Annotated in this window: 62 protein-coding genes, 1 pseudogene and 1 riboswitch (1 of these 64 running past the window's edge); of the genes and pseudogenes, 27 read left to right on the top strand and 36 right to left on the bottom strand. The window is 35.2% G+C overall.

The window, feature by feature from the left end:
- The 13 genes from Q0W25_RS01505 to Q0W25_RS01445 all read right to left on the bottom strand — a co-directional run.
- Nucleotides 1-770 carry the 5' portion of a glycosyltransferase family 2 protein gene (locus Q0W25_RS01505; protein ID WP_298518027.1) on the bottom strand. The gene continues 88 nt to the left of window position 1, outside the view, so 770 of the gene's 858 nt are visible here — the first part of the coding sequence; the start codon lies at nucleotides 768-770; its stop codon lies beyond the left edge, outside the window.
- A gap of 13 nt (nucleotides 771-783) precedes the next feature.
- A complete protein-coding gene (locus Q0W25_RS01500) occupies nucleotides 784-1743 on the bottom strand; it encodes a glycosyltransferase family 2 protein (RefSeq protein WP_298518025.1) in 960 nt (319 codons plus the stop codon).
- 1 nt (nucleotide 1744) lies between these two features.
- On the bottom strand, nucleotides 1745-2704 hold the full coding sequence (locus Q0W25_RS01495; RefSeq protein WP_298518022.1) for a glycosyltransferase family 2 protein: 960 nt from the start codon (nucleotides 2702-2704) through the stop codon (nucleotides 1745-1747).
- A 1-nt stretch (nucleotide 2705) separates the two neighbouring features.
- Entirely contained in the window at nucleotides 2706-3797 is a 1092-nt protein-coding gene (locus Q0W25_RS01490; protein ID WP_298518019.1) for a CDP-glycerol glycerophosphotransferase family protein, read from the bottom strand.
- Nucleotides 3798-3820: 23 nt separating this feature from the next.
- Nucleotides 3821-4102, bottom strand: a complete 282-nt coding sequence (locus Q0W25_RS01485) for a hypothetical protein (protein ID WP_298518017.1) — start codon at nucleotides 4100-4102, stop codon at nucleotides 3821-3823.
- A gap of 12 nt (nucleotides 4103-4114) precedes the next feature.
- On the bottom strand, nucleotides 4115-4381 hold the full coding sequence (locus tag Q0W25_RS01480; protein WP_297824774.1) for a hypothetical protein: 267 nt from the start codon (nucleotides 4379-4381) through the stop codon (nucleotides 4115-4117).
- Nucleotides 4382-4521: 140 nt separating this feature from the next.
- Complete coding sequence (gene rfbB / locus Q0W25_RS01475; RefSeq protein ID WP_298518016.1) at nucleotides 4522-5529, bottom strand: dTDP-glucose 4,6-dehydratase; 1008 nt, start codon at nucleotides 5527-5529, stop codon at nucleotides 4522-4524.
- Between the two features lie 7 nt (nucleotides 5530-5536).
- On the bottom strand, nucleotides 5537-6094 hold the full coding sequence (gene rfbC, locus Q0W25_RS01470; RefSeq protein ID WP_297824768.1) for a dTDP-4-dehydrorhamnose 3,5-epimerase: 558 nt from the start codon (nucleotides 6092-6094) through the stop codon (nucleotides 5537-5539).
- Nucleotide 6095: 1 nt separating this feature from the next.
- On the bottom strand, nucleotides 6096-6965 hold the full coding sequence (gene rfbA / locus Q0W25_RS01465) for a glucose-1-phosphate thymidylyltransferase RfbA (RefSeq protein WP_297824765.1): 870 nt from the start codon (nucleotides 6963-6965) through the stop codon (nucleotides 6096-6098).
- A gap of 34 nt (nucleotides 6966-6999) precedes the next feature.
- Entirely contained in the window at nucleotides 7000-7233 is a 234-nt protein-coding gene (locus Q0W25_RS01460; protein ID WP_297824762.1) for a barstar family protein, read from the bottom strand.
- A gap of 4 nt (nucleotides 7234-7237) precedes the next feature.
- Nucleotides 7238-7693 (bottom strand): ribonuclease domain-containing protein, encoded by a 456-nt coding sequence (locus Q0W25_RS01455; protein WP_298518013.1) that lies wholly within the window; start codon nucleotides 7691-7693, stop codon nucleotides 7238-7240.
- On the bottom strand, nucleotides 7690-8529 hold the full coding sequence (rfbD, locus tag Q0W25_RS01450; RefSeq protein WP_298518011.1) for a dTDP-4-dehydrorhamnose reductase: 840 nt from the start codon (nucleotides 8527-8529) through the stop codon (nucleotides 7690-7692). The genes Q0W25_RS01455 and rfbD overlap by 4 nt, the downstream gene beginning before the upstream one ends.
- Nucleotides 8530-8627: 98 nt before the next feature.
- Complete coding sequence (locus Q0W25_RS01445) at nucleotides 8628-9857, bottom strand: DUF2264 domain-containing protein (protein ID WP_298518009.1); 1230 nt, start codon at nucleotides 9855-9857, stop codon at nucleotides 8628-8630.
- Between the two features lie 241 nt (nucleotides 9858-10098).
- Between Q0W25_RS01445 and Q0W25_RS01440 the strand changes: the two genes are divergently transcribed.
- The 8 genes from Q0W25_RS01440 (at nucleotide 10099) to mmp11 (ending at nucleotide 16181) form a co-directional block, all read left to right on the top strand.
- Nucleotides 10099-10935 (top strand): hypothetical protein, encoded by an 837-nt coding sequence (locus tag Q0W25_RS01440; RefSeq protein WP_298518007.1) that lies wholly within the window; start codon nucleotides 10099-10101, stop codon nucleotides 10933-10935.
- Nucleotides 10936-10999: 64 nt separating this feature from the next.
- Nucleotides 11000-11812, top strand: coding sequence for a hypothetical protein (locus Q0W25_RS01435; RefSeq protein WP_298517976.1), 813 nt, complete (start codon nucleotides 11000-11002; stop codon nucleotides 11810-11812).
- 129 nt (nucleotides 11813-11941) lie between these two features.
- Nucleotides 11942-13192, top strand: a complete 1251-nt coding sequence (gene hacA / locus Q0W25_RS01430) for a homoaconitase large subunit (RefSeq protein WP_298517973.1) — start codon at nucleotides 11942-11944, stop codon at nucleotides 13190-13192.
- On the top strand, nucleotides 13192-13671 hold the full coding sequence (locus Q0W25_RS01425) for a 3-isopropylmalate dehydratase small subunit (protein ID WP_298517970.1): 480 nt from the start codon (nucleotides 13192-13194) through the stop codon (nucleotides 13669-13671). The genes hacA and Q0W25_RS01425 overlap by 1 nt, the downstream gene beginning before the upstream one ends.
- Nucleotides 13646-14653: an isocitrate/isopropylmalate family dehydrogenase gene (locus tag Q0W25_RS01420; protein WP_298517968.1), complete on the top strand. Its 1008-nt coding sequence runs from the start codon at nucleotides 13646-13648 to the stop codon at nucleotides 14651-14653. Before Q0W25_RS01425 ends, Q0W25_RS01420 begins: the two co-directional genes overlap by 26 nt.
- Before the next feature lie 18 nt (nucleotides 14654-14671).
- Nucleotides 14672-14794 (top strand): hypothetical protein, encoded by a 123-nt coding sequence (locus Q0W25_RS01415; protein WP_297824734.1) that lies wholly within the window; start codon nucleotides 14672-14674, stop codon nucleotides 14792-14794.
- Between the two features lie 24 nt (nucleotides 14795-14818).
- Nucleotides 14819-15235: a 6,7-dimethyl-8-ribityllumazine synthase gene (gene ribH, locus Q0W25_RS01410; RefSeq protein ID WP_149731868.1), complete on the top strand. Its 417-nt coding sequence runs from the start codon at nucleotides 14819-14821 to the stop codon at nucleotides 15233-15235.
- A gap of 7 nt (nucleotides 15236-15242) precedes the next feature.
- Complete coding sequence (gene mmp11 / locus Q0W25_RS01405) at nucleotides 15243-16181, top strand: methanogenesis marker protein 11 (protein ID WP_297824729.1); 939 nt, start codon at nucleotides 15243-15245, stop codon at nucleotides 16179-16181.
- A gap of 40 nt (nucleotides 16182-16221) precedes the next feature.
- Here the strand turns inward: mmp11 and Q0W25_RS01400 are convergent, their stop codons facing one another.
- Nucleotides 16222-17919: a glycosyltransferase gene (locus Q0W25_RS01400; RefSeq protein WP_298517963.1), complete on the bottom strand. Its 1698-nt coding sequence runs from the start codon at nucleotides 17917-17919 to the stop codon at nucleotides 16222-16224.
- Nucleotides 17920-18120: 201 nt separating this feature from the next.
- Between Q0W25_RS01400 and purE the strand changes: the two genes are divergently transcribed.
- Nucleotides 18121-19146, top strand: a complete 1026-nt coding sequence (gene purE, locus Q0W25_RS01395) for a 5-(carboxyamino)imidazole ribonucleotide mutase (protein ID WP_298517960.1) — start codon at nucleotides 18121-18123, stop codon at nucleotides 19144-19146.
- A 7-nt stretch (nucleotides 19147-19153) separates the two neighbouring features.
- Nucleotides 19154-20410 carry a UbiD family decarboxylase gene (locus tag Q0W25_RS01390; protein ID WP_298517957.1) on the top strand — a complete coding sequence of 419 codons (1257 nt, stop codon included), beginning with the start codon at nucleotides 19154-19156 and terminating at the stop codon, nucleotides 20408-20410.
- Nucleotides 20411-20432: 22 nt separating this feature from the next.
- Here Q0W25_RS01390 and amrS read toward each other — a convergent pair whose 3' ends face one another.
- From amrS to Q0W25_RS01365, 5 genes are all read right to left on the bottom strand, one after another.
- Nucleotides 20433-21305 (bottom strand): AmmeMemoRadiSam system radical SAM enzyme, encoded by an 873-nt coding sequence (gene amrS / locus Q0W25_RS01385; RefSeq protein WP_367270517.1) that lies wholly within the window; start codon nucleotides 21303-21305, stop codon nucleotides 20433-20435.
- Nucleotides 21292-22218, bottom strand: coding sequence for a thiamine-phosphate kinase (gene thiL / locus Q0W25_RS01380; RefSeq protein WP_298517951.1), 927 nt, complete (start codon nucleotides 22216-22218; stop codon nucleotides 21292-21294). The genes amrS and thiL overlap by 14 nt, the downstream gene beginning before the upstream one ends.
- A 63-nt stretch (nucleotides 22219-22281) precedes the next feature.
- On the bottom strand, nucleotides 22282-22773 hold the full coding sequence (gene cfbA, locus Q0W25_RS01375; RefSeq protein ID WP_298518041.1) for a sirohydrochlorin nickelochelatase: 492 nt from the start codon (nucleotides 22771-22773) through the stop codon (nucleotides 22282-22284).
- Between the two features lie 81 nt (nucleotides 22774-22854).
- Nucleotides 22855-23766 (bottom strand): sirohydrochlorin nickelochelatase, encoded by a 912-nt coding sequence (gene cfbA / locus Q0W25_RS01370; RefSeq protein WP_298517948.1) that lies wholly within the window; start codon nucleotides 23764-23766, stop codon nucleotides 22855-22857.
- A complete protein-coding gene (locus tag Q0W25_RS01365) occupies nucleotides 23738-24136 on the bottom strand; it encodes a Zn-ribbon domain-containing OB-fold protein (protein WP_297824711.1) in 399 nt (132 codons plus the stop codon). The genes cfbA (Q0W25_RS01370) and Q0W25_RS01365 overlap by 29 nt, the downstream gene beginning before the upstream one ends.
- A gap of 171 nt (nucleotides 24137-24307) precedes the next feature.
- Here Q0W25_RS01365 and Q0W25_RS01360 point away from each other — a divergent pair, with 171 nt between their 5' ends.
- Both Q0W25_RS01360 and Q0W25_RS01355 read left to right on the top strand, forming a co-directional pair.
- A complete protein-coding gene (locus Q0W25_RS01360; protein ID WP_298517944.1) occupies nucleotides 24308-25237 on the top strand; it encodes a hypothetical protein in 930 nt (309 codons plus the stop codon).
- A gap of 1 nt (nucleotide 25238) precedes the next feature.
- On the top strand, nucleotides 25239-26105 hold the full coding sequence (locus Q0W25_RS01355) for a hypothetical protein (protein ID WP_298517941.1): 867 nt from the start codon (nucleotides 25239-25241) through the stop codon (nucleotides 26103-26105).
- Here the strand turns inward: Q0W25_RS01355 and Q0W25_RS01350 are convergent.
- The 4 genes from Q0W25_RS01350 to Q0W25_RS01335 are packed head-to-tail and all read right to left on the bottom strand — an operon-like array spanning nucleotide 26102 to nucleotide 29604.
- A complete protein-coding gene (locus Q0W25_RS01350) occupies nucleotides 26102-27373 on the bottom strand; it encodes a magnesium transporter (protein ID WP_298517938.1) in 1272 nt (423 codons plus the stop codon). The genes Q0W25_RS01355 and Q0W25_RS01350 overlap by 4 nt on opposite strands.
- Nucleotides 27374-27411: 38 nt before the next feature.
- Nucleotides 27412-28014 (bottom strand): potassium channel family protein, encoded by a 603-nt coding sequence (locus Q0W25_RS01345; protein WP_298517936.1) that lies wholly within the window; start codon nucleotides 28012-28014, stop codon nucleotides 27412-27414.
- A gap of 11 nt (nucleotides 28015-28025) precedes the next feature.
- A complete protein-coding gene (gene cobJ, locus Q0W25_RS01340) occupies nucleotides 28026-29099 on the bottom strand; it encodes a precorrin-3B C(17)-methyltransferase (RefSeq protein ID WP_298517933.1) in 1074 nt (357 codons plus the stop codon).
- 7 nt (nucleotides 29100-29106) lie between these two features.
- Nucleotides 29107-29604 (bottom strand): hypothetical protein, encoded by a 498-nt coding sequence (locus tag Q0W25_RS01335; RefSeq protein ID WP_298517928.1) that lies wholly within the window; start codon nucleotides 29602-29604, stop codon nucleotides 29107-29109.
- A 141-nt stretch (nucleotides 29605-29745) separates the two neighbouring features.
- Here Q0W25_RS01335 and Q0W25_RS01330 point away from each other — a divergent pair, with 141 nt between their 5' ends.
- Nucleotides 29746-31419, top strand: coding sequence for a DNA-directed DNA polymerase II small subunit (locus tag Q0W25_RS01330; RefSeq protein WP_298517925.1), 1674 nt, complete (start codon nucleotides 29746-29748; stop codon nucleotides 31417-31419).
- A 9-nt stretch (nucleotides 31420-31428) separates the two neighbouring features.
- Nucleotides 31429-32010, top strand: coding sequence for a class II aldolase/adducin family protein (locus tag Q0W25_RS01325; RefSeq protein WP_298517922.1), 582 nt, complete (start codon nucleotides 31429-31431; stop codon nucleotides 32008-32010).
- Nucleotides 32011-32012: 2 nt separating this feature from the next.
- Here Q0W25_RS01325 and Q0W25_RS01320 read toward each other — a convergent pair whose 3' ends face one another.
- Entirely contained in the window at nucleotides 32013-32177 is a 165-nt protein-coding gene (locus tag Q0W25_RS01320) for a ribbon-helix-helix protein, CopG family (RefSeq protein WP_297824685.1), read from the bottom strand.
- 147 nt (nucleotides 32178-32324) lie between these two features.
- Here Q0W25_RS01320 and Q0W25_RS01315 point away from each other — a divergent pair, with 147 nt between their 5' ends.
- Nucleotides 32325-32573 carry a UPF0147 family protein gene (locus Q0W25_RS01315; protein ID WP_297824682.1) on the top strand — a complete coding sequence of 83 codons (249 nt, stop codon included), beginning with the start codon at nucleotides 32325-32327 and terminating at the stop codon, nucleotides 32571-32573.
- Between the two features lie 21 nt (nucleotides 32574-32594).
- On the opposite strand, the gene Q0W25_RS01310 is transcribed toward Q0W25_RS01315, so the two are convergent.
- Both Q0W25_RS01310 and Q0W25_RS01305 read right to left on the bottom strand, forming a co-directional pair.
- Nucleotides 32595-33608: a cobalt-precorrin 5A hydrolase gene (locus Q0W25_RS01310; protein ID WP_298517919.1), complete on the bottom strand. Its 1014-nt coding sequence runs from the start codon at nucleotides 33606-33608 to the stop codon at nucleotides 32595-32597.
- A complete protein-coding gene (locus Q0W25_RS01305; protein WP_298517916.1) occupies nucleotides 33605-34546 on the bottom strand; it encodes a cobalamin biosynthesis protein in 942 nt (313 codons plus the stop codon). Before Q0W25_RS01305 ends, Q0W25_RS01310 begins: the two co-directional genes overlap by 4 nt.
- A gap of 158 nt (nucleotides 34547-34704) precedes the next feature.
- Between Q0W25_RS01305 and Q0W25_RS01300 the strand changes: the two genes are divergently transcribed.
- Nucleotides 34705-35187, top strand: a complete 483-nt coding sequence (locus Q0W25_RS01300) for a DUF2299 domain-containing protein (protein ID WP_298517913.1) — start codon at nucleotides 34705-34707, stop codon at nucleotides 35185-35187.
- A gap of 649 nt (nucleotides 35188-35836) precedes the next feature.
- Nucleotides 35837-37003, top strand: a complete 1167-nt coding sequence (locus Q0W25_RS01295; protein WP_297824671.1) for a Cdc6/Cdc18 family protein — start codon at nucleotides 35837-35839, stop codon at nucleotides 37001-37003.
- Here Q0W25_RS01295 and pyrB read toward each other — a convergent pair.
- Both pyrB and hisG read right to left on the bottom strand, forming a co-directional pair.
- Nucleotides 36996-37931 carry an aspartate carbamoyltransferase gene (gene pyrB, locus Q0W25_RS01290; protein WP_297824668.1) on the bottom strand — a complete coding sequence of 312 codons (936 nt, stop codon included), beginning with the start codon at nucleotides 37929-37931 and terminating at the stop codon, nucleotides 36996-36998. The two genes, Q0W25_RS01295 and pyrB, sit on opposite strands and share 8 nt — an antisense overlap.
- Nucleotides 37932-37956: 25 nt before the next feature.
- Nucleotides 37957-38817, bottom strand: coding sequence for an ATP phosphoribosyltransferase (gene hisG, locus Q0W25_RS01285; protein ID WP_298517908.1), 861 nt, complete (start codon nucleotides 38815-38817; stop codon nucleotides 37957-37959).
- 239 nt (nucleotides 38818-39056) lie between these two features.
- On the opposite strand from hisG, the gene Q0W25_RS01280 reads away from it, so the two are divergent.
- Nucleotides 39057-39263 carry a histone family protein gene (locus tag Q0W25_RS01280; protein ID WP_297824663.1) on the top strand — a complete coding sequence of 69 codons (207 nt, stop codon included), beginning with the start codon at nucleotides 39057-39059 and terminating at the stop codon, nucleotides 39261-39263.
- 40 nt (nucleotides 39264-39303) lie between these two features.
- Nucleotides 39304-40608, top strand: a complete 1305-nt coding sequence (locus tag Q0W25_RS01275; RefSeq protein ID WP_297824661.1) for an amidohydrolase family protein — start codon at nucleotides 39304-39306, stop codon at nucleotides 40606-40608.
- Here the strand turns inward: Q0W25_RS01275 and tfrA are convergent.
- Complete coding sequence (gene tfrA, locus Q0W25_RS01270; protein ID WP_298517903.1) at nucleotides 40601-42244, bottom strand: fumarate reductase (CoM/CoB) subunit TfrA; 1644 nt, start codon at nucleotides 42242-42244, stop codon at nucleotides 40601-40603. The genes Q0W25_RS01275 and tfrA overlap by 8 nt on opposite strands.
- A gap of 238 nt (nucleotides 42245-42482) precedes the next feature.
- Between tfrA and Q0W25_RS01265 the strand changes: the two genes are divergently transcribed.
- Nucleotides 42483-42857, top strand: coding sequence for a DUF120 domain-containing protein (locus Q0W25_RS01265; RefSeq protein ID WP_298517900.1), 375 nt, complete (start codon nucleotides 42483-42485; stop codon nucleotides 42855-42857).
- 45 nt (nucleotides 42858-42902) lie between these two features.
- Nucleotides 42903-43033, top strand: a riboswitch (FMN riboswitch).
- Between the two features lie 50 nt (nucleotides 43034-43083).
- Entirely contained in the window at nucleotides 43084-43767 is a 684-nt protein-coding gene (ribB, locus tag Q0W25_RS01260) for a 3,4-dihydroxy-2-butanone-4-phosphate synthase (protein ID WP_297824656.1), read from the top strand.
- A 4-nt stretch (nucleotides 43768-43771) separates the two neighbouring features.
- Here the strand turns inward: ribB and Q0W25_RS01255 are convergent, their stop codons facing one another.
- The 3 genes from Q0W25_RS01255 to gatA all read right to left on the bottom strand — a co-directional run bounded on the left by Q0W25_RS01255 (nucleotide 43772) and on the right by gatA (nucleotide 47153).
- Nucleotides 43772-44197 (bottom strand): hypothetical protein, encoded by a 426-nt coding sequence (locus Q0W25_RS01255; RefSeq protein ID WP_298517897.1) that lies wholly within the window; start codon nucleotides 44195-44197, stop codon nucleotides 43772-43774.
- The gene (locus Q0W25_RS01250) at nucleotides 44197-45690 is read right to left on the bottom strand and encodes a DJ-1/PfpI family protein (protein WP_298517894.1); all 1494 of its coding nucleotides are present in this window, start codon (nucleotides 45688-45690) and stop codon (nucleotides 44197-44199) included. Before Q0W25_RS01250 ends, Q0W25_RS01255 begins: the two co-directional genes overlap by 1 nt.
- A gap of 92 nt (nucleotides 45691-45782) precedes the next feature.
- The gene (gatA, locus tag Q0W25_RS01245) at nucleotides 45783-47153 is read right to left on the bottom strand and encodes an Asp-tRNA(Asn)/Glu-tRNA(Gln) amidotransferase subunit GatA (RefSeq protein WP_298517891.1); all 1371 of its coding nucleotides are present in this window, start codon (nucleotides 47151-47153) and stop codon (nucleotides 45783-45785) included.
- A 110-nt stretch (nucleotides 47154-47263) separates the two neighbouring features.
- Here gatA and Q0W25_RS01240 point away from each other — a divergent pair, with 110 nt between their 5' ends.
- Entirely contained in the window at nucleotides 47264-48058 is a 795-nt protein-coding gene (locus Q0W25_RS01240; protein WP_298517888.1) for an HAD family hydrolase, read from the top strand.
- 74 nt (nucleotides 48059-48132) lie between these two features.
- Here the strand turns inward: Q0W25_RS01240 and Q0W25_RS01235 are convergent, their stop codons facing one another.
- The gene (locus tag Q0W25_RS01235; protein ID WP_298517886.1) at nucleotides 48133-48846 is read right to left on the bottom strand and encodes a sugar phosphate isomerase/epimerase; all 714 of its coding nucleotides are present in this window, start codon (nucleotides 48844-48846) and stop codon (nucleotides 48133-48135) included.
- 74 nt (nucleotides 48847-48920) lie between these two features.
- On the opposite strand from Q0W25_RS01235, the gene Q0W25_RS01230 reads away from it, so the two are divergent.
- Nucleotides 48921-50462 (top strand): 2-isopropylmalate synthase, encoded by a 1542-nt coding sequence (locus Q0W25_RS01230; protein ID WP_298517883.1) that lies wholly within the window; start codon nucleotides 48921-48923, stop codon nucleotides 50460-50462.
- 201 nt (nucleotides 50463-50663) lie between these two features.
- Entirely contained in the window at nucleotides 50664-50939 is a 276-nt protein-coding gene (gene albA / locus Q0W25_RS01225) for a DNA-binding protein Alba (protein ID WP_297824642.1), read from the top strand.
- A gap of 8 nt (nucleotides 50940-50947) precedes the next feature.
- Here albA and Q0W25_RS01220 read toward each other — a convergent pair whose 3' ends face one another.
- Together Q0W25_RS01220 and Q0W25_RS01215 are read right to left on the bottom strand one after the other, a co-directional pair.
- Nucleotides 50948-51604 (bottom strand): PHP domain-containing protein, encoded by a 657-nt coding sequence (locus Q0W25_RS01220; protein ID WP_298517879.1) that lies wholly within the window; start codon nucleotides 51602-51604, stop codon nucleotides 50948-50950.
- A gap of 5 nt (nucleotides 51605-51609) precedes the next feature.
- The gene (locus tag Q0W25_RS01215; protein ID WP_298517876.1) at nucleotides 51610-52638 is read right to left on the bottom strand and encodes a DUF1786 domain-containing protein; all 1029 of its coding nucleotides are present in this window, start codon (nucleotides 52636-52638) and stop codon (nucleotides 51610-51612) included.
- Between the two features lie 90 nt (nucleotides 52639-52728).
- Between Q0W25_RS01215 and Q0W25_RS01210 the strand changes: the two genes are divergently transcribed.
- The 3 genes and pseudogenes from Q0W25_RS01210 (at nucleotide 52729) to Q0W25_RS01200 (ending at nucleotide 55824) form a co-directional block, all read left to right on the top strand.
- Nucleotides 52729-54030: a TrpB-like pyridoxal phosphate-dependent enzyme gene (locus Q0W25_RS01210; RefSeq protein WP_298517873.1), complete on the top strand. Its 1302-nt coding sequence runs from the start codon at nucleotides 52729-52731 to the stop codon at nucleotides 54028-54030.
- 403 nt (nucleotides 54031-54433) lie between these two features.
- Nucleotides 54434-55198, top strand: a pseudogene (locus Q0W25_RS01205) (ParA family protein); the annotation flags it as partial.
- 104 nt (nucleotides 55199-55302) lie between these two features.
- Nucleotides 55303-55824, top strand: a complete 522-nt coding sequence (locus Q0W25_RS01200) for an AAA family ATPase (RefSeq protein ID WP_298517870.1) — start codon at nucleotides 55303-55305, stop codon at nucleotides 55822-55824.
- A gap of 162 nt (nucleotides 55825-55986) precedes the next feature.
- Here the strand turns inward: Q0W25_RS01200 and Q0W25_RS01195 are convergent, their stop codons facing one another.
- Entirely contained in the window at nucleotides 55987-57099 is a 1113-nt protein-coding gene (locus tag Q0W25_RS01195; protein WP_298517867.1) for a radical SAM protein, read from the bottom strand.
- Between the last annotated feature and the right edge of the window lie 80 nt (nucleotides 57100-57179).

Below are 57179 nucleotides of genomic sequence, written 5' to 3'. Positions count from 1 at the left end.
GAAGATTCTTCGGCATGATGCTTTTTATAATAAATGTACATTGCGCGGTAAAATTCATAAATAAGTTTGGATTTCTGTTTTTTGCTGCTTGCACCTTTAAGGTGAGTAATCTTGGATTCGCCGTAATAGATTATCTTCCATCCGGAATTCTTTATCCTGTAGCACAGGTCAATATCCTCGCCATACATGAAAAATGTCTCATCCAAAAGGCCTGCTGTGTCCAAGGCTTCCTTGCGCATGAACATGAACGCTCCGGTCAAACAGTCGATTTCATAGATTTCATCGTCTGGAAGGTTGTCAAGGTTGTAGTTGTCATCGGCACTGTTGGTCGGAATATGGAAAAGCCTGAAAAATGAGTTCTTGACGTTTGGAAAGCTTCTTTTGCATGCCTTATCCAGTTCGCCATTTTCCAAAAGAACTCTGCATCCGCATGTGCCGACATCCTTGTGGTCCTCCATATAATTGTAAATGTTCTCCAAGGTGTTTTCCCAAACTATTGTGTCTGAGTTCAAAAGAAGAACATATCTTGCTTCCACGACCCTCAAGGCCTGATTGTTTCCTGCCGCAAACCCGTTGTTTTCAGCTGAAGCAATGAATCTTACCCTGTCTCCAAAGTAATCCTGCAGTCTGGACAGGCTATCGTCACTGGATGCGTTATCCACTACAATGACTTCCAGCTCAAAAGGATAGTCATATTCAAAAATGGAGTTAATGGTGTTTTTTGTTAACTCAAAGGTCTGATAATTTACGATTACAACTGAAAGATCCATAAGACTCAACTAGCTATTTTTTTAAAAATTTGATTGTGTTAATAATTAATCTGTATTCAATTTTAAAATAATTTTTTGTATTCTTGAAATCGAATTTGACCTTATCGATTTTGTTTCTTGTTTTTAAACCTTCCCTAATTCCGGATAAATATATCGGTCCGAATCCTTTCCGGACAAAGAACAGGTATTTTATCAGAAAGCCGAAAAACAGGAAAATGAAATTAACAATCTTCATTGGAATGGGCTGGTTCTTATAAACAACCCAAACGTTGTTTCTGGCGGCCAGTCTGACCTTGAATTCATTGTATCTGCTTCCGCTTGTTGCGCTTCCGATATGGTACACAACAGCCTGCGGGCACAGCAAGTTTCTGAATCCATGAATCCTTGAGCGGATGGCCAGATCGACATCCTCCATATATGCAAAGAAATTGTCATCGAAATAGCCTATTTCATCCAAGGCTGACTTTTTATACATTGCTGCTCCTGCACAGCATGAGAAAATCTCCCTGACTTCTGTAAATTCAGAGGAGTTATGATTTTCGCCTACCTTCTTGGTCCAGGCAAGGAGGTTGTATTCATCTCCCACATCATCGATTAGGTCCTTGTTGTTGTACTGAAGCATCTTAGCCTGAACGGAAAATATGTCATCGGCTGATGAAATCAGCTCGACCAACGCCTTTATGGAGCCTTCCCTGATTTCCGTGTCATTGTTGAGAGAGAAGACATATTCATATTTGGCGTTTTCAATTCCCTGATTGACTGCAGGTGAAAAACCCAGATTTTCAGTATTTTCAATCAGATTAACAGGAAAATTAAAGGAGCTGCCTTTAATGAATTCCTTACTGCCGTCAGTAGACCCATTGTCAACTATGATAACTTCACCTATGCACTCGCTATCATTATTTAACGAATCGAAAAACGCTTTCAGGAATCTTTCTCCATTATAATTTGGGGTAACAACAGAAACTTTCATACTAATCAATTGAATTTTTAAATTTTCTCCACACTATATAATATATTCTAGGATTTAATAAAAATAGCTTAATCTTGAGCTTAAATTTGCCGTCACCTTCATATTTTGACAGTTTTTCAAGCAAGTCCAATTCCTTCATTTTGCTTATTACCTCATCAAAGTCATAGCCGTTGTAAAAGAAATAGTTCATGTTTCCGAAAATGGCTTTAGGTATTCTGGAAGTGATGATGAGATTTGACAAATCGTCCAATCCTTTCTTTTTATAGAAATCTGACAGGTTTTCAAAAGCCTTTACGATGTCGAAGCGTTTAAGCTCGGAAGTCCTTATTGCAGATTCGGGATGTTGGATATAATGATAGGTCACTTCGTTTGAAATGGCTATCTCATCGCCATGGCTTAATGCCTTAAGTGCAAAATAGGTATCCTCACCGTAGATGAATTCCAAAGGAAACTCAATGGAATTGTCTTTAATGATGTCTGACTTGTACATCAGCTGGACAAAGTTGAACGGGATTTCCATCTTCAATTCCTTTTCAATGAATTCCTTTGCTTGGATAATGTTGTGTGAATAAACGTGAGGAGATGATAGATTTTCCCCTTCCTTTTTAGCCATCTGAACCAGGCTGAAATCTGTTTTGCCATTGTACAATTCTGACAGGTGATTCGCCATGACATAGTCGTCGCCGTCAACAAATACAAGATATTCCCCGCTTGAAACTTCAATTCCCTTATTTCTTGCAGCGCTTACACCCTGATTTTCCTGATGGATGACCTTGCTTGGAACATCTGCCGCCGCTAATTTTTCATTGACAATTCTAAGGCTGTCGTCGGTTGATCCGTCATCGATGACTATAATCTCAAATGAGTCAAAATCCTGATTGATTATCGAATCGATTGTGTTGCCTATATATTGTGAATTGTTGTAAACAGGCACTATAACGCTGACCTTAATATTATCCATTTTACCTACCTCGATTCAAAAGGAAATCGACTACCCTTTTAGATGATTGACCGTCTATTTCATCAAACTGTGTCTTTGTGAAACTTGATAATCTGTCCTTATCGAAATCCTTGTTTTTGATTGCATCTGTCAGTTCTTCTGAGGTATAAACCAATTTGCCGGGAACGGTTGTTTTGAAATCATAATAGAATCCCCTTTCCGTAGCCAGATAATTCTCCAAATCGTATACGAAAAATAGGATTGGCTTGTTGAGGATTGCAAACTCTATCATTATTGAGGAATAGTCAGTGATTAACACATCACTAATCATCATAAGCTCCTGTTCGCTTTCATAATCGCTGCAATCAATGTAATCCTCACTTGATTCAATATTGCCGTCATAAAAATCCCTGATTTTCGGATGGAGCCTTAATGCCAAAACATATTCCTCTCCCAAAATTTCATTGAAACTCTTCAAGTCAAGATAATCAAAGATATTGTTGTACTTTCTTTCATCACGGAATGTCGGAGCGTAGAGAATAATCTTTTTGTTTGAATCGCATCCGTATCTCTTACAGAATTCGGATTTTATTTTATTAAGGTCATGATTTTCGAAATAATAATCCAGCCTCGGCAATCCCAAAGCCTTGATTTTTGATTTGTCTATCTGAAAGGCCTCTGCATAATAATCTTCAATTCTTTTAGAGGAAGTGATTAGATAATCTGTATTGTCACTGATTTTTGAAAGCATTTCAAGTTCATCCGGACTTGCAACAGATCCACCGAACTTTTTGGAAGCGCCGGGAGCGTGCCATAGCTGAACCACTTTTGCTTGATTTTTAAAACTCATAAAAGCCATCGGGAAAAAATTATCATTTAAAAATACATATTGGGAAGTGGCCAATTTCTTAAAGCTGCCTAGTGATAGTTTATCCTTGTAAAAAAAGTTAAATTCAAAATTTCCCCTTCTTTCGAACTCCTTTTTGATATAGTCCAGATTGCCCTTAAATGATTCATTTGAATCTATTATGAAGGATATTCGATTTTCAGAAACGGGAAAAATCTTAAATAGATTGAATAAACTTCCATAAAGTTTATGTTTCAAATATTTCATAGAAATCAACTAAACTAAATTATTTAGTGGAAAAAGGATAATATTCCTGGAATGGATTCTAACATTGCTTGAATACCTAAAATGAATATTGCAAGACCGCCAACGAAGTTGATATATTTTGCATATTTCAATGCAAACCTGGTTCCAAAAGTACCGATGAGTAACCAGCAAGAAGCCGCACATAAACTTATAAGCCCAAGACCGAGGGGATCAACAGCCGCCGCTACACCCTGTGCTGCCAAAATCAAGTTTTCGATGTTACCAAAAACTAATAATATAATAAACGGTTTTATATCATCAAGCATATTTAATCATCCCTAATTATGGAAAACAGATTCGTACATAGCTTGAAGTCCTAGAACAAATATTGCAAACCCACCAATGAAATCAATAAAATCAACATACTGAATCAAAAGTTGGGTTCCGAAAGTTCCAATAATTAACCATGAAGCTACACAAATTAGACTAGCAATAGCTAATTTCAACGGATTTACACCAGCTACAACCCCTTGTGAAGACAAGACCAAGTTTTCAATGTTTCCAAAGATAATCAGCCCTGCAAAAGGTAAAAATTGTTCCAACATCCAATCACCATTTCCCTAATAACTAGAAAAATAAATTTCTAATTTATACAAATTAAGATTAATCAATAAAATATATAAAATTATCCTAATTTTAAAAAATAATGAAAATTGAAAAAAACGAGAGAATAGTTTCAAGTGTATTATCTGTTTGAATACATTTTCTCATAATATTCCTGATACTGCCCACTTTTGATTTGGCTTACCCAATCAATGTTGTCCAAATACCATTGGATTGTTTCCTTGATACCGCTCTCAAATGTATAGCTTGGCTTCCAACCCAATTCATTTTGTATTTTAGTTGAATCGATGGCATAGCGCCTGTCATGACCTAATCTGTCAGTAACAAACTCAATTAAGGATTCATCCTTTCCAAGCTCTTTCAATATCAATTTAACGATGTCAATGTTTTGTTTTTCATTGTTTCCGCCAATATTGTAGACTTCACCAATCTTTCCTTCATGCAAAACCAGGTCGATTGCAACGCAGTGGTCGTGTACGTGAAGCCAGTCCCTGATGTTCTTGCCGTCACCGTAAACAGGCAATTTTTTATTTTCAAGTGCATTTGAAATCATCAGCGGAATCAGCTTTTCAGGGAACTGATAAGGACCGTAGTTATTTGAGCAGCGTGTAATGTTTATCGGCAAATCAAAGGTTTCATAATACGCTCTTGTAATCAAGTCTCCGCCAGCCTTTGAAGCGGAGTAAGGGCTGTTCGGCTGTAATGGGGAATCTTCTGTGAAATAACCTGTTTCGCCCAGTGAACCATAAACCTCGTCTGTGGAAATCTGAATGTATTTTTCAACTCCGAATTCCTTTGCCGCATTCAAAAGGACCTGTGTTCCCAATACGTTTGATTTTATGAATATTTCAGGGTCATCTATGCTTCTGTCAACGTGACTTTCGGCTGCAAAATTGATGACGTAATCGGATTTTTCAACCAAATCGTCGACAACGGATTTGTCTCTAATGTCCCCTTTAACGAATGAGTAGTTATCGTTATTTTCAATGTCTTTTAGGTTTTCAAGATTGCCGCAATAGGTTAGGGCATCCAAGTTGATAATGTCATATTCAGGGTATCTGTTGACCATATACCTGACAAAATTGCTGCCTATGAATCCTGCTCCTCCAGTTACCAAAATGTTTGTCATAATATCACTAATAGCTAATTTGAGATTCCTTAAAAGTAGGCCACAGCTTATCCTTTTCGGATAAAATTACCTCATCGATATCGTCCAATGGCCATTCCACTCCAATGTCTTCATCGTTCCAGATTATTCCACCCTCATCCTCACCGTGGTAGAATTCTGTGCATTTGTATAAAAATTCAGCTTCATCAGACAATACTACAAAACCGTGGGCGAATTTAGGTGGAATGTAAAGCTGCCTTTTATTTTCATCGGACAGGACGGCTCCAAACCATTTTCCATAGGTATCGCTGTCTAATCTCAAGTCGACCCCAACGTCAAAAACCTTGCCTTTGGTAACCCTCACCAGCTTTCCTTGAGGATATTTGATTTGAAAATGGAGTCCTCTCAACACTCCCCTTGTGGATTTTGACTGGTTGTCCTGCACGAACTTCAAATCATATCCTGCATCCTTGAAATCCCTTTCGTTGAAGGTTTCCATGAAAAAGCCGCGATTGTCTTCAAAAACTGTAGGCTCCACTATAAACATACCTTCTATTCCTGTTTCAATAAATTCAAATTTACCCATTCTATCGCCTGTTAGCCAATTTAAATAAGTATTGTCCATAATCTGTCTTTTCAAGTTCCTTAGCTGTGTTCAATAAGGTTTCTTTTGTTATGTAACCTTTGAGAAATGCAATCTCCTCAAGACATGCCACATACAATCCTTGCCTTTTCTGTATGGTTTCGATGAAATTCGCCGCTTCCAAAAGCCCGTCATGTGTTCCTGTATCAAGCCAGGCCATACCCCTTCCGAGAAGCTCTACCTTGAGTTCTCCTCTCTTGAGATATTCCTCATTGACCGAAGTGATTTCAACTTCGCCTCTGGAGGACGGCTCCACATTCTTGGCTATCTGTATAACATCATTGTCATAAAAATAAAGTCCTGGAACTATATAATTTGACTTTGGAACTTCCGGCTTTTCCTCAATTGAGAGAACATTCCATTCATCATCGAATTCGACTACCCCGAAGGCTTCAGGATTGTTGGTATAATATCCAAATATCACAGCACCTTTTTCTAATTTGGTAGCCCTCTGCAGGATTTCGCTGAATCTGTGACCATGAAATATGTTGTCTCCCAATATCAAAGCAACATTATCGTCACCAATGAAATCCTCACCAACAATGAACGCTTCTGCAAGGCCGTTTGGATTTTCCTGAACTGCATATTCAAACTTGATTCCCAGGCTTGAACCGTCACCCAACAGATCTTCATACATTGATATGTCTCTTGGAGTGGAAATAATCAATATCTCCTTGATTCCAGCAAGCATTAGAATTGAAATAGGATAATAAATCATTGGCTTGTCATATAAAGGTAATAACTGTTTGGAAACAGCTTTAGTAATGGGATAAAGACGTGTCCCTGAACCTCCTGCTAGCACAATACCTTTCATAATCATCACTCAAATTTTATTAATATATTAATTTTTAATCATATTTAAAACTTAAAAGTTCATTTTCAGCGCTGGCATCAATAAAAGTATCAATTAAATCCTTTGAAACCTCTTCGCTGTTTATCAGAACAATTTCTGTTTCAACGCCAATTTCACATAGGCAATCATATAAGGCGTCAAGATTTTTCCCATAATAATCCGGAAAATTCAGCGCATCCTTCAGGTAGTCATGCCCTTCTCTTTTAATTAGTTTTCCATCCAGCTCCATAATATCAAAGCTCTTTAAATGTATTGTAATGGTCATCAGTATAATAGACCTTAAAATCACCAGAATTGTAAACTATCCTTTCAGCCCCACGAATGGTTCCGTTTGCGTTAATGTCACATTCTATATATTTATCCTTACTATCGGGAAGTATGTGCTGCCTGTTTGTAAAGACATCTCCACCTATGCTTTTTCCGGGAGCATATTTCTTAAGAGGTCCGCCTTGCCATCCCAAATCCCTGGCTTCGCTTTTGGTAATGTAATTGCTTGGAAGCTTGTGGAATTCCTTAATATATGCTGCCACTTCATTTGGAGTGCAGTACTGGCCGTCCTCAACAACCTGAACATCTGAAGATGCAGAATCGTCACCGAACTTCAGAAAGTCAAAAAATCCTGCGCTGACAGAACCCACCAAAAACAATGTGAGGAAAATAGCCAATAAAAGTGTTATCTTCTTGTTCATTTTATCAACCCAATATATTCTTTAATAGCTTCTTTATAGCTTCTCAACGGTTCGAATCCTTTTTCAATCCAATTCCTGTTTTCTAATACCGAATAATGTGGCCTTGGAGCAGGGCGTGCAAACTCAGCGGCAGTAACCGGTATGACCTCAACATCCTTTCCAGCTACCTCAAAAATGTATCTTGCAAATTCACACCAGGAGCAGCTGCCGGAATTCGTAATATGATAAATTCCGTAATGCTCAGTTTCTATTAGTTGTGAAATTGCCTTTGCCAAATCGGGAGTGTATGTTGGGGTTCCCACCTCATCATAAACTACAGTGATTTGTGAATGGTTTTCTGCCAATTCAAGCATTGTCTTTGGGAAATTGTGACCATTTACGCCGTACAGCCATGCTGTCCTTACGATAAAGAACTTGTCAAGGATTTCCAAAATGGCCTGCTCGCCTTTGAGCTTGCTTTTGCCATAAACGCTGATAGGACCAATCTCATCATCTTCAACCCATGGCCTTGTATTTTCACCGTTGAAAATATAATCAGTGCTTATGTGAAGCAATGCAGAGTCAGCTTCCCTGCAGGCAAAAGCCAAATTTTTAACGCCTTCACCATTGACGCTATATGCCAAGTCCTGATTTTCCTCACAGCCATCAACATCAGTGTATGCCGCTGAATTTATAACTATATCCGGCTTGTTTTGTGAAATAAAATCAAAAACCTGCTCTTTATCTGTAATGTCTAAAGTTCTGGAAGTTGTAAGGACCAATTCATGATTATCTTTTAAAGCTTCAATCAAATCATGGCCTAACATGCCGTTTGAACCGGTGATTAAAATTTTCATAATATCAATTAAAAGGTTTATATTAATTATTATTTAAAAATAGTTGAAAAAGTAGAAAATTATTGTTTAAATAAAAAAAGTGATTTTAGATTTAAAATCTAAAAATCAATAGATTGATCTTTTTGTAATTTATGCATGTTTCTGGCTTTTAGGCTGCTCCATTCAGATGATGGGCCTGTCCAGAATATTTCATTCTGTGTTAAACCTAAAGCAAGGAAAACAGCACAACATAAGTATAAGCTACCGGTAGTAACATTGTCTTCGGCAAGTTCCAATTGGGATCCGTTTAAACCAACAATCAGCCAGCCTTCGCTGTTGAAGTTCTGATTATCCTTAAACTGATTAACCAAAACTTTTGTTAAGGCAGACCTTACCTGTGCCGGATTGACGTTTCTAGGCAATATTTTAAACAGCGCAGCCTGAGACAGCAAATGGAAAACACCGCAGCGATAAGTGAGATATTTTCCTATAAGCGGATATGTTCCTTCAGGTGAAATGTACCTTTCAAGCTGTGATGACAGTCTTGAAGATCTCATCAGTTGCACATCCAAAAGCTCGCCTTCGGAAAGGCCGTATTTTCTCATTACGGCTAGAATGTCATTGAGCATTGGATGGATAAAGAGACTGTTGATATATCCTGCTTCATGAGATTTTCCATCGGAATATACTCCATCTCCCATGTAGAATTCATCCCTGAATTTATGAATTCCATATGTCAAACGTTCCTTGTCGCATTCACCGGTAAATTCTAAAAGAGCAGCTTCAATCATTGCGGTGTATAGCAACCAGTGATTTTCATATGGGGCAATTGTTCTTGTATTCTTAAGTTCGCGGATGATTCTGGCCTGTATGTCCATCGGCAAGTTAAGCCAGATTTGGTTTTTGGCTCTGAGCAATCCCTGAGCAAACAGGGCAACATCAACTAAAGATTGTTTCGGTTGTACGATAAAAATATAATCATTGCTATTTGGATTTACAGCATTGGAAATGGCTTTCAATGTTAACTTAATATATTCTTCACGAATTTGGCCTTCCTCTGAGCTGTCAGGTCCCAATTCCAACCAAGAAGATATACCATTAAAAACACGGGCAAATGCTTCAAGGCAAGCGAACTTTTCACCTTCCAAGCTGTTTGACTCATAAGGCATTTTTTTCTTAAGAGAGCCTTTTGCCAAATTGCTTAAAACTGGAAAAGTAATTTTTCGTAATGTTGAAACCCAAAAAATCCTATCTTCCCAAATTGAGGGTTTTTCCTCTATAACCGGTTCTTCCTTTTTTTTAAATCTTTTAAAAATTGAGCTACTCATAAAATACAATTTGTTGAACATTATATATAAATCTTAGAAAAAGCAATTTTTAGCAAAAGAAAAAAAGATAAACGATTTCTTTTTGGAAAATGACTTTTTTTGTCAATAAAAGAAAAATTTTTTATACGTTCTTTGCATAATTAAGTTTAATTGTTCTTCATTAGGTGGTAATGATTAATTTTTTAAATTATTATTATGATGGAAATTCAAATGAGGCTTTAAAAGGAACACTTGTAAGTTATGGTTTTGGATTGGTGTTAATATGAAAATTTCAAAATTATTTACTCCAGATGGTCCTTCAGATTTTTCTAAAAGGGATAGAATAATTGTAATATCTATTTATTTAGTGCCAGCTAGTCTTTTATTTGGAATAGCTTATTCTCTATCACATGACATTATGCTGCTAGAATTTTTATTTGCATATTACATTCTAAGCATTCCAACATTGGTTAGTATTTATTATAACGAAAAATATGTGGAGATATTTGGAGGATATTCTTCGCTTCATCCTCCTTTTTTTACGTATCAGTATTATTTGGGAATGTATTTGGCATTCATTCCGGGATTGATTGCATTTATCTTACCGGTGGGTGATTTTTTCAATAGATTAAATCTGGCGATTCTTATTTGTTTAGGATTTATTATTCCGCTTATTTCATCAGTAGGGGTTGGTGTTTTCAATGATTCCAGCTGTTATATTGAAGATGAGATTGTGTTGGGATATCCTCCATTTTATCAATTGTTTTCATTAATTGTTGGTTTGTTCGGTTTTTATAATGTTTATAATCTTTTGGATGTTAACTTTAATAGTGCAATATGTTTATTTATTATTACAGTGATTTTCCAGATAATTTTTGTTATTCCCAACTGGATTAATAAAATTGCTCCTTTTGAAGTTAGAAAAACTGAAGGATTCATTTTATACAATGCGCTGGCGGGCGGAGCTTATCTGTTGATTTCATACTGCATAATAGGAAGTTCCATGATTCATTCAATTCCAATTAAATTCAGTCCGGGAAATATAATTATATTCGGAATTGAAATATTATTAATAATCCTTATAATCAGACAGGGAAAGAATATGGGCAAAAAAAATTAAGTTGTTGAAAAATATGAAAATTAGCGAGTTTTTTTCAAAATATATTTTTACCGATGGATCTACATTGTCTATCAAACAGAGAGTTATATTGCTTGGCATAATTATCGGAGTGCCTGGTTTATTATTGGTATTTGATTATTTAAATTCAAAAGACCTGTTGATTTTGGAAATGTTAATAGTTTTTTTGGTTATTGTGCTTCCAATTGCTTACTCTTTTATTTTTGTAGATAAGCTTAATGAGAAATATGGTCGTTTTTCACAAGTCAGATTCGGTTATACTTATCAGAGATCCCTCAATTTTGTTTCGTTTATTTATCCGGGCATTGTGTGTGTAATCCTCTTTTTAGCAAATTTCTTCAATAAGCTGCTATTAGGCTCCTTGCTGTCATTGGCATTTGTTATTCCCTTCATTTCTGCTTGTTTTAGGACTGGTGTTTTTAATGATTCCAGTTGTTATCTTGGCGGGGAGGTTGTTTTTGGTTATCATCCTATTTGCCATACGTTTTCGATACTGGTGGGTTTGTTGGGCTTTTATAATGTGTATAATCTTTTTAATGTCAATTTTAATGGTGCGGCATTATTATTTATCGTTACTGTTTTATTCCAGGTAATTTTCATCATTCCAAATCGGATTAATGGGATTGTTTCTATTGAGATTAGGAAAAAAGAAGGGTTTATTCTATACAATGCGCTAACGGGAGCGGTTTATCTTTTGATTTCATTTTTATTTATGGGAAGTGCAATGTTTCCTCCGATACATCTCAACTTAACTCCTGAAGGAATAATTAGAAAAACAATCGTCTGGGGAATCGGAATAATATTCGCAATCCTAATAATAAGGCAGGCAATGAACATGGGAAAAAGGAAAAATAAGTGACATCCAGAATTCAAAACTTAACTTTTACTTTTCGAAATAATTTTTTAATTAATACTATTTTTAGAAAATAAAAAAGCCTTTATATATTTTATAATACAAAATATTTATCGTAATTAAGAGGTTAAAAATATGCCAACAATGTCTGAAAAAATATTAGCTAGAGCATCTGGAAACGATACGGTTGAAGCCGGAGATATCGTAATAGCCAATATTGATGTAGCAATGACACACGATTTAACTGGACCTCTTTCAGTGGAATCTTTTGAAAAAATAGGTGCTGAAAAGGTTTGGGATTCTTCAAAAATCGTCATTCCATTTGACCATCAGGTCCCGGCAGATTCAATTGACTCCGCTAATAACCATATTATAATGAGAAACTTCGTAAAAGAGCAGAAAATCAAGCATTTCTATGACGTTAATGCAGGAGTATGCCACCAGATTCTTCCGGAAAAGGGACATGTCGTTCCGGGTGAAGTTATTGTCGGTGCGGACTCTCACACCTGTACCCATGGAGCATTGGGTGCATTTTCAACCGGTATCGGTTCGACCGATATGGCAATGGTGTTTGCAGAGGGCAACCTATGGTTTAAGGTACCTGAAACAAACAGATTCAACATTACAGGTGAATTAAAGGAAAATGTGTATGCAAAAGACGTTATCCTCAACATCATCGGTCAAGTGGGTGCTGACGGCTCTACTTACAAGGCATGTGAATTTGCAGGCGAGACCGTTTCAAAAATGACAGTTTCAGACAGGATGGTTTTAACCAATATGGCTATTGAAATGGGTGGAAAAACCGGTTTGGTGGAACCCGATAAAAAGACAATCGAGTATGTTGAAAAACGCTCCAGCAAACCATATAAAGTATTTAAAACTGATTTGGATTCCCCATCTCTTAATATAATTGATATTGATGTAAGCGACTTGGAACCGCAGGTTGCCTGTCCTCATCACGTTGACAACGTAAAGGCTGTAAGCGAAGTCGACCAGGAAATCGACCAAGTATTTTTGGGTTCATGCACCAACGGTAGGCTTAGCGATTTAAGGGATGCCGCAAAGATACTGAAAGGAAATAAAATAGCTAACGGCACAAGAATGCTGGTCATTCCGGCATCAAGAGAAGTTTACTCTAAGGCACTGGATGAAGGGCTAATAAAGATATTCGTTGAAGCCGGAGCACTTGTATCCGCTCCATGCTGTGGCCCATGTCTAGGTGGCCATACCGGAATTATCGGTCCTGATGAGGTAAGTCTTTCCACATCCAACAGGAACTTTAAGGGAAGACAGGGAAGCCCTGACGGAAAAGTTTATTTATCTTCCGCTACTGTAGCTGCCGCTTCAGCAATAAAAGGAAGAATTGTAGAGCCGGAGGGATTATAATGAAAGGAACCGCATGGAAATTTGGAAACGATATTGATACAGACATTATCCTTCCCGGAAGATACTTGATTTATACTGATGAAGAGACATTGTCCAAACACTGCATGGAAGGTTTGGATGATGAATTCAGCGAAAAATGCAAAGATGGAGATTTCATTGTTGCCGGAACCAACTTTGGCTGCGGATCTTCAAGGGAGCACGCACCTATTTCAATCAAAGGTGCAGGAGTCTCATGCGTTATAGCCGAATCCTTTGCAAGGATATTCTACAGGAATGCGACAAACGTGGGGGTTCCCCTACTGGAAGCTCCAGGAATCAGTGAACTTGTAGAAAACGGCGATGAAATCGAAGTGGATATGGAAAACGGATGCATAACTACAGCAAATGGAGAAAAAGTAACATTTAAAAAATTGCCTCCATTCATGTTAGAAATACTAGAGCAAGGTGGGTTAATTGAGTACCTCAAAAACAAAAGATAAATATCAGATTGCTGTCGTTCCAGGCGATGGAATAGGAAAGGAAGTAATGCAGGCAGCAATATCTGTATTAAATGAGTTAGATATTGAATTTGATTATGTTTACGGTGATGCAGGTGACGAATGCCTTGAAAAGACAGGAACTGCACTGCCTAAAGAAACATTGGAAATCATTAAAAATGCAGACGCCTGTTTATTTGGGGCTGCCGGCGAAACCGCGGCAGACGTTATAGTTAAGATACGCCAAGAAATGAAGATGTTTGCAAATCTAAGGCCGGTCAAATCATATCCTAATACTAATGCATTATTTGAAAATATTGACTTCATGATTGTGCGTGAAAATACTGAAGGACTCTATATTGCAGACCAGGAAAAAATGACTGACGATGGAGCAATAGCCAAACGCATTATCACAAGAGAAGCTGAAGAACGTATTATCGATTATGCTTTTAATTACGCTAAAGAAAATAACAAAGGCAAAGTTACTGCCGTTCACAAGGCAAATGTATTGAAGAAAAGTGACGGGCTCTTCAAAGAGATTTTCTATGAAGTGGCTGAAAGATACCCTGAAATCGACACAGAAGACTATTATGTCGATGCAACAGCAATGTATCTCATCACACAGCCACAAACCTTTGAAGTGATTGTCACCACAAATCTTTTCGGAGACATCCTATCCGATGAAGGCGCAGGACTCGTTGGAGGACTTGGATTAATACCTTCCGCAAACATTGGAGAAAACGCGGCACTGTTTGAATCTGTTCATGGCTCAGCGCCGGATATTGCTGGTCAAGGTATAGCAAATCCGATAGCGATGATGCTTTCAGCAATCATGATGCTTAGATACATTGGAGAAAACGAAGCGGCCGATAAATTTGATGCCGCGATCCTAAAGGTGCTTGAGGAAGCCAAAACCTTAACCAAAGACTTGGGCGGTTCTGCAAGTACCATGGAAGTAACTGAAGCTATTAAGAATAATTTATAGACTAAATGGAGATTGAACATGGATTTAAAAAGATTCAAAAAATTAACAAATATGCAATTGGCTGCACTTTTTATCATATTCATTATGGTATTGAGCGGGGTAGCAGGTTTTTTACTTTTAATTTTCCAAAGCAGCGCATAAAAACAAAATAAAGAGGTTAAAAAAATGGTGAAATATGAAATAGCAGCAGTAGTTGCTGAATTTAATTATGATATAACACAAATGATGTTGGAATTAGCTACAGCAGAAGCTAAAAATAGAGACTGTGAAATTACTAAAGTGGTTGCCGTTCCTGGCGTATTCGATATGCCTCTTGTAATAAAAAAATTATTGCAAAAAGGAGAATACGACGCAATCATCACTTTAGGTGCTGTAATTGAAGGCGCAACTGACCACGACCAAATCGTGGCACAGCATGCTTCCCGTAAAATTGCAGACTTAGCATTGGAATATGACACTCCAGTAGCTCTCGGTATAACCGGTCCTGGAATGACCAGATTAGATGCTCACAGACGTGTCAAAAACGCAAAAAGTGCTGTTGAAGCTGCAATAAAAATGTGTGACAGATTAAAAGAAATTTAGTGATTGGATGGAAATTCTTAAACCCGATGAATTAAAAGAAAAGTTTACAGACCCATGGATTGCACCATATGAAAAAGTGCTGACTATGGTGGATGGAGACAAAGTAGAAATTGTCGAATACCATCCATGCATCTCCGGGTCCCATTGGCTATTGAACCAATACAGAAATAACTCAGAACTGATTGATTCCGCCTACCGTGACGGAAACAAGCATGTCTATTCATGTCATGTAGGCTGTGCACCTCTTGATTTGAAGGCCAGTTTCAATGCGGCAGGAATCGATGAGATAGTTATTGACGGAGATGAAGTCAAAGTAACACATGCCGGACTTGCAGGTGCCGGTGTTGGCGCTGGAATGTGTAGAGGAATGGGAAAAGGCGTTAAATACATTGAGCTTATCGAAACAGGAGGAGGATCAAAAGTCGGAAAGGCTACAGTTGTAACTCCTAAGCTTGAAAAGGTAGTCATTGGCGTTGATGATACAGACACCAAAGACGCAGGAGCAACCTGGACTATGGCTCACAACCTGGGCGTTGAGCTTGCAAGCGAAGGATATGAATATCTGGACCACATTATCGTCCAATTATATCCACATAATCCTCATAAAACACAAAACTGCGTATCAATTGCTCTTACTTTCGCTGTCGAAGAATCCAAAAAAGAAGATTTGATTAATAGAGTTATTGAAATCCTTAAAAGAGACACCTTATCTGAAAAAACAGCAATAGCTATTTTAGAGGGTCTTGAAATACCTGAAAAATTAAGGGAATACTCAATAGCTACAAAATCCGGAATGATGGATGTTGAAACTGCTGAAGCTACTGCAGAAGAACTCGGCATTCCATTGATTGCAGTGACTGGTGAGCAAGGCAAAGTAGGCGCTTTGGCTGCACTTGGACTTTACGATGATGTTGAAGAAGCAGTGAAAGCATACGATAAAAAATAATCTAAGATGAATTCTTAGATTTTTTACTATTTTTTTTAAATCAGAAATAAAAACTCAAGAAATCTTGGCTGGACTGTACAAACCTGTTTGTTGAAGTTCCTTCCTCATTTTTAAATACTATTTCGATACCATAACCTTCAAGGGAAACCTTATCCATGCCAGAATAGTAGGTGAATGTTTCTACAGTACTGTCATCAACTGCGATGCTATATGACGTATTGTCCTTTAGAATGCCTGTGCAATTGGCCATTGAAACACCATTCGATAATATTTCAAAGGTTGTTGCATTCTTATACCTTGAGGTGATAGTGAATTTTTCGGCAAATGTCACATTTTCATTATCGTTGTTGAGATGTGTTGCAACTGATCCTTCAAACACATCCTTCAAACGACTGTTTTGAATTACATCACCATTTTGAACGTCAAATTCCTTTTTAACATCTATCGGCAATCTGAGTATGTCAGGCTCTCCAGGCCTGGTTTCATTAACCAGATAGACTTCGCTGCCGATGCGTAAAGTGTCGTTTACTTTAAGGCCCAACGTCATCATTGCCTCATTCGGCATTCTGATTTCGCCGGATTCGTTTTCAATTGCGGCGTCTACGGTATACGGTCCCCTGACTGAAATTGACCTGTCACTGTGTGCGTCATCCGCGTAGATGACTAAATTTCTTGAATTAGGTTCGATTGACAATACCCCATTTTCATAATGGGCCGCTCCAATAAATGTTGAAATCATCAATAACAATAGGATAATTGAAATAATCATTGGAAAGTGAATCTTGACAAATGATTTCACCAGGTTCCCTTTAGGAGTCTTTTTAAACATTCCAATGGATTGTACAATGACTTTAATCATATAGTAAATGGCCAGAATTATTCCAACGATGGAAACCAAAACACCGATGAACAACGGAACTGCCTTTACGAAAAATATTGTAAACAGGCCGAGAATAACTAAAGACAATCCAACTATTGCCATACGGATATAATAACCGATGTCATCAATCATTGTTACCCTTCCATACTTGTTGGCACGGTTGATGATTGTCCTTACAACTTCATTAGCCATTATGTTCAAATCGGAAAGCGGAGACATGTCATGCTCGATTGCTCCAATGTCGACTTCCAGGATGGAAATTCCCAAAACATCAGCATCGATGACGATACCGACGTCCACACCATAATCCTTTTCAAAATTAATTCTCTTTAAAATCTCTTTACGTGCCGCAAACTGACCGCTCAACGGTTGTTCGAATGAAATTTCAGGGAAGAAAAAGTTAAGAAGCGGCTTTGCAGTAAGTTCTGTAACCCGTCCGCTTGCACGTGAAAACTTTGTTTTGGTGATATCGGCCTTTCCAAGTAAAATAGGCTTAATCATCGCTTCCACTTTTTTGGAAGTTAGATTGTAAATGTCAGCATCAATAAATGCAATAATATCGCATTCCGCATTCATATATCCTGTATACAATGCTTCACCCTTACCCTTATTGGTTTCATGATTGATTACTATCGCTCCGGCCTTTAAAGCTTCGGACTCAGTATTGTCACTTGATCCGTCATTAACGACGATGACCTCGTCTACAAACGAAACCTTCTTAATTACTTCAATTACCTTTGCAACAGTGTCTTCCTCATTGTATGCCGGAATAATCACTGAAACCTTCTGGTATTTTTTAGGCTTTCCAGTTTTTATTCCTGCGAGTAAAAACACGATTATTACGAAAAACCAATACACTATCAATTCACCATAACATTTTAATTATTTGTATTTTTGTCTTTTAAGTAGTATAAATATTATAGTATTTTTATGTAAAAAAGACCCCAACATGGATTTGATAAAACTACCCCAATTTTCTACAATAATAAAAAAATTTAAATTTTTATATCACGAAAATAAATAGTATAATATTAATATGTATTTAGAAGGGATTTTTTAATGACACCAAAAATAATGATTATTCTTGGAAGTGGATCAGACATTGCTATTGCAGAAAAAAGTATGGATATCCTCGATAAGCTGGAAATACCATACAGTTTAAAGATTGCATCAGCCCACAGAACTCCAAATCTCATTCGTGAAATAGTTAGACAGGGTTCTGATGCCGGAATCGAAGTATTTATTGGAATTGCAGGATTGGCTGCGCACCTTCCAGGTGCAATTGCGGCATACACCCCAAGACCAGTGATAGGCGTTCCGGTTGATGTTAAAACTAACGGTATAGATGCATTGGAATCCATCGTTCAAATGCCTTATCCTTCCCCTATTGCAACTGTTGGAATAGACAGGGGAGACAATGCAGCAATATTGGCCGCCCAATTCCTTGGGATTCATGATGAGGAGATACGCCAAAAGGTAATTGGCTTAAGAAAGGAATATGCTGAAAAAGTCAAAAACAGCAATGAGGAGATTGTCCAGCAAATCGACAGACCTTTCCTCGACAAGGAATTCCTAAGAGTAAAAAATCTTGAAGTTAACGAGTTTGAAGATGAGGAATCTGAAGAGAAATGCTGTAAGAATGAAAATGCTGAAGTTTCAATCATTGTCGGAAGGCAAAATGATGTAGCGACAGCCAAAAAGGTTGCAGTAATCCTGGACAGGCTTAAAATCAGCCACGATACAAAGGTTGTTTGCCCAATCAGATCCACAAAAAAATTCAGAAATTATGTAAATTCAATGAAAAACGCAAAAATATTCATTGGAATCAGTTCAAACTCATCTCAAGTCACAGGTGGAATCGTAGGTCTTACAGACAGGCCTGTGATTGGAGTTCCATGTTCTAATGAAAACGGTGACAATTATATGCTTACCACTGTCAGTATGCCTCCGGGAGTGCCTGTTGCAACCGTTGGAATTAACAACGGTAAAAATGCTGCGGTTCTTGCGGGCGAAATTCTTTCCATTAGAGACCCTGACATTGTAAACGTCCTTGAAAAGTTGAAAGATAAAAAAATTAATTTATAGTGATAACATGAACCTTAACGACAAAAACATTATTGAAATTACTGAAGAATTATCCAGCGAATTTGAAGTAGCTAAAGTCTTAAGGCAATATCCTAAAGACACAGTCATTATTAAAAACGTGAAAGGCTTTGACATGCCAGTAATTTCCGGAATCTGCAATACAAGAGATAAGATAGCTAAATCCATCAATTGCGAAGTTTCCGAAATTACCGAAAAAATCATCCATGCTATGGAAAATCCTCAAAAGGTCGATAAGTTTACTGATTTCAGTGAATATGATACATTGGACATTGACCTGGATAAGATTCCTATCCTGACACATTACAAAAGGGATGGTGGAGCATACATTACCGCAGGCGTTGTGTTTGCACGTGACCCTGAAACCGGAATTCAGAATGCCTCCATTCACAGAATGATGGTTTTGGACAATAAGAGACTTGTTATCAGAATTGTTCCAAGAAATCTATACACCTACTTCCAAAATGCTCAAAAAGCGGGTGAGGATTTGGATATTGCAATAGCTATCGGAATGGATCCTGCAATTCTTCTTGCAAGTACCACTTCAATTCCAATCGACTACAATGAAATGGATGTTGCAAACACATTCAAGGATGGTGAATTAGAACTGATTAAATGTGGTGACTTGGAAGTTCCTCAAGCCGACATCATCCTGGAAGGAAAGATTTCAGTGACAGAAACAGTAGCTGAAGGTCCTTTCGTGGATTTAACTGACACTTATGACATCATCCGTGACCAGCCAATAATCAATTTGGAAAAAATGCATATTAAAAAGGACAATCCTTGCTACCATGCAATCATTCCTGCAGGATTTGAACATAAATTATTGCAAGGTCTTCCACAGGAACCTAGAATATTCAAAGCAGTTAAAAATGCAGTTCCTACAGTTGAAAATGTTGTCTTGACTGAAGGAGGCTGTTGCTGGTTGCATGCGGTCGTGTCAATCAACAAGCAAACCGAAGGTGACGGAAAGAACGCAATTATGGCAGCACTGTCAGCTCACCCTTCACTTAAACACTGCGTAGTGGTTGATACCGACGTCAATGTGTTTGATGCTGAAGATGTCGAATACGCAATATCCACACGTGTAAAAGGTGACCGCGACATCATGATTGTTCCTAATGTTCGTGGATCTTCATTGGATCCTGTTGCCGAAAGTGACGGTACCACAACAAAAATTGGAGTGGATGCAACAAAATCACTTAAAACACTTGAAAAATTCGAAAGAGTTAGTTTTGGAGAATAAACTAACTTTTAATTTACTTTTTTTATATATTTCCTAAATGGATATTTTTGATTCCTTTATTTATTGCAATTTCGCGAGCCTTAAACAATATTTCAGGTCTTGTCGGATTGATGTCTTTCATTTTATAGTAAGGAAAGGCCCTTGAGAAATGCAGAGGCACTTCCGGACCCAATTCATCAGCGACAAAATCGCATAATTGCTCAATTTCCTCAATAGAATCGTTATAATCATTGATTATGAGATTTGTAATTTCCAGATGTTTGCCCTCCATATAAACTCTTTTCAGATTATCAAGGACAACATCCAAATCAGCACCGCAGACCTTTTTATAAAAATCACTGCTCATAGATTTCAAATCAATATTGAATGCATCGACAAATGACAGAACCTCTTCAATGGACCTGTCTGAAAAATAGCCGTTGCTTACATAAATTACCTTAAGATTTTTTTGCCTAGCCATTAAAGAGGTTTTCTTGCTAAAAGGCAAGTGTATCGTAGGTTCATTATAGGTCCATGCAATTGATTGGCAATTGTAACGAAGTGCATTTTCCACAATAGCTTCTGGCGTTATTTTTATTCCTCTCGAATTTTTATCATATTCATGAGATATCATATAGTTCTGGCAATGTAAACAGGTCATATTGCACCCAAAACCGCCGATGGAATAAGTGAATGTTCCCGGAAGAAAATGGTGAAGGGGCTTTTTTTCAATAGGGTCAGGACTTAATGAGGAGACTATGCCATAAGACTCATCAAACAGTTCGCCGTTTACATTCTTATGCTGCCTGCAAATTCCCACATTGCCGTCAGCTATCTTACAGTAATTGGCACAGATTTCACATCTGATCTTTTGTGTTTTGGAACTTTTCTTATATAACTCGTTACTCACTAACATAATGTTCATAGCCTTTGTTTATTATTTCCTCGACGAAACCGTTTTCCAAGGTAATTTCAATTTTATCGGAATCCGTTACCTCCCCTATTACCTTATAATCGATTGGTAGTTTTTCCAGATTTTCTTTTGATATTGTAAAGAGAAGTTCAAAGTCTTCGCCGACGTGCAGTATCAAATCCAAATAATTCAAATCCAATTCATTTGCAATGCTTTTGTATTCATCTGAAATGCCCAAAAGCTCTTCATAAATCATGAAGCCAAAATGATTCTTTTTCATTTCATATAATTCGCTTGCAATTCCATCGGTTATGTCTGTTGCAGATGTTGCGCCGGCATTTCTTATCGAAATTCCTTCATCAAGTCTAGCTATTGGCTTTAAAGCTTTCTTTACATAAACATTGTCAAATACATCCATTTCAAAACCCAGTGCCGCATGTCCAATGTCTCCTGTGATTGCAATTACATCACCTATAGAATATGTGTCCTTCATCAAAGGCCTGTCGCACAATCCCAATGCGGTTCCTGTTATTATGATTTCAGAAGCTTCATTGGTATCTCCTCCTATCAAGGGAATATTATAATAGCTGCATGCGGACAAGACCCCATCAATTATTTCCTTAAAAGCGTCCAGTTTCAAATCTTTTGGAAGGGCAATTGCAAGCAAAAATCCAAATCCTTCAGCACCCATTGCGGCAAGGTCACTTACATTGACAGTTACCGCCTTAAAGCCCATGTCAAAATAAGACATATTTTCTGGAAAGTGCCTTGATTGAATCAGCATGTCACATGTTGAAATCAAATGGGAATCATTAAAAGAAGTGATTGCTGTATCATCAGGAGTGATGTCTTTCGAACGAGAAATAATGTATTTAACTAATTCCTTTTCACCAATATCAGAGACTTTAAGAGTCATGAATATAATTTAAACTTTGAATTAAATAAATCTTAATAAAAAAAGTAAAAAATAGAATTCAGACTATAAGTGTTCTGAAACCCTATCCTTGATAATTTCATACATCCTCTTGTCGATTCCAAGAGGATCGGTCAATACGATTTCACCATCGAATTCCACTGGCTCTTCATCATGGTCATGATGGTGGTGATGATGATGTCCGTGATGATGGTCATGATCATCGTGGTCATGATGGTGGTGATGATGATGTCCGTGGCCTTCATCTTCATAATCACTTTCGATTCCTAATAATCCAGGAATGTCCCTTTTAGTGTGCAGACCATGTGCAACAAACACAGGAACTACAATAATTTTATCTAAATCGTTTTCTTCAGTTAATTTTTTAATGGTTTCAGGAATTCCTGGCTTTCTGATTTCCATAAATCCGTATTCAACAGGCATTTCTGGAAATTCCTCTAAATACATTTCTTTATAAGCTTTAATTACTTCCTCACCGTCGTCCAATCTGGAACCGTGGCTTAAAAGTAAAATTCCGGTCTTTTTATCAGACATAATTATCTTCCTTTTATAAGTTTTAAGTTAAAGTTATTTAAGTTATCTTGAGAAAAAAATTTTTCAAAAAAATATATGAAAAATCTATAATTTTTCATCTGTCATTTTAGCTAAAATATCAATCAATATATCGTCGGCCTTAATAGGCTCCGGATAAAGAATTTCTCCGTCAAAGTCCACAGGAGTCAAGTCATGGACATGGTCATGGTCCCCATGGTCATGTGAATGAGAATGTTCATGCTCATGCTCTTCTAAAAATCCTAGGATGTGCGGAATGTCATGAGTGGTATGCATTCCAGGAGCAATGAATACAGGTATGACCACCAATCTGTCAATGTCATTTTCATCCGCCAATTTATTGATGGATTCCGGGATGCTTGGACCGCATAACTCCATAAATCCAAAACTGGATGGTACATCACAAGTCTTTTCAAATTTATTATATAATGCGGTTGCAAATTCCTTATTGTAATTCAATCTGGAACCGTGGGTTACAAGCAAAATTCCTGTTTTTGCATCTTCATCCAATTCGGACTCGGCCAAAGCTTCATTGATTCTCTTGTCAATAATATCCAAAAGTTCATCTCTTGGACCAATTGAAGATAATAACTCAATTTCGCCATCAAAATCAACGTCTTCGGCAATTGATAAATAATGTTCAGGCGGATAATTTCCATCAGGACATCTTGGATCAACTTCCAAAGGTTCAAGACCTAATAAAGTTGGAATATCAATATTTGTATGAATTCCAGGAGCTAAAAATACAGGAAGGGCGATTATTCTATTTAAATCGTCAACTTCATCCTTTAATATTTCAACTGCTCCAGCTATTGTAGGTTCTGAAACCTTCATGTAGCCTATTTCAGCTGGAAGGCCTGTTTTTTTGATAAATTTTTCTTTAATTTCAGTGAAAACCTCTTCTGCGAAAGGTAAAGTACTTCCGTGGCTCACTAAAATTACGGCGGTATTATTTGATAACTTTGAACTTGTATCCATAGGAGATTACTCCATCCTCTCCGTCTTCTCTGATTTTTCTAAATACCATTTCTACATCGTCACCGATTTCAATATCTTCAACATCACAATCGACTAATTGTGAAGTTAATTTTGCACCTTCTTCGAGTTCAATGACAGCTACAGCATAAGGAGCTGCTTTTTTGAAATCATCAGGAGCAGACCTAATAATTGAAAAAGTGTGAATTTTTCCTTTTCCACTGAATTGGAAAGGTTCGAGGTTTCCTTTTCTCCTACAATTAGGACAAACTACACGAGATGGGAAGAATAATTCTCCACAGGTAGTACATTTAGAACCTATGAGATTGTATCTTTGTTGTATATGACGCCATGTTCTTACAGTATCTGACATGTAAATCCTCCATATATATTCAATATGTATAATTTCTAATCAATAATATAAATAAGTATTTTTTTTATTACTGATTTCAATGATTTCGGGTTAAAGTATTACTTTTTTGTGTAAAATCATAAAGTCGCACTTAAGTAAAAAACTTATAAATTTCAAGTGAATTTCTATATTATGAAATTAGACTCTAAAGGTAATATAATAGCTGGAAGTTTAGCAATATTGATTATATCATTATTAATTGTCTTCATTTTTGTTTTTACAAGCATGAATTACATTGAAAATGAAAATATCGAATCCAATGGAAATAATTATTTCAAGTTTATAGTTGATGACTATACAAATAATCTAGAAGTACTTCAAAGGGAAGCTATTGAGGAGGCACAGGACAAGGTCTTCGAAAGCTTTCGCCTGATTGACAGCGAAGATCAAATAAAAAAGAACATGGATAAAAGATTGGATGAAAAGAATGAGGAATATGCTCAAAAATATGGAGTTAATATAACGTCTGAGACATTGTCTGTCGAAAGTGGCCCAAGTCCATGGAAAGTTCTCTTCAAGGTCAGATTATCTATTGAAAAGGATAAAAACCGATTCAATAAAGTTATAGAAAAGAACACATCTATTGAAGGCTTGAAAGACCCGCTGCCTCCTGCCATACTAACCGGAGGTTCGGGAATAAGCTATTATAAGGATAAGATATACTACCTTCACTCTCTATCAAGGTACCTTTGGATGCATGGGCTGGAATCCCCGGAATCCTACCTTTTTGCAACAGCTCCCTTGACAATCAAAAAATGTCCATATGACCCTTACACCCATCACGGCGATCCGGATGTATTGGAAGACTGCCTGGAAAAGGGTTATTTTCACGAAAGTGCAGATGGAAGCTGTTACCTATGCAGGCTAGAAGGAAAAGGTAAATGTGAGCATTACGGAATGGAAGTCTTCATCCAAACGCATACGCCGCTTACAAACGAAACCTTATCATGTTCGGACCATGTGGTTTATCATGACCATTATAATGCCAAAAAAATAAATGAAACAGACTTTGACAGTTTGATTTTAGACGATTCTCACAGAAGGAAGTACGGACTGATGTAAAATGGACAGAAAAGGAAACATGACAATTGAATTGGGTTTGATTCTGGTAATCATTCTTTTGATAACAGGAATAATTCTTTCATTCACTGAAATGGCCAATGAAAAAATCGTTAAGCAGGAAGAAATGGAACATGGCGAAACTCTGATTGAAAGAACAGCTGAGAATCTAATAAACACTCCAGGAAATCCGGATGATTGGGAAAAATATGCCAAAGGAACACCCGGCCTTGCAATTATAAATGAGGAAGATACAATAATTCCAAACAGCATTTCCTATTTTAAATTGATTGCATTAAAAAACAACTATAACAAACTAGTCGATGAAAAGCTATTCAATTCGAAAATAAAAACTTCTATGGAACTGATTCCGCAGGAGAGTGTTATTTCAAGTGTAAAAATAGGTCATGAAGATGAAGGAAAAAATGTGTTTTCAACCAACAGGCTTGTAATATGCGACTTCTATAAAAAATATGTCATCAAAGACTTTAAAAGTAAAGGGAAATGCAATCATAATCATAAACAGGATTTGAATAGTTGTAATTACTTCAAAACATTTAAGGGAAATTTAAAATACTGCGATTATTATCTGATAGCTGATGAGGATGAAGTCTATAATCTGGAATACATGGTTGATACTACTAAAATGCTGAAGCATGAAGGCTGGCAAACTATGACTTCAGAAAAAATTTACCTGAATGACAAATTTGACTTTTATGGTGATAAAGACGCAATAGTCTTTGTGCACCTAAACAAAAAAAATCCGAAAGCGGTTATAATATCCATCCCTAAGGATTTTGATAAAAACAATTTAAAGTATGATTACTTTAGGGCCAATGAATGCAAATTCATTTTTAAAGGATGGTACTAAACCACAACACCCAAAATAATCAGGGACATTGAAATCAAAATCAAACTTGAAATCGAATCTGTTATGCTTGTTGAAATCGGAATAACAATGTTGTCCGGATCTAGATTTCTATTATATGATGAAATTGAAACATAATAGACTAAAAATACCATTATTGTTACCAAAATAAGCCCAGAAGAGGTACTTATTTCAATGATTTTATCAAATCCTACCCCTGCTGTCTTGAAGATGATAGATGAAGCTTCAGCCAATATTCCAATGAATGGGAATACGATTATTGACAGAATCCAGCAGATTATGAAATTATGTACCGTGTTTCCTTCAGGCTTTCTGGTTGGTTCGACCAGACCGGAGTGGAGACCTGAAGACAATCTTGCACCCAAAATACTTATTAAGCTTCCGCTTTCTCCTGAAAACAGAGGTAGAAGTGTAAGCAAACTAGGGTTTGTAAGCAAAGTCTCGACCGCACTGTTTAAAATTCCTCCTGCAGAACATCCTAAAAAGGAACATAAAAGCAAAACGGGAGTGGACTGTTTCAAGATGGTTTTGGTTTCATATGACAGGTTATAGCAATGAACGAATGTGACAGCTACAACAACCAAAATAATGAAAAGCACGGAATCTTTCAAAATCCAATTTATGTTTAACTCATTTAAAATAAAAATTGACAATATAATTGCCGGTAGAGTGAACAAATCCCCGAATGCCGCAATGATTGGACTTGTAATGTTGTCCGGATCCCAGCCGTTTTGGAAACTCTTAAATGACACTACCATTGTTATCGGAAGCATAATCAGATTTGAAATAATTCCTGCAATTACACAAATCAATATAAAGTCTATTAAGGACATTGAAGGATAATGCAATAACAGGCACATCAATTTGGCAACTATTCCTAAAAACAATGACAGGACAAGTGTAAGTACAAAAGAAGAAAATATGTTATGGTTCAATTCTTCTGACAGCTCGAATTTTGGAGATATTATACCAATGTGCAAATTGGTAGATAATCTTGATGCAAAGGAACTAAAAATATTTCCCCTCATTCCTATGGCACCAGGAATGATAACCAAAAGGCCTGGAAAAGTTTCAAGGAAAAATGTCATTTTACCTAAAATAATTCCTGCAATCAAATCTCCGATAGCGCAGATTAAAAGTGCAATCAAACCTTCCTTAATGGTAGATTTATGAATTTTGAAAAATTCAGAAATAGTTGAAACTACAGATAGTGAAGTTCGAATCTTCTTCATTGGACTTTGGTCCTTCATATTTATCACTACCCATAATTTTCATTTTATCACTCTACTCAGTTAAGTTCTTCTTCCAGTTCGTCTGGAATATCTTCAAGAGAACAAGTTCCTGCAGCCAATTTCTCCAATAAATCAGCACCGGCTTCTGTTCCTTTTAAAATTAATGTATCCTTTGCCAACAATGTGGTATTTTTATCAGGCCCATAAATCCATGATGAACCTCTTCTAATAGCTATAACTCTCATTCCGGTACGATTTACCAAAAGCAAATCTCCTAATGTATTATTAGCTAAATCTGATTTTTCGTCTATAACAACTCTGACAATACTTTTATCGGATTCTTCCATCACCATCTTGAATACTGGGTGTGGCTTGAAACCTGTGATTACCAAATCAGCTAAATCTTTAGCTGCATTTGCAATACTTTCAGCAGCTTCTGCAATCTCAAGCAATGCAGTCAATTTTTCTGCATCCTCATAAGAGCGAGCTGCAACTAACGATTCTTTTTTGATTTCATAATTCATGGAATTGACTTCATTTTCTAAAGCTATGACCTCTTCAGCTGCCGCTTTACTGTTAAACAATATAGCTGAATAAGCCAAGTCAACCATGAGTTCTGATAGATTTTTCATTTCAATTAAAAGATTTTTGATTGACAATTCAAATTCCCCTAAAGATCATTTGGATTATTTTTTAATAAGCATGCTCTTCTAAGTTTCAATAAAGTTTTTTTCTTTTTCTTTAAGTCTTCGACTTCATTAACGATGTTTTCAAAAGGTTCCCTTAAACATTCAACTGCCTGTTTTTCATGTAGCCAGTGGCATTCCTTACAGTTCCAAACGTTCTTGCCTTTAATCCATTCCCCACCGGTTGAAGAGTCTCCGCAAGGATAGAACGGACAATAGCAGAAATCGCAATACTGGCCGTCAAAATGACATGGATAAAACTCACAGTCCCTGTTAGGCCCATGTGAAACTTCGCCGTTTAAAAATTTTTCATAATGATTTTGTGATAACTCATGAATATTTGACCTTATGACATATCCTCTAGGTGTTATAAGATTACCGTCTTGGACATAAGTCAGGTCATTTCCGACAATCAGAGTACAGGACATGTTTACAATGTCTTCGGTTAAATCCTTAACTTTTACAATTGTTTTCTTTGCAGGTTCATATGTGCTGTCTATAATTCCGATTAATGCGTCTTCGCCTTTGATTTCTGTGACGCATTGCTTGAATCTGTTGAAAGGTTCCTTTCTTGTTTTGCTTAACGGATTATAAATGGCAACTATCAAATTAGCTTCAAGTGCATATCTCAATTTCTTCTCTATTTCAGATAAAGGAGTTAAAATATTGCTTAAGCTAATCGCTGCAAAATCATTCAATGGAGCTCCAAGTTTGCTTGATGCATAATTTAGGGCTGATACGCCTGGATAAACCTTGATTTCAACGCCTTCATATTTGCTGACAATCTGATATACCACATTTGCCATTCCAAATACGCCAGGATCTCCAGAACTAATCAATGAAACTGTCTGGCCATCTAAACTTTTTTGAATAGCCATTTCTGCTCTGGCTATTTCATCGCCCATCCCTTTTTTTATAATTTCCTTATCAGAAATCAAATCGCTTATCTGGTCTACGTACTTCTTATATCCAATTATCACGTCTGATTCTTTAATAGCCTTCAGGGCTCCCAAAGTCATGTTTTCTCTATTTTGACCAATACCAATAACATTAATCATTTTATCACTAATACAATTTTAAAACAGAATTTATAACCAACTTATCGTCGTCTACCATCAGTCCTGTATCCTTATAACTAGCAACTCCTTTTGCAATAATCTTATATGAAGGGGTTTGGCTAATTACAATTTGGCCTGAAGTTGATTTCGGAGAATCATAACCCAATGCTTCAATTGTAACTGTAAAATTTTTATTGTCTTTATCCTCATATGTAGTCACATTCATTGAATCAACGTTAATCCCATCAACTTTAGACAGTGTCTGCATCTTAAGTGCAACATCCTTCTTGTTTGAGATATTAACTGGAGTCGGATCTTTAATCAAAACTTCATTAACATTTTCAGGACTAAAAATTCCAGTAACTTTTGATATTTGCATGTCCACTATATTATGAACGTTAGGCGCTTCAGCTGTTACGATAGTGTATGAACTGATAAGGCCAATTTCAAAGAATATAATAAACAATACAATTATTAAAATAATTCTAAGTACCTTGCTTGCCATGTTATCACAATCATGAAAAATTATTATAATATAATACTTTAAATTCTATTTTTAATATATAATAAATATAACTAATAAAAACCAATATTCGAAATTAAAATTCTCAAAGTTTATTAATATAGAAAATTAAAATTCTAAATAATGTCAACTAACAAAATTCTATTAAAATTTGCAAAAAAAGGAATTAACCTATCACCTGAAGCATATAATAAAGTCATTAATGCAGAAAATCCTGTAGATTTTGCATCTTCATTAATAGTTAAATTAAAAGGTGATAACTTCTCATCAAAGGATTTAGTCTCTGTTAGTGGAAAAACCATTGATGAAATTATGGGAATAAAAACAAAAGAAGAACCTAAAGAAATCCCATTCATCAAAACTGATGAGAAAAAAGCAGAATCACCTGATGAAAAAAAACCTGGTGAAGAAAAGCCTGAAATCCAAACACCACCTAAAAATGAAACTGCTTCTATTGATAGCTTAAAGAAGGAAACTGATGAAAAGGAAAAGCACATCAACGAAACAATTTTAGAAGCTTCACAAACCGTTAAAGATGAAAAAATTCAATTCAAAAGAAATCTGGAAAAATCAAATGTTGAATATGACTTTAAAATTATTCAGGATACAAGCAAAAAGTCATATACTAGTGGCGAGCTTGAAAACTTAATTTCCTATTTCCAGAGCAGATATGAAAAATTACATAATATCCTATCCAAAAGGCCAGAGCTCAGAACCACTATAAAAGTTGCAGATATTGATGATATGCAGGACAACCTAAGCATGATCTTGATGGTTAGGGAAATCAGGTCCAGCAAAAACGGCCATAAGATTGTCGAATTTGAAGATGATACCGGAAACATTTCCATCTTGTTCTCACAAAAAAATGAGGAACTGTTCAAAAAGGCTGAAAGGCTAGTTAGAGATGAGGTTGTGGGTGTCATTGCAAACAAAAGTAACGATAGAGGATTTGCATTTGGCCAGGACATCATCCATCCGGATGTGTTAAGCGTTCCGGAAAAGGAAATGGACTTTGGAATTGTATTCCTATCAGATGTGCACATAGGAAGCTTGACATTCCTGGAAGACGCTTTCTCACGATTTATAAGTTGGATAAACTGTGAATTCGGAACTGAAGAACAAAGAAGAGTAGCTGAAGATGTCAAATATCTCATCATTGGAGGAGATATCGTAGATGGAATAGGCGTTTATCCTAACCAAGAAAAGGAACTTGCAATCAAAGACATTACAGAACAATATAACGAAGCTGCTAAGTTTTTAGGAAACATAAGAAGCGACATCAAAATCATTATCGCTCCCGGAAACCACGACGCATCAAGAGTTGCTGAACCGCAGCCAGCAGTGCCTGAAGAATATGCAAAATCATTGTATGAATTGGATAATGTTGAATTCATCTCAAATCCGGGTTTGGTCTCACTTGATGGAATCAATGTTCTCATCTACCACGGACGTAGTTTTGATGATCTGGTAATGGCCGTCAAGGATTTCTCTCACGAAAGAAACGATATATTAATGGAAGAATTGCTTAAAAAAAGACATTTAGCACCTATTTATGGTGAAAGAACCCCATTAGCTTCAGAACTTGAAGATTATTTAGTCATTGATGAAGTGCCGGATGTTTTCCATACCGGGCACGTCCACATTAACACATACAGAAGATATAAGGGAATCCACTTGATTAACTCAGGTACTTTCCAGACTCAGACAGAGTTCCAGAAAATTTACAATATTGAACCGACTCCTGCTGAAGTTCCTGTTCTTCATAAGGGAAAATACAAACACTTCAAATTTATTTAGAGGTATATAATGAAAAAAAATATAGCTGAAATTATTGGCATTTCTAATGAAATTTATGACAAAGGACTTGTTTCCGGAAAATCTGGAAACATTAGCGCAAGATTTAAAGGTGAAAATGGAGATATCATCGCCATTACTCCTACATTGAAATCATTGTCCAATTTACATGAAGAGGATATCGTGTTGGTTGACATGACCGGCAATGTCCTAACAAGAGGAGTCCCATCTTCCGAAGTGAATATGCATATTGAAATCTATAAAAAAAGACCGGACGTTAACGGAATAGTCCATACCCATTCACCTTATGCTACAGGATTTGCTCATTCAACAAAGAGAATCAGAAGACTGGAAGGATTTGGAGCAATAAAATCAGAATATATGGCTGAAATCGAATATGAAAAACCTGGCAGTGATGAACTTGCTAAAAGTGCTAGTGAAGGCCTTGGAAATGAAGATGTATTAATCCTCAAAAAGCATGGTGTTGTTTGCGTTGCCGATAGTTTAAAAGAAGCTGAACTGTTAGCAATATTTGTTGAAGAAAGTGCAAAAACACAGTTCATTACATATATGTTAAATTCAGCTGAAGATTGAAATTAATCTTCTGAGCTAAATTTGGTTTGAGTTCTTTTTTCGTAACCTTCTTCTATCATTTTAATGATTAATCCTGATAGAGAAGTTTCTTCATCAATAGCCATTTTCTTTAATTCTTTTTTTAAGTCTACAGGTAAATTTATAGTAGTTTTGCTTACATCTGACATGATATAATTTCATTATTTTATAAAATATAAACCTTACTATATAAAAAATTAATTCGATTTACCAAAAACTATTTAAATAAACTTTTAGATATATAGAATATAATATAATTATTACTTATTTTAAAATCATTTTGGGAGGGGTTAATTATGAGTAATCAAACTATTAACGAAGTATCAGAAATACTTGAATACATTATGGATAATAATACTGTGCCTCGTAACATTAGAGAAGCTGCAAGTCAATCTAATGACCTTTTAAAAGATGAGGAACAAGATTTATCCGTGAGAATTAGTACTGTTCTCACTAAATTAGATGAAATCAGTAATGATCCAAATATCCCAGTTCATGCAAGAACTTTAATTTGGGAAGTTTTATCAAAATTAGAATCTATCTAATTTTACTTTTTTTTATTTATATTATTTTGAAATAGCGACAGCTATCGTAACGCCATTGTATGATGTCTTTTTATATATCAGCTTAGAATCAAATCCTGCAGTTATCAATGCTGAAGGTTCACAGACGCCATAAATTCCAAATTTTGATTTTACGAATTCGGATTTCTGAATGTCTTTTGATTCAAACATTTTCATTCTTTCCAAATCAACAAAATTGATTGGTATGCCCATTTTATCTGAAATTTCAAGCAATCCAATTTCATCCTTTTTAATTTCTGCAGATGAAAACATGTCTATTCTTGACAAAGGCAAGTTCAAATCATCAAATGACTTGTTTATACCATCATGAATTTTTACACATTCCTTTCCGCGTCTACATCCGATTCCTACCACAAGTTTGCGCTTCTTTAAGGTTATTTCATGTCCATCAACTTCGGCAAATATTTCATCTGGGCTTATTTTTGATGAATATGATATTGAGATGTTAATTTTAAGAGCATTTTCATTTAGATAATCATACAAGTAGTCAAAATTAGCGTTTGGATTGACTGTGAATGATATTTCCTTTCCATCAAGAACAGCCTTATTGAAATACAATATTTCATTTGTATTGTCAATTTCAAAATAAAGGTTCCTTGCAATAACATCTATTCCCAATTTTTTATTCACATCTGTTGAAGTTGTGATTACAGGTGTTGCATCAATCAGCTCAGCAACTTTCTGAGTTAAGCTATTGGCGCCGCCCAAATGTCCGGATAATGTGGATATTACAAAATTGCCGTTATCATCAATGTTTAAAACGGCAGGATCTGATGTTTTTGATTCGACAAGTGGAGCAATGGACCTGATTAATATTCCTGAAGCCATTATTGCTATTATTGCATCATATTCATAAAACAAAATCGGAAAAATTTTCTTGACATTTTTATGAAACAAATCATTCTTGATTATTGTAGAATCCTGATCTAATTTTTCCTTTAATTTCAAGGATAATTCGTAACCCTGATCTGAAACTGAAATGATAGCTATTTTCATAATATCACTTTAAATATAATTAACAATAATAGAATTGTGGCTGTAAACAGCATTATTGTATACTTTGACAGCTTTACAGCATTTTCTATGTCATTGGTTTCTATGGTTTTATTTTCATCTCCAAGAATATAAGTATCTTTTTTTATAAGTTGGATATTCAGTGCTCCTGCAGTTGATGCCATGGTATATCCTGAATTAGGACTTGGACAGTTTCTGGCATCTCTCTTCATTATTCTGTAGCTGTTTTTCCAATCCAACTTAAGCAGACATGCTGACAGTACCACATATAAACCAGATATTCTTGCAGGAATGTAATTCAGGATGTCATCTATCTTGGCAGGGAAAAAACCTATATCCTTCAATTCATCGGTTTCATATCCAACCATTGCGTCCATGGTATTGGACAGTCTATACAACAATGGAATCAGCAATAAAAAGTATAATGCATTATTGACTGGATAAATCATTATAATTAAAGTAAAAATAAAATAGTAAAAAATTGGAGCGACATATGAATCAGTGATGTTTTCTGTCAGACTTTCTATTGTTGCTGATACGATAAAGCTCTCTGTCAGCTCATCAGTGCTTCTGCTAACCAGGTATGATACGGATTCCCTTGCCTTATCCAAACTTGTTTTCAAGTCATTTTCAACATCGATGGCTGTCTGTAGAAGCATATTTATCGAAAATGAACTTGACAATAACACAGAAAATATAATGAACAGTAATATGACATTTAACATTCCAATTGCGTAGAACACATAGACAATTATGCTGACTGCAGATGCAGTGAAGATAATCAATAGCAAACCGGACAGCTTGTTTTTTATTTTGATAAAAACATTCTTGAAAAAGCCGATAATAGATCCCATTATGACAACAGGATGAACAGCTGTCGGAAGCTCTCCAAATACCATATCAATAACGATTGAAACCAATAATGATAATATAATAAATAAAAATAAATTTAATGAATTGTTGTTTGTTATTTGTGTAAAAATAATATCATTAAATAATTTATTATATTCAATCATAGTTTATAATATATATAATAAAAAAATATATAATTTATTATAAAATTTTTAATGATGATATTATGACTGTCGAAGAAAAAGTTAAAGATTGGTTAGTCGATGAAGGAATGTTCAGAGATAAGAAAATTGAAGATAATGCTGAATTTCATTACGTTATTGAATTCCCAAATGATAACATTATGGATGTAGTAAAACCAAAAGGAAAAGATTGTATCATTGTCGGATGCGCTACTCAGGTAGCACCGGAACATATTGAACTTATGGTTTCTTCCACACCTGAAAACAGAAGAAGCTTCCTTTTTGATTTGCAGTTTGGAATTAATCGTTATTTTGTTGATTTTGATTTGAATGTCAATCAGGATCTATTACAGCAATTCATCCTCACTGATGTAATCTATGAAGATGGATTAACCAAAAACGAATTAATTAGAACAATAAAACGTGTTTTTAAAGCTAAACTACACTGCATAATGTTAATTGACAAAAAATTTGGTAGTATATCTAAAAAAGACGATTCTTCCAATGAAAACAGCATGTTTGTTTAGAGAGGGAGAGGTCTGTTTCAAGTATAACCCTTACGAGGGTCTTCTAAGATTGAAGAGGTGCATTTCATCTGTAAACACTTGAAATCTATCTTTTCAATTTGCTCTTTATTTTTATTTTAAACGATAATTAATTATTTATTTATTATTTATTTATCCAATAGACTATTTTTCATAGACTTTACACTTGAAATACATGTCTTGAAAATTGCCTGGCGGACAAAATTGTATACACTTGCAATGCATCCCTCTCACTCTTTTCAATTTTCCATCATTTCATATGATTTCAAGCTCAGATACGCCTTATTTTCAAGGTTTTTTCATAGATTTTACACTTGAAATTGTTATTTTATATTTGAAATAGTACCATTTCATATTTTTATTCAATATTTCAAAATACCAATTTGTTTTCAAATCCAGTCATAATAATTCTTTAATAAATTATTTTAAATAATATTGGCTGTTTATATCCTAATTTAAGAAATATCGCTCAATTAATCTAATCGAAATTTTCGATTTTTATTAACTTTATTGCAAATTTGTAATAAAAACCTTTATTTATGATGGTGATTAATAATGTATCACTGGAAATACTACTACAGTTTTTTTCTAATTTTTACTTAATTTTATTACAAAATTTTGCGGTGTTCATATGTCAAACATATTCGATAAAATAGAATCAGAAACAACCACAAGTAAAAATATATTCAAAAATAAGATTCCTTTAGATCACAGATATTTACCTAACAAATTAGTTCACAGGGAAGAACAAATCACTGATATCGCTAAAATTTGGGTTGATGCATTAAATGAAGTAACACCTTCAAATGTTACCCTTTATGGAAAGACAGGAACCGGAAAAACTGCAGCTTCAAAATTTGCTAGTGAACAACTTAAGGATGCTGCTTCAAACAAGAAGGTTCGTGTAGAAGTTGAATATATTAGATGTACAGATTATACTACTGAATATCAGGTCATTGCTCAATTATGCCAACAGCTTGGAAGGGATGTTCCAAATAGGGGTTGGACAAAAGGTGAAATTGTAAATACCTTCAGAGACATTCTAAGCAAAAGGGATGTTTTCGGTAGAAAAATAACATTGATTGTCATTTTAGATGAAATCGACATTCTGCTTGATAAGGATGGCGACGGTATCTTATACACATTGACCAGAACAGACAATGTCTCTGTTCTTTCAATCAGTAACTATCTCGATTTCAAGAATCTGATCAAGTCCAGAGTGACCAGCAGTTTAAACGATAAGGAAATTGTATTCCCTCCTTATGGTGCAGATCAATTATCAGATATTTTATCCGAAAGGGCTAAATTGGCATTTTATGATGATGTTTTGGATGATGATGTCATTCCTTTATGTTCTGCCATGGCTGCAAAAGAAGAGGGTGATGCTAGATACGCCTTAGATTTACTTAAGAATGCAGGTGAATTGGCTTATGATGATGATTCTGAAAAGGTTACAGGCGAACATGTAAGAAAAGCGAAGGATAGAATAGAATTCAATAAAGTGACTGAAATTATCCAGACTTTACCTTTACAACAGCAAAGGCTTCTTGAAGCGATTTTGAACTTAACAAAAAATAATGAGGAAATCACTTCAGGAAAACTATATGAAGAATATCAGTCAATATCCAAAAAAGATGCAGTTACCTACAGAAGGATTTTTGATTTTATAAATGAGCTTGAACTTTTGGGTATCATTTCTACAAACACAATTTCACGTGGCCGTGGAAAAGGAAGAACAAATATAATCAAACTCCAATGTGATGAAGAATTGCTTGAAACAACCCTTTTCTCTATTTAGGGTTGTTTTTTATCAATGTTTTTAAAATTGCCATTCTAACTGGAACTGCATTAAACGCTTGAATGAAATACTTATTGTATTTTGTATCATCGACGTCAGTGTCAATTTCATCAATTCTAGGTAAAGGATGCATTACTATAACATCTTTGCCTTCAAGCATTTTTTTATTTATAATATAAGCTCCTTTTATTTTTAAATAGTCGTCAATATCTCCAAAGCGCTCTTTTTGTATCCTGGTTACATACAGCACATCAACGTCATCAATAATACTTTCTATGTTATTCACTTCTTCGTAGACGACATTTGTCTTGTCCAGGTCGTGAAGTACTTCCTGAGGCATCTTGAGCTCTGGAGGGGATACGAGATAGATTTTAACGTTATCATATAAACATAATGCGTTTGATAGTGAATGGACGGTACGTCCAAATTTCAAATCTCCAATTAAAGCTATTTTCAGGTTATCTATAGATCCGATTTCCTTTTTTATTGTGTATAAGTCAAGCAAGGTCTGTGTTGGGTGTTGTCCGGCACCATCACCCGCATTGATTACAGGAACGTCAACGATATCTGATATGAATTTTGAAACTCCTTCAAGTTCGTGTCTTATTACCAGTGCATCGCTGTATCCTTCAAACATTTTTGCGGTATCGGCTATGCTTTCACCTTTTGAAACGGAACTGGATCCGCTGCTTTCAAAACCGATGCAGTTTCCATCCAATCTTTTCATGGCTGTTTCAAAAGAGAGTCTGGTCCTGGTTGATGGTTCAAAAAACATCAATCCTAATATTTTTCCTTTCAATTCATCAGAATTTTCTTTTGATTTAGCGATATCTTCTAGCTTAGATGCTTCATCAAGAATGTAGTCCACATCTTCCCTTTCAAAGTCTTTTATTGAAATTATGTTTTTTAGTTTAAAAATTCTAACCAACCCTTTTTATTTGATGCCAAGTAAATTAAATAATCCTTTCAATCGGCACAACCAGAATATCTTTTGCGCCTGCTATTCTTAATTTGTTAATAAGTTCAAAAACTTCATCTTCATCAATCACTGCCTGAGCCGCAACGGTTTCATCTTCAGACAATACATCTGATATTGTCAGTCCACCCATTGATGGCATGACTTCTTTTACACAGTCCAGATCCTTTGTCTTCACGTTCATCATCAAAAGCTTTTTACGGGAAGCTTCCAATACTCCCTTTATGCTTGTGCTTACGGATTCGATTAATTCTTTTTTGCTTTCCATGCTTTCATTGTTTGCCACAAGCACAATTGAACTTTTCAATAAAGTATCAACAATCTCCAAATGGTTCATCTTTAGAGTTGTTCCGGTACTTGTCAAATCTGTAATCAAATCTGCAACTCCTATAAATGGGGCTGCTTCAGTGGATCCGCTCAATTTGACGACCTTAAGGTTTAGATTGTTTTCAGCCAGATACTTTTTTGTTAATGTTGGAAATTCAGTAGCGACAGTCATCTCGTCGGTAATGTCTGCGACTGATTTTATGTTTGAATCTTCGGGAGCTGCTAAAACCAGGTTTGTTTTTCCGAATTTCAAGTCAAGCAGCTGGACAACGTCAGCTTCGTTTTCTTCAATCAGGTCTATTCCTGTTATTCCAATATCAGCTATTCCATCTTGAACAAATTCAGGAATATCTGATGCTCTTGCAAATAAAACATCAATATCTTTATTAAAAGTTTTAGAAATTAATTTACGGCTTTCTCTATCTTTTAATCCTAATCCTGCCTTTTCCAATAAGTTTATTGAAGGTTCACTAATTCTTCCCTTTGAAGGAACAGCTATTTTAATTTTCATCGTAATCTTTCCAATTTTTCTATTTTAATATTAATAAATCTTTTTATTTAATACTATTTTTTTCAATTAATATTATTTATCATATTATTTCTTAATAATTTTTTATATTTCTCCTTATTTTTTAATTTTATCGTCATTTTAAGGGAAATATTTAAATATTAAGTCGTGTTATATTATATCTAACTTAAGATTAACACTTATTCTTAAGTTTTTAATAAAAATTTAATGAGGTGAAAATTATGTCTGAAATACCAAAAGCTCCTATCGCTAGAATCATCAAAGAAGCTGGCGCAGAAAGAGTTAGCGAAGACGCAAAAGCAGAATTAGCTGCTTACGTTGAAGAAGTTGCTCGTGATGTTGCTATTGAAGCTAACAAAGTAGCAAAAATCGCAAAACGTAAAACTGTTAAAGCTGACGATATTAAATTAGCTATTAAAAACTTATAGATAAGTTTTTAACCTTTTTTTATTTTTTTTAGGTGTTATTATGTCATATAATACTATTTTAATCAAGAACGCATTTATTTTAGATCCAATTAATTTTGAAGAAAAAAGACAATCTCTTTTAATTAAAAACGATTTGATTGCTGAAATTTCAGAAGAGATTGATGAAACCAATGTTGATAAAATTATCGATGCTACAGGAATGATATTACTTCCTGGATTAATTAATACTCATACTCATTTATCCATGACCTTATTTAGGGGATTAGCAGATGATTTAAGTTTAGACAGCTGGCTGAATGATCATATCTGGCCTATGGAAGCTAATCTAAATGGTGATTATTGTTATATTGGCGCCCTTTTAGGGGCAGTTGAACTTATTAAGTCAGGAACAACAACATTCAGCGACATGTATTTCTACATGGAGGATGTCGCCCGTGCAGTTGATGAGGCAGGAATCCGTGCAGTTCTATCATACGGTATGATTGATTTTGGCGTTGCCGAAAAAAGAGAAGCTGAAATCAAGGAAAATCTTGAATTGTTTAAAAACTGCAATGGAATGGCTGATGGCAGAATCAAAGTATTTTTCGGACCTCATTCCCCATACACAGCTTCTGAGGAACTGCTGATTAAAGTTCGTGAATTGGCCGATGAATACAACATGGGAATTCACATTCATGTATCAGAAACACAAAAGGAAATCAATGACAGTCTGGAAGAAAAAGGATTAAGGCCATTTGAATATTTGGATAAAATAGGCTTTTTGGGTCCTGATGTTGTTGCAGCTCATTGCGTATGGCTTAATGACAATGAAATTGAAATCATTAAGAAAAATAATGTCAAGGTTTCCCACAACCCATGCAGTAACATGAAATTGGCTTCTGGAATCGCTCCAGTTTCAAAATTAATCGAAAATGACATTTGTGTAGCCATAGGAACTGATGGTGCATCTTCAAATAACAATTTGGATTTGATTGAAGAGTTGAAAACCGCCAGTTTACTTCAAAAGGTTTCTACCTTGGATCCTAAGGTTTTGACTTCCGATGAAGCTATAGCAATGGGTACCATAAAAGGCGCTGAAGCTTTGGGAATCGATGACGAAGTAGGTTCAATCGAAGTCGGCAAAAAGGCTGATATTATTTTGATTGATACCAACTGTGCAAATATGGTTCCGGACAGTTCAAGTTTAAGCTCCAACATTATTTACTCTGCAAACGGTTCAAATGTTGATACAACCATCTGCAATGGTAAAATATTGATGGAAAATAAAAAATTAGTTGTCCTGGACGAACAGGAAATTTATGAAAAAGCTAGAAAAGCAATAAAAGAATTAAAAGAAGCTATCTAGCTTCAAATTCTATTTTTTCTTTATTTATAACAATGCTCTTTTTCCATTCATCCAGTGTTTCTGGGAAATCAGACCTGTAATGTGCTCCTCTGCTCTCTCTTCGTATGATTGCAGATTTGACTATCAAAATGCAGATTTCAACCATATTTATTACTTCAAGAGCAGTTACTAGTTCTGTGTTATATTGCTTTTTATAACTTACATCCAGGTTCTTCAGGTCTTTTTGCATTTCAAGCAATTCTTTCAATGCATCGTTCAATGTTTTTTCTTCTCTTACGATTGCAACTTTTTCCCACATTAGGCTTTTGATTTTATTTTTGAACTCTTGTGGTTTTATTGAACCCTTTTTAATTAGTTTTTCTATTCTTGAAGCTTCTTTTTCAACTTGGATTTCGTTTGTTTTAAGTTCGGTGTTTTCACATGCCTTTGATGCGCTTTCACCGGCAATTTTTCCGAATACTTGAGTATCGGCCAAAGCATTGCCGCCTAAACGGTTTGCTCCATGAACTCCACCGCATACTTCTCCTGCTCCAAATAGGTTTTCAAGAGATGTTGATGCATCTGGATTGATTTTTAAACCACCCATAAAGTGATGCGCTGTCGGAGCTACTTCAATCGGCCCATGTTTGATATCGACACCCACATTTTCAAATTGGAGAACCATTGTTTCGAGCTTTTCATCAATGTAATCATCGTCTAAGTGTGAAATGTCAAGGTAGACTCCTCCGTTTTCAGTTCCCCTTCCTTCAATAATCTCCTGATAAATTGATCGGGCAACAACATCACGGGTTGACAATTCCATTTTTTCAGGTGAATATTTGCTCATGAATCTTTCGCCATCTTTATTTATGAGTTTTCCGCCTTCAGCTCTAACTGCTTCAGTCACCAATACTCCTTTTTTGGATTCTGGTGTCACCATTCCAGTAGGGTGGAATTGTACCTGTTCCATGTCAACCAAATTAGCTCCAGCTCTATAAGCTATAGCGTAACCGTCACCATTTTTTTGGAAAGTGTTTGAAGTTACAGGGTATAATTGACCAGCACCTCCGCTGGCCAATATAACAGATTTTGCTTGGAAATAAATTAAACTGGAATCTTTTAAATCGAAACCACACGCCCCTATTACTTGTGTGCCTTCTGTTACAAGGGATGTTATCATCACTTCCTCAATACATTCAATATCTCTTTTAATGATTTCCTCTTTAAGTGCATTTAGTAATTCTGCACCTGTTCTATCTCCTTGATAACATGTTCTTCTAAAAGACTGCCCACCAAATGGTCTTTGGTCTATTTCACCGGATTCCTGACGGTCGAATAATGCTCCATAATTTTCCAGATCAATCAATCTTTTTGGAGATTCATTTACTAATATATCGACAAGTTTTTCGTCGTTCAAATAGCTTCCACCTTTTAGTGTATCAAATCTATGGGCTTCTATTGAATCTTCCTTATCCACTGCTTTAAAAACAGCATTATATCCGCCTTCAGCCATTCCAGTACAGCCAGACCTGAATGAAAGGCCTTTTGAGACTATGATAGGTTTTAAACCAGCATTATCCACTTCTATAGCTGCTCTAGAACCAGCCCCTCCAGATCCTATTATTAACACATCTGATGAGATAGTTTTTATTTCCATTTCTTTTACCCTGTAATAATTTTATTAGTAATATTTACTTTATTCTTCAATGTTTAAAAAATTTTTTAAAATGTCCTTCTTTAACTATTTAAATTAAAAAATCAATAAATTATAGTGTTCAATATAATTCTTTGAATTGAAAGTTAATTTATTTGACAGAGTTTTGATTTAATTAATTTTTCTTTTAAGATAATGCTAAGGTATTTAATTAAACTTGTAAATTATTAGAGGTTATTTCATGAAAATTGATGGAGAGGTCACTACTGGTTTGGGAAAAGCGGCTTATTTTTTATCTCAGGAATTTTATACGAATGAATTCAAGAAAAATCTGGGATTCGTCCCATTTCCAGGAACCTTAAATGTTGTAGTAAGTGAAGACAATCTTGATGAAATAAACAATATCAAAAACAATTGTGAAAATATAATAAAACCTGATGAAGGTTTTGGTGCAGTAAAATATATAAAAGCTGTTTTAAACGATAATGTTGAAGGAGCTATTGTATTTCCAGCCAAAACAACTCATGAAGAGAATTATTTGGAATTCATAGCTTTTGAAAAACTTAGGGATAAATTAAATCTTAAAGATGGCGATATCGTTTGCCTTGAATTTTAGAATTTTTACCAAAAACTATTTTATACATGATAAATATATTTGTTAATACGTTCTCAGGGCGGAGTGAAATTCTCCACCGGTGGTGATTTTTAATAAATAAGTCCACGAGCACAAAATGTGTTGATTTGGTGAAATTCCAAAACCGACGGTGATAGTCCGGATGGAAGAGAAGAAATAGTTATTAGTTATTTTTAGCCCTGGTTCTAGTAAATAAGGAGACATTACTATGAATCAAGAAACAAACTTAGATAAAGCTTTAGAAGCTATAAGAGATGGTCAATTCGTACTAGTTTTCGATGATGATGATAGAGAAGGGGAAGTTGATATGATTATCGCTTCCGAATTTGTTACCCCAAAATCTATCGCTACAATGAGAAACGATGCAGGCGGTTTAATTTGCAACTGTTTACATTCTGATTTTTGTGATGCTATTCATTTGCCATTCATGGTTGACATCATGAAAGCAGCTAGTGAAAAATATCCTGAACTGGCTGAACTTGCACCTAATGACATTCCATATGACGAAAGGTCTTCATTTTCAGTATGGACAAACCACAGAAAATCTTTCACAGGTGTAACAGATCATGACAGAGCAATGACAATTAGTGAAATGGCTATTATGATGAAAGAAGAAAGATTTGATGAATTTGGAGCAACTTTCAGATCTCCAGGTCATGTATGTCTTTTAAGAGGAGCAGACGGACTTGTTAAAAATAGACAAGGACACACAGAAATAGGTCTTGCATTATGTGAGATGGCTGGAGTTACTCCTGTCTGTGTAGTTTGCGAAATGATGGACGGTGAAACCGGACAAGCTACATCCGTTGCCGATGCTCGTAAATATGCTGAAGAAAATGGATTGGTCTTGCTTAAAGGCGAAGACATCATCAACAAATATTTAGAAGAATAAGCTATTATGAATACATATTAGCATTATTCAACTTTTTATCATTGATATAATTTGCAATAAACTGGGTAATTTGTTGTATTTTGTAGGAATTGTAAATGCTGAATGCCACATATTTCCCATCATGCATTTTAATTTCCAAACCATCTTTTACTTCTTTTGATTTAGAAATTAAGGCAACCTTATCCCAAGGAATTCTTAATGTTTTGCTTTTTAGAGCCTTTTCGATATAGATTCCATCATCTTTTATTTTAACAATCTTGACGACGCGGCGATTCATATCAGATTCTATTTGAATGTTTCCATTTTCATCAAAAACGTAATCAGGAATAAGACAATTTGCTTTCCATCCCTGTTTCATTTTAGTTAAAACATGTGCCCTATCCTTTTTTGTAAGTTTTACACCAGGTTCGGGGCTTAAATTAAGAGCCATTATATCACTCTCTCTTTGATTTCTTCAAATGAATATATTTTTTCAAATTCGACTTCAGATGTCATAGCTATTATTTCTTCTATATTGAGATTCTCTTCAATAAGATTCATTGCATGTGAGGTAAACAGTTCATATCTGATTTCAACTTCCGGTATGAATCCTCTCATATCGGCAGATTTTAGTTTCGGAAGCTTTAGGATATTATCAACGTTGGTGTTTTCTTTTATGTAAGGAACAACGGTATCGAATATATTTTCATTGTATACCTTGTTTAGCAGAATTGCTTCTACTGTAACACCAAGGTTGTTTAGCATATTAGTGTGAGCCACTATGTCAACTGCCGCTGATTCTATTCCACCTTTATTTACTCCAGTAGCCAATATCATAGGAATTTTTGAAGACATTGCAATTTCTGCTGCTGAAAACGGTACTTTTTCATTTAAAAGCCCTGTAAACACGCTCATCACGCCTTCGATAAGGACAATATCATAGTCTGAGTTGTTAAGTTTTTTTATTGTAGATTCGATGTCACTCCAACCCAAATGTCCGATTTTTATTGAGGAAAATTCTTCCATTTTACCTTTTGTCAAGTATAATCCCGGTATAATGTCCCTGACATCGGGGCCGACTTTTAAAAGTGCGACCTTATATCCTCTTTTTCTAATTGCACCTGCAAGACCAGTTAAAATGAATGTTTTACCAGAATCTGATCCGTTACTTCCAATCATTAGGTATTTTGGCCTGTCATTTTTCCTGTTTTCGGTTATTTTTATCCCGGAATTTATTCCGACTTCGCTTTGCAGATACTTTTTGACTTCCAGATTTCTATTGTATATTTCATCCATATCCTTAATGTCTATTTGATTTTTCAAATTTTCTACAAGGATTGGATTTTCATCCAATATGCCATGGATCATTGTTCCGATAACGTTACCGTCATCGTTACAGGCACCTGAAAAGATGTTGTAGTCTCCCTCTTCGTTTGTATCGCCATAATTCATTCTTTGAACTTTGGAATAGAACAATGGCTTGGCATCCCCTTCCACTTTACCGTAAGTATGGGTGTGAAATCCGTCAACATCCTCATTTTGATTTTCAACCAAAAAGGAGTTTTTGAATACTTTTGCCTTCACCCTGTCACTTGTGATTAACGGTGAAAAGTTGACATCTATTATTCCAAGCCCTTCCTTAATTATTGGCACTGGGGATTTTCTTCCGATATCTATCTGGTTTGATAGCAACTGAAAACCTGCACATATGCCGATAATAGGCTTTCCGTCACGGGCCATCTTTTTAATTTCTTTATTCAAACCCATATCAATATCGTTTGATTCGATTAATGTTCCTCCAGGAATTATTAGTGCATCTAATTCATCGCTGGCTTTATTACCGTTAACCAAACCGTTTTCTTTAACGATATCTGTTGGTAAATTTCCAAAATCTTCAAATCCTGGAACGGCTCCGTTTACATAAGCAAGTCCGATTTTTGTCATAAAAATAACCTCTTGATATTCTATTGTATTTTATAATGTATAAAATTTTAGAGGTATATTTCAAGTGTAAAAAATATTACAAAAAAAGAGAATTATTGAGTGTTTTCAAATACACTCATAGCTTTAATAATTTTCAAGTCATCCAATGGTTTAGCTTGAATCTGCAATCCTACAGGAATGCCCTCAACTTCTCCAGCTTTTATGCTTCCAGCAGGAATTCCAGCCAAGTTAGCGATAACTGTCAATATGTCGTAGGCATACATTTCCATTGGTTCCAATTCAGCACCAATTTCGTGAGGAAGTTTAGGAACTGTTGGACCTACAATCAAATCAACGTTTTCAAGCATCGCAGTGATTTCGCTTCTGATTACGGATCTTGCTTTTAATGCTTGTTTGTAGTATTTACCACTGAATTCAGCTTCTGCAATGTGGGAACCGATTTTGATTCTTCTCAATACTTCTTCACCGCAAACTTCTTCAATTCTGGATCCATAATCTCTTCCGTCATATTTTCTTGTTGCTGAGAAGAACTCCACATAGTTGATTAGGTAGTATGTAGGTAAACAAAGGTCAATATAATCAAAGCTCACTTCAACTAGTTCCGCACCAGCATCAACTAATTTATCGATAGCTTTGTTGACGGTTTTGTTGATTTCATCATCTGTCACATCAATGAATTCATTACATACAGCTATTTTCATGCCTTCAAGGGATGTGTCATCCAGAACTTCAGTAAAGTCAGGTTTGTCCCAGTTTAAGGTTGTACATTCGGTTTCATCGTATTTTGCAATGGTGTTTAAAGCTAATGCGATACCGCTTACATCATTTGCCAAAGGTCCGATTTGGTCTAAACTCATGGACAGGTCAAGCAAACCTTGTCTTGAAACTCCACCGTATGTTGGTTTAAATCCGACAACACCACAATGTGATGCAGGGTTTCTGATTGACCCTCCAGTATCTGAACCGATTGAGATGTCACACATTTCAGCTGCAATAGCTGCTGCACAGCCTCCTGATGAACCTCCTGGAATTCTACCCATAGCCGCAGGGTTTTGGGTAGGTCCGTAGTATGAGGTTTCAGTTGAACTGCCCGCTGCAAATTCATCCATATTCAAAATACCAATAATTATTCCATCTTCAGCCAATATTTCATTGACTACTGTTGCATTGTAACTTCCATAGTAGTCTTCCAAGGTTTTTGAAGCTGCAGAAATAATCATGTCTTCAACATTAATGTTTGCTTTAATACCGAATACCAAACCAGCTAAAGCACCGACATCTTCGCCATTTGCGATTTTTTTATCAATAGCTTCAGCTTGTTTCAATGCATTTTCATAGTTTAATTCAATAAATGCATTAATGCTTTCGTTATTTTCATCGATAACTTTAATGAAGCCTTCAACATTTTCTTTAGCTGTCATTTCTCCACTTTTAATGGAGTTTAATTTTTCAATAACATTCATTAAAACACCTAAATAATCGTAAATTATAATATTATTATTTTATTTTTCAATGTTTATAAAGTTGTTTTTTTTAATTAATTATAAATATTATTTTTTAACTACTATTAATCATGAAAAAGGCAGTCGTATTTGATAACTCCGGCACTTTAATAGAAAGGTATAGGGTTATTAAGGATGTATTAAATGGAAATATATTCACAGACATTAACTCTTTGGATTTGATTGAAGCAGCAGATGCATTAGCTTTGGTAGTTCTTCAATTCAACACCAATAAATTGTTAAAATTAGATCCTAATACATTAATTTCAGATGTTATCAAGGAATATGACATTGATTTTGACGTAAGTTTTTCCACAAGGCAGGTTTCAAAGGCTGATGTTGAGGAAATCCTTTATAATGAAAAAGTATCAACCATTTCAGACATTACTGACGGATTTGATATTTTACGCGAAAAGATCTCTCACATGGAGCTGTGCAATGGATCCGCTTTGATTGTTGACATGGACCTCGGCGTCGTTGCATATACCATTACTTCAGCGGGCAAATTTTTCCCGAAGGTTTTTGAAACAGTCGAGACTTTGAAGTCCCGGGGAATTGAAATATTCATAGCTTCTGGAGATAGAAAAGGGGCCATCAATAGGTTAGCCAACATGCTGGATGTCCCTGAAGACAATGCATTTGGAACTGTTTCTACCCGAGGCAAGTGTGAAGTTGTTTCTATCCTCAAAGAGGGAGGATACAAAGTCATGATGGTTGGGGATGGTCTTAATGATATATTGGCATTTAAAAAAGCGGATGTCAGCGTTTTGACTATCGAACAGCAGGAAGAAGTCTCTCCAAAGATGATGGATAAGACAGACTATATAATCGAGGACATTTTTGAAGTTACTATGATTGACTTTTAGATTTATTTTTTTAATTGATATAACTTAAAAGGTATAACTTATAAGTGATAACCTCTAAAAAAAAGGATAATAAATTATAGGTTATCAATGACTTCCTTGCTTTTTAGGATATTATCAAAGTTGTTCAGCTCAATGATTGCACTATCAATCTTTTTAAGTAAATTCAAGTCCAAAGTCCCTTCGCCTAAGGTAATGTGCTGATCTTTGACACCATCGTTATCGTTTAAATGACAATAGCTAATGTTTTTTAAAGAAAGCATCTCTTCGAGGTTTCCGCAGGTATTTCCATGTCCGGTATCTATTGTCAAGCTGCAGCCGGTAGCCTCCTGAATTATTTCAATTTCCTCTACAGTATTTCCCAAAAATTTTCCACGAACAGGCATGTTTTCAACAGAAATTTCAACATTTGTATTGTCAATTATTTCACCAATGCTTTCAATTGCAATTTCCAAAGCCCATTTTCTAAGATGAGGCTCATTTCTGCCGATAATTCCAGGGTGTACTGTAATTGTATTTGCATTTATGCTTTCTGCATATTGTCCGCATTGAATCATCTGTTTTACACTTTCAGCTCTAATTCCTTTGTTTAGGCTTGCGACGTTAATGTCCACTGTTGCTGCATGAATTCTCATATCCAGTCCACAGTCCTTGAATTCCATATTGTCTTTTTCAAAAAATGGACCTTCCCCAAGAATTTCTATAATTTCAAATCCGTGTTTTTTAGCTAAATCTATGATTTCATTGTTAGGTTGCATGAATAAAGCTAGTGTTGTAAAACCCAATTTCATGTTAATATATTTGTTTTCAATAAATTTATAAACTTTTTACTATAATATTAGAATTATTAAAGGGAAGTAATACAATGACCACAAAAAATATAGAAAATCTAAAAAAGGAAAATATGAATCTTGCAGATAAAATTTATATTTTCGATACAACCTTGAGAGACGGTGAACAGACACCCGGTGTTGCTCTGACAGTCGATGAAAAAATTCAGATTGCTCAAAAGCTTAACAATTTGGGTGTTGATAAAATAGAAGTTGGATTTCCGGCTTCTTCAAAAGGAGAAATAGAATCAGCCAAAAAAATAAGATCTATGGATTTGAAATCTACTTTGGTTGGTTTGGCACGTTCCTTAAAAGGTGATATCGACGCGGTTTTAGATGCTGATTTAGAATATGTCCACACATTCATTGGAACTTCCCCTTTGCACCGTGATTATAAGCTTAAGATGTCTAAAGAAGAAATAATTGAAAAGGCGGTAGACGGTGTTGAATATGCTAAAGACCATGGCTTGACTGTTGAGTTTTCAGCAGAAGATGCTACAAGAACTGAAGAGGATTTCCTCTTTGAAATTTTCAATGAGGTAGTTGATGCCGGGGCAGACTTTTTAGATGTTCCGGACACAGTTGGAATTCTAACACCAATCATGACCCGTGACCTTATTACTAATATCAAAAATAACTTCACAACTCCAATCAGCGTTCATTTCCATAATGATTTCGGTTTGGCTACAGCCAATTCCCTAACAGCCATCGAATGCGGTGCTAATCAAGCTCACGTTACTATCAATGGTTTGGGTGAAAGGACAGGTAACTGTTCCCTTGAAGAGCTTGTAATGACTTTAAAGTCAGCCTATGGTGTTGATTTAGGTCTTGACACTACAAGGCTATACAGCCTATCCAACCTTGTCGGACGTTTAACTGGTGTCAAGATGCCTGTCAACAAACCAATTGTCGGCGATAATGCATTTGCTCATGAATCAGGAATTCATGTTCATGGAATTTTAAATAACGCTTCTACCTATGAGCCAATGTCTCCTGAAATGGTAGGTCATTCACGACGCATAGTTTTAGGAAAACACACTGGAGCCAATGCTTTAAAATCAAAACTTAAAGATTATCATATAGATTTGGATGAAGAGCAATTTTGTAAAGTATTTGATGAAATCAAGTCTTTGGGTGACAGCGGAAAATGTGTCACTGATGATGATTTGATAGCTATTGCAATTACAGAACTTTCTTCAGCCCGTGAAACTCCTATTGTAATTAAGGGTTTGAGCATTTCTATGGGAGCTAATGTATCTCCTACAGCTACTGTTAAATTGGAAATTGATGGTGAAGAAAAGGAAACCGCAAGCACTGGTGTCGGTCCTGTTGATGCAGCTTTGAATGCTATCCGTAAGCTGATTCAAGGCACAATGGATATTGAACTAGAAGAATATAATCTTGAAGCTATTACTGGCGGTACCGATGCATTGGCCGAGGTGTTTGTGATTACTTCTGATCCGGAAGGAAATAAATCAACCGGACGTTCAACCAATCAGGACATTGTTATGGCCAGTATATTGGCAGTTCTTGATTCAATCAATAAGTTATTGTTGATTAAAAGGTCTAATATTTAACATTTTTTTTAATTTTTTTTGTTTTATTATATTTTATTTATTAAATTTTAATTTAAACAAGTTTTGTTCAAAAAAATATTTTTTTATTTATATATCAATTGCATAATATTCATTGTTTATTTGTGTTTGTTTAATTTTCAATCATTCAATATGTAAAATTTTATATACATCTATCACTAATATTTATATGGTGAATTAAATATGGAGAATAATACAATTTTTGTTGGAAGTAAACCTGTTATGAATTATGTATTAGCAGTAGTTACACAATTTAATGAAGGATCTAATAGTGTTGTTCTTCGCGCCAGGGGAAAAGCTATTAGTAGAGCAGTAGATGCTGCTGAAATTGTAAGAAATAGGTTTGTTCCTGATTCTGTTGTTAAAGACATTCATATTTCTACTGAAGAAATTGAAAACTATAACAACGAAAAAACAAATGTTTCTATTATAGAAATTTTAATTGAAAAGAGTGAATAATACTCTTTTTAATCAAATTTCTTTAGAAAATTTTTTTCAAACAAATATTTTGAAAGTTTAATGTTTGATGTTCCTTTTCCTTTTGCTTCTGTTTTTCCTTTTGAGATTGATTTTAGAACACTGTCGATATCTTTTTCACAATCTATTAAACTGTAGCAATCACCGACAAATTTATAGTAGTGGGCATCACTTGCACCCAATGCCGGCAGGTTTTCTTTTAGGGATAGATTTTTAGCTTTGTTGTTGCAGTATCCTACGATGAATCTGGCATTTCTTGTTTCTATTGCATCAATTTTTAATTTTTCTTTGTAATTATGCAACAGACCATGCCTATAAAAACAGTACGGATGCGGTATTATTGCAAGACCGCCCAAATCATGAATTCTGTCAATAGTATCTTCCGGTGAAAGGTCTCTAGGTATATTTTCCTCACAGCCAAAACCAAGGATATGGCCATGACTGGAAGAAATCTCTATAGATGGAATGGCTAATATGTCTGTGTTTCTAGTTTTTTTTAATACTTCACTTGTTCCATCTACAGTATTGTGGTCGCTTATTGCAATGATGTCAATATTTCTTTTGGCAGCGACTTTTAAAATATCATCGATTTTAGATGATGAATCTGGTGAATATTCACTATGAATATGTGAATCCATCTTAAACATTATATCTATCCTATTATTGTTTTTATCAATCCGACAGTCCCGGTCATCATCACGTCTCCTCCAGGAGCTGCATGATGCCACTCTAGGTTTGTCTTTTCAATCAATTCCCTTTTAGGGCCACTTACTATGACCTTTTCTAGTTTTGATATTGGATTTATTACGTGTGCTCCGTGTCCATAGTCCTCATGTACCTCTTCATGGGTAATTTCTCCTGAAGCCAGTCTTTTGATGTACCTTTCAAGGGATTCGCCTGTAAGGCTTGAGGTGTGATGTTCAAAAACGCCCTGTATTTTCCCGTCTTCTATTGATGCGGCTGTTGTATGGCCATTTCCAATATCGATTACAATATAGCTGTTCAATTCTTTTGCAACTTCATCATAACACATTCCGGCTATTGATGCGAATTTGGTATCCATTACAAGGGGTAAATCTTCAATTCCTTCATTTTTAACTTGCCTTCTCACAGCTTGCATTCTAGTAAAGTATTCGGGAACATCTTCCCTAAATCCAAATTCCAAAGGTGAAATAGGCTTTGATACTTTTTCTCTAATCTTTTCAAATCTGAAGTCCCTATCACCCATGTTTTCATTGTAGCCGTGATCCTGTACGGCAATTGCAATCTTATCAAAGTCAAATTCCAAATCATAGCCTAGGAGAAATTCTGATAGTTTGGTTATGTTGATGTCTCCCATATTGATTTTAGTATATCCCTTATATTCTTTAGATTTGTCAGCTATTTCTATTCCAAGCGATTTGACCTGATTTAAATCATCACGTATTGTTTTAGCGCATGTTGGTTCCATTACCACTTTATATCCCTTTTCCATATGTTCCAGGATACTTCTTTTTATTTTTCCTCCACCCATTATCTCCCCGGTAAAGTAAATGTCATTTTCAATTTCTTTCATCTGCTGGGAAATATACAGATGGGGGGATGGCAGAACTATTTTTATTGAATTTTCAAGCTCTTTTTCAGTGTCATATATCATTATATCCTGTGTTCCGGTTCCAACATCAATTGCTAATATTCTCATGATTTAAAATTGTTTTTTATATTATTAATAATTAAAGTGTACATTTTTGTACAACAAAGCTTTATATAGTACATTAAAGTAACTATTATTATGACTTATAAAATTGAATTATCATCAGATGAAGTGCCAAAACAATGGTACAATATGCTTGCAGATTTACCTTGTGAACTTCCTGCTCCTAAAAATAGTGAGGGAAAAGATCAGATTGCTGCATTACAGCTTGCATTTACAAAGGCAGGACTTGAACAGGAATTTGCTACTGACCGTTACATTAAAATCCCAAATGAAGTTAGAAATCTTTATATGGAAATGGGCAGACCTACTCCATTAGTTAGAGCCAACAAGCTTGAAGAATATTTGAATACACCGGCTAAGATTTACTTTAAAAGGGAAGACATGTCCCCTACCGGGTCTCATAAATTGAATTCTGCTATTCCACAAGCATATTTTGCTAAAAAAGAGGGTGTAGAAAGATTAACTACTGAAACTGGTGCAGGACAATGGGGTACTGCTTTATCACTTGCTTGTAATTTACTTGACTTGGAATGTACTGTATATATGGTTAAAGTCTCTTTTAACCAAAAACCTGATAGAAAAAATATTATGAATATTTATGACGGTAACGTTTTCGCATCTCCAAGTGAAAACACTAAAGTCGGTCGTGAAGTTTTAGCCAATAATCCGGATCATCCTGGTTCTTTAGGTGTTGCCATTTCTGAAGCTATGGAAGAAGCACTGGAAAACGACGAAGTAAAATATTCATTAGGAAGTGTATTAAACCATGTAATGTTACACCAAACCATTATTGGTCAGGAATTAAAGACCCAGTTGGAAATTGCCGAAGAGACTCCTGATGTCATGATTGCCTGTGCTGGTGGTGGAAGTAATTTTGCAGGATCATTATTCCCATTTATTAAAGATAAGATTGATGGAAATTCTGATACCAAATTCATAGCAGTTGAGCCTACCGCATGTCCAACCCTTACTCAGGGTACTTATGATTATGACTTTGGAGATTCCAACGGTTTTACTCCTATGCTTAAGATGTTTACATTAGGTCACGATTTTGTTGCGCCTTCTGTACATGCAGGTGGATTAAGATATCACGGAATGTCACCTATCGTTTCCCTTTTAACTAAAGAAGGTTATATCGAACCTAAAGCTGTTCATCAAAGGGACTGTTTCGAGGTTGGTATTACTTTTGCACGTAATGAAGGAATTTTACCTGCACCTGAAACTACTCACGCTATCAGAGCTACTATCGATGAAGCTTTGAAATGCAAAGAAACAGGTGAGGAAAAAACAATTGTAATGAACTTCTCTGGTCATGGAATGTTGGACTTAAAAGGATACGCTAGCTATTTTGAAGGAACAATGCAAAATGCTAAATAATCCTTCTTTATTTTTTTCTAACTTTTTTGTTATAACTTATAACTTATAACTTATTAAAGATAAGTTGCAAGTGTTAACTAATAACTGTTAACTTATCTGTGAAAACAAATACTTTATAAGAGAGAAGTTATAAAATATAACTTATTTGTTAAAAGTTAGTTATGATAAGTTATTTCTTAAAACTTATTTTTTATAACTTTGACGTTTTAACTTAAAACTTAATTCCTATCCCTTAGAAGTTAAAACTGATAAGTTATTTCCTTTAAGTTTTAATTTCCTCGAAATAACTTAATTCTTTTAACTTATACTGAATAATTTAATAATTATTCTTTAAGTATTAGTCTTTTTAAGTTATAAATCATAACTGATAACTTAAAATCATGGAAATAGGAGAATTCTTTAGATGAGTGAAGTAATTGCGGTTATGAATCAGAAAGGGGGTTGTGGAAAAACAACCACTGTTGTAAATACTGCGACATCTTTAGCGGTAATGGGTAAATCTGTTTTGGTTGTCGATATGGATCCTCAAGCTAATGCCACAACTAGTTTTGGGATTGATAAAACTAAAATAGAAAACACTATTTACGATGCTCTTATGGGAGATATAAGTATAAAAAAAGCAACAATTCCTACGTTTATTAAAAATTTATTTATTATCCCAAGTAATATATCTCTCAGCGGTGCTGGAATGGAACTTTCCAAACGTGACAATTACCATATCGTATTGAAAGATACTTTAAAAGATGTTGTTCCATTATTTGACTATATATTCATAGATTTACCTCCTTCATTAGGTGTAATTACTGTCAATGCATTAGTAGCTTCCGATAGTGTTTTAATTCCAATCCAAGCTGAGTATTACGCTTTAGAAGGAGTGGCTGATTTAATTAATACAATAAAATTGGTCGAAAAAAGGCTTAGAAGTCCAACTCCTATCAAGGGAATTCTCCTTACTCTATTTGATAAAAGGACTAGACTCAGTAAAGATGTGCACAGAGAGCTTAAGAATTACTTTGGCGGTACAGATTTACTTTTCAAAACTATTATTCCAAGGAATATTAGATTAGCTGAAGCTCCTAGTTTTGGTAAGCCTTGTTTGATTTATGATCCTGATAGTACCGGAACAAAAGCTTATTTAAAATTAGCTAAGGAAATTATCCAAAGAGATGAAAATGTTCATTTGAGTGTTGCTAAGAAAAATCTTGATTTAAAAGCTAAATCTCAATTCCAGATGATTCAAAGAAATTTAGAACGAAAAACAGGTGGTAAATAATGGCGAAAAAGGGACTTGGTAAAGGCTTAGCTTCATTAATTCCTGATTTTTATAATGAAGATTTTGACAGTAATTCCACTCAATCACTGGAAGAGTTATTAAATGAAGATGAATCAGATAAAAACATTTTTGAACAGTTAGAAGAGGAGAGTAATCAAGGAGAAGATTCATCAAATAATGAGGAAGTAACTGCTGAAGAGGTTTCAGACGATGTTGAAGAAGACAAGGAAAATGAGGAAAATAGCGAAGCATCCGAAGACTTATCTGGCGCTGTACGCAGCGAAGAGGATTTACAGACACCACAAGAAATCAAAATACAGGAAGAACATGTAGCCGAAGTTAAAGAGATAGTTGATAAAAATCCAAGGATTACACTTTGGTCATCAAGATCTTCTGCAGTATTTAGATATTTAAGAAAAACCGAACCAGAGTTTAGTATTTCAAAAGAAGCATCCATATTAATCGATGAAGCTGTAGCTAAAAAATACCCTGAAATATGGGCGTTATTCGACGATTACTGAATTTAATTTTTTTATATTATAAATTATATTGGTTTTATAATAAATTATATTGTATTAATAGTATAATCTATTTGGTATCTGATAAATTATATTGTTGATTCATTTTTTTAATATTTATTTTGTTTAAAAACAGTTTAATTATTCTATTTTCATCTAATAAATCTAAAAATCAAAAATAACTTGATATTCACCATCAATTTTAATATAAGGCTTAGCTCTTTCAACTACTACCCCTAATTTTTTAAGCTGTTCTTCTGATGTAAACGGTGCTTTTTTCCTAATAGAAATTATTTTACGGGCAGATTTTACACCTATTCCCGGCACTCTTATGAGTTCAACTAGAGGCGCAGTATTGATTTCTACAGGGAAGATATCCATATTTTCTGCAGCTAAAATCTTAGGATCTTGAGTAAGTGATAATTTGTCATTTTCATCAAATACAAGTTCTTTTACTTTATAATGGTAATCATTAAGTAAACTGTCCGCATTATATAATTTTGCAGTTCTATCGGTCGGACACGCTTCTTTTTTTCCAAATTCAGTATCTTCAATTGGAGTGAATGCAGAGAAATATGTCCTCTTCAATTCGGATTTCTTGTAGATTTTTTCCATTCTCTGGAGAATCTCCTTGTCACTTTCGTTGTTCGCACCTACAATTAACTGGGTGGTGTGAGTAGAATTTGGATAAGTTGTACTTTTATGCTGAAAGCTATTAATCCAGGATAATCTTTTAAGAATATCCTTATTGTAATCTTTAGTGGAAGATAATTCTGCAAGACCTGAAGGTGTTGCAGCTTCAATATTGATGCTAACCCTATTTGCAAGCGCCATAGCTCTTTTTATAGAATCCTTACTTGCGCCAGGCACAATTTTAAGGTGAATATAATCGTCATAACCATACTTGTTTCTAAGTAGATGGACAGTTTCTATTTGATTTTCCATTGTAGTGTCCACGTCTCCAGCGATTCCGGAACTTAAAAACAATCCGTTGACTAAGCCTCTATTGTAATATCCCAAAAATGCACGGGCTAGCTCTTCAGGTGACAGTTCAAGTCTTGTAAAGTTTCTTTTTGATTGATTAATACAATATTTGCAATCATTTTTACATTTATTGGTTTGCAGTGTTTTGAAAAGAGGAATTTTACACCCGTTATGACCTGTTGCTTCATATATTCCAGGTAAATTGACCTGTGAACTTTTATTATGACTTACATAGTCACAAAGGTCATATTGTGCGGAATCTGTTAAAATTTTCATCTTTTCTAATGTAGTCATGATATAATATATTGTAGTTTTTCATTAATTATTATTTCTTTTACAATATGCAAATATTATAAAAGATATTAATTGAATAT

This window comes from uncultured Methanobrevibacter sp. (assembly GCF_947166415.1).
In the GTDB taxonomy this organism is placed as follows: Archaea; Methanobacteriota; Methanobacteria; order Methanobacteriales; family Methanobacteriaceae; genus Methanocatella.
Note: the sequence above shows the minus strand (reverse complement) of the source record. Positions and strands in the feature narration are given on the sequence as shown.

What these genes read in the sequence shown, in the direction of transcription:
- Q0W25_RS01500 (WP_298518025.1), bottom strand. Translation starts at nt 1,743, where the DNA reads ATGAAAGTTTCTGTTGTTACCCCAAATTATAATGGAGAAAGATTCCTG.
- Q0W25_RS01495 (WP_298518022.1), bottom strand. Translation starts at nt 2,704, where the DNA reads ATGGATAATATTAAGGTCAGCGTTATAGTGCCTGTTTACAACAATTCA.
- Q0W25_RS01490 (WP_298518019.1), bottom strand. Translation starts at nt 3,797, where the DNA reads ATGAAATATTTGAAACATAAACTTTATGGAAGTTTATTCAATCTATTT.
- Q0W25_RS01485 (WP_298518017.1), bottom strand. Translation starts at nt 4,102, where the DNA reads ATGCTTGATGATATAAAACCGTTTATTATATTATTAGTTTTTGGTAAC.
- Q0W25_RS01480 (WP_297824774.1), bottom strand. Translation starts at nt 4,381, where the DNA reads ATGTTGGAACAATTTTTACCTTTTGCAGGGCTGATTATCTTTGGAAAC.
- rfbB (WP_298518016.1), bottom strand. Translation starts at nt 5,529, where the DNA reads ATGACAAACATTTTGGTAACTGGAGGAGCAGGATTCATAGGCAGCAAT.
- rfbC (WP_297824768.1), bottom strand. Translation starts at nt 6,094, where the DNA reads ATGGGTAAATTTGAATTTATTGAAACAGGAATAGAAGGTATGTTTATA.
- rfbA (WP_297824765.1), bottom strand. Translation starts at nt 6,965, where the DNA reads ATGAAAGGTATTGTGCTAGCAGGAGGTTCAGGGACACGTCTTTATCCC.
- Q0W25_RS01460 (WP_297824762.1), bottom strand. Translation starts at nt 7,233, where the DNA reads ATGGAGCTGGATGGAAAACTAATTAAAAGAGAAGGGCATGACTACCTG.
- Q0W25_RS01455 (WP_298518013.1), bottom strand. Translation starts at nt 7,693, where the DNA reads ATGAACAAGAAGATAACACTTTTATTGGCTATTTTCCTCACATTGTTT.
- rfbD (WP_298518011.1), bottom strand. Translation starts at nt 8,529, where the DNA reads ATGAAAATTTTAATCACCGGTTCAAACGGCATGTTAGGCCATGATTTG.
- Q0W25_RS01445 (WP_298518009.1), bottom strand. Translation starts at nt 9,857, where the DNA reads ATGTTCAACAAATTGTATTTTATGAGTAGCTCAATTTTTAAAAGATTT.
- Q0W25_RS01440 (WP_298518007.1), top strand. Translation starts at nt 10,099, where the DNA reads ATGAAAATTTCAAAATTATTTACTCCAGATGGTCCTTCAGATTTTTCT.
- hacA (WP_298517973.1), top strand. Translation starts at nt 11,942, where the DNA reads ATGCCAACAATGTCTGAAAAAATATTAGCTAGAGCATCTGGAAACGAT.
- Q0W25_RS01425 (WP_298517970.1), top strand. Translation starts at nt 13,192, where the DNA reads ATGAAAGGAACCGCATGGAAATTTGGAAACGATATTGATACAGACATT.
- Q0W25_RS01415 (WP_297824734.1), top strand. Translation starts at nt 14,672, where the DNA reads ATGGATTTAAAAAGATTCAAAAAATTAACAAATATGCAATTGGCTGCA.
- ribH (WP_149731868.1), top strand. Translation starts at nt 14,819, where the DNA reads ATGGTGAAATATGAAATAGCAGCAGTAGTTGCTGAATTTAATTATGAT.
- mmp11 (WP_297824729.1), top strand. Translation starts at nt 15,243, where the DNA reads ATGGAAATTCTTAAACCCGATGAATTAAAAGAAAAGTTTACAGACCCA.
- purE (WP_298517960.1), top strand. Translation starts at nt 18,121, where the DNA reads ATGACACCAAAAATAATGATTATTCTTGGAAGTGGATCAGACATTGCT.
- Q0W25_RS01390 (WP_298517957.1), top strand. Translation starts at nt 19,154, where the DNA reads ATGAACCTTAACGACAAAAACATTATTGAAATTACTGAAGAATTATCC.
- amrS (WP_367270517.1), bottom strand. Translation starts at nt 21,305, where the DNA reads ATGTTAGTGAGTAACGAGTTATATAAGAAAAGTTCCAAAACACAAAAG.
- thiL (WP_298517951.1), bottom strand. Translation starts at nt 22,218, where the DNA reads ATGACTCTTAAAGTCTCTGATATTGGTGAAAAGGAATTAGTTAAATAC.
- cfbA (WP_298517948.1), bottom strand. Translation starts at nt 23,766, where the DNA reads ATGGATACAAGTTCAAAGTTATCAAATAATACCGCCGTAATTTTAGTG.
- Q0W25_RS01365 (WP_297824711.1), bottom strand. Translation starts at nt 24,136, where the DNA reads ATGTCAGATACTGTAAGAACATGGCGTCATATACAACAAAGATACAAT.
- Q0W25_RS01360 (WP_298517944.1), top strand. Translation starts at nt 24,308, where the DNA reads ATGAAATTAGACTCTAAAGGTAATATAATAGCTGGAAGTTTAGCAATA.
- Q0W25_RS01355 (WP_298517941.1), top strand. Translation starts at nt 25,239, where the DNA reads ATGGACAGAAAAGGAAACATGACAATTGAATTGGGTTTGATTCTGGTA.
- Q0W25_RS01350 (WP_298517938.1), bottom strand. Translation starts at nt 27,373, where the DNA reads ATGAAGGACCAAAGTCCAATGAAGAAGATTCGAACTTCACTATCTGTA.
- cobJ (WP_298517933.1), bottom strand. Translation starts at nt 29,099, where the DNA reads ATGATTAATGTTATTGGTATTGGTCAAAATAGAGAAAACATGACTTTG.
- Q0W25_RS01335 (WP_298517928.1), bottom strand. Translation starts at nt 29,604, where the DNA reads ATGGCAAGCAAGGTACTTAGAATTATTTTAATAATTGTATTGTTTATT.
- Q0W25_RS01330 (WP_298517925.1), top strand. Translation starts at nt 29,746, where the DNA reads ATGTCAACTAACAAAATTCTATTAAAATTTGCAAAAAAAGGAATTAAC.
- Q0W25_RS01325 (WP_298517922.1), top strand. Translation starts at nt 31,429, where the DNA reads ATGAAAAAAAATATAGCTGAAATTATTGGCATTTCTAATGAAATTTAT.
- Q0W25_RS01320 (WP_297824685.1), bottom strand. Translation starts at nt 32,177, where the DNA reads ATGTCAGATGTAAGCAAAACTACTATAAATTTACCTGTAGACTTAAAA.
- Q0W25_RS01315 (WP_297824682.1), top strand. Translation starts at nt 32,325, where the DNA reads ATGAGTAATCAAACTATTAACGAAGTATCAGAAATACTTGAATACATT.
- Q0W25_RS01310 (WP_298517919.1), bottom strand. Translation starts at nt 33,608, where the DNA reads ATGAAAATAGCTATCATTTCAGTTTCAGATCAGGGTTACGAATTATCC.
- Q0W25_RS01300 (WP_298517913.1), top strand. Translation starts at nt 34,705, where the DNA reads ATGACTGTCGAAGAAAAAGTTAAAGATTGGTTAGTCGATGAAGGAATG.
- Q0W25_RS01295 (WP_297824671.1), top strand. Translation starts at nt 35,837, where the DNA reads ATGTCAAACATATTCGATAAAATAGAATCAGAAACAACCACAAGTAAA.
- hisG (WP_298517908.1), bottom strand. Translation starts at nt 38,817, where the DNA reads ATGAAAATTAAAATAGCTGTTCCTTCAAAGGGAAGAATTAGTGAACCT.
- Q0W25_RS01280 (WP_297824663.1), top strand. Translation starts at nt 39,057, where the DNA reads ATGTCTGAAATACCAAAAGCTCCTATCGCTAGAATCATCAAAGAAGCT.
- Q0W25_RS01275 (WP_297824661.1), top strand. Translation starts at nt 39,304, where the DNA reads ATGTCATATAATACTATTTTAATCAAGAACGCATTTATTTTAGATCCA.
- tfrA (WP_298517903.1), bottom strand. Translation starts at nt 42,244, where the DNA reads ATGGAAATAAAAACTATCTCATCAGATGTGTTAATAATAGGATCTGGA.
- Q0W25_RS01265 (WP_298517900.1), top strand. Translation starts at nt 42,483, where the DNA reads ATGAAAATTGATGGAGAGGTCACTACTGGTTTGGGAAAAGCGGCTTAT.
- ribB (WP_297824656.1), top strand. Translation starts at nt 43,084, where the DNA reads ATGAATCAAGAAACAAACTTAGATAAAGCTTTAGAAGCTATAAGAGAT.
- Q0W25_RS01255 (WP_298517897.1), bottom strand. Translation starts at nt 44,197, where the DNA reads ATGGCTCTTAATTTAAGCCCCGAACCTGGTGTAAAACTTACAAAAAAG.
- Q0W25_RS01250 (WP_298517894.1), bottom strand. Translation starts at nt 45,690, where the DNA reads ATGACAAAAATCGGACTTGCTTATGTAAACGGAGCCGTTCCAGGATTT.
- gatA (WP_298517891.1), bottom strand. Translation starts at nt 47,153, where the DNA reads ATGAATGTTATTGAAAAATTAAACTCCATTAAAAGTGGAGAAATGACA.
- Q0W25_RS01240 (WP_298517888.1), top strand. Translation starts at nt 47,264, where the DNA reads ATGAAAAAGGCAGTCGTATTTGATAACTCCGGCACTTTAATAGAAAGG.
- Q0W25_RS01235 (WP_298517886.1), bottom strand. Translation starts at nt 48,846, where the DNA reads ATGAAATTGGGTTTTACAACACTAGCTTTATTCATGCAACCTAACAAT.
- Q0W25_RS01230 (WP_298517883.1), top strand. Translation starts at nt 48,921, where the DNA reads ATGACCACAAAAAATATAGAAAATCTAAAAAAGGAAAATATGAATCTT.
- albA (WP_297824642.1), top strand. Translation starts at nt 50,664, where the DNA reads ATGGAGAATAATACAATTTTTGTTGGAAGTAAACCTGTTATGAATTAT.
- Q0W25_RS01220 (WP_298517879.1), bottom strand. Translation starts at nt 51,604, where the DNA reads ATGTTTAAGATGGATTCACATATTCATAGTGAATATTCACCAGATTCA.
- Q0W25_RS01215 (WP_298517876.1), bottom strand. Translation starts at nt 52,638, where the DNA reads ATGAGAATATTAGCAATTGATGTTGGAACCGGAACACAGGATATAATG.
- Q0W25_RS01210 (WP_298517873.1), top strand. Translation starts at nt 52,729, where the DNA reads ATGACTTATAAAATTGAATTATCATCAGATGAAGTGCCAAAACAATGG.
- Q0W25_RS01200 (WP_298517870.1), top strand. Translation starts at nt 55,303, where the DNA reads ATGGCGAAAAAGGGACTTGGTAAAGGCTTAGCTTCATTAATTCCTGAT.
- Q0W25_RS01195 (WP_298517867.1), bottom strand. Translation starts at nt 57,099, where the DNA reads ATGACTACATTAGAAAAGATGAAAATTTTAACAGATTCCGCACAATAT.